Origin of the sequence: Tessaracoccus sp. OH4464_COT-324 (assembly GCF_003932855.1) — a bacterium.
Classification (GTDB): domain Bacteria; phylum Actinomycetota; class Actinomycetes; order Propionibacteriales; family Propionibacteriaceae; genus Arachnia.
The window spans coordinates 1-40,510 of the sequence record NZ_RQYZ01000019.1 but is presented as its reverse complement, the minus strand read 5'-3'; the positions used below and the strand labels follow the sequence as shown (position 1 = coordinate 40,510).

The following is a 40,510-nucleotide window of genomic DNA, read 5'->3' as shown; positions in this document are numbered from 1 at the left end:
GTTCGCGATCACCTTCGCCGGACGGTTCGAGAGAACCACTCACTGATGAAAACCGCCGGACCCCACACACCGAATTTCGGACAGACCCCGCGACCCTGGCGGTGGTTATGCCCAGCACCGTGTACTCCTCGACGGTCTTGAAGTGGCCACCTGGAGTTGCTCCATGAACCAGATCTTGAGCATTACTGATCAGATCTGGCGCGGCTGTCACTGCTGGAGATCGAGTTTTTGAGGTTCGAGAGTCGCATCGACGCGGTGACTTTGGTCGGAAAAGAGTCGAGACACTGCTGGTTCGCTTCCCGTACCGTCGGTTGGTGGCACTGAACGAGGAGGCCGGTGAGCTCCGGGCGTCGCTGGGTTGGGAACGCATCGATCATTGGGGATGAGTTTGGCAGCCAGCTCAGGGGGTTCTTCCTCGCCCCGGGAAGAGCCGTCGCAGGGTAGACGAGATCGGACACATACCTGCTGATCAGCGGCGGAAGAGCGTCAGGTCGATCCCTCGACCGTCGCACGGGTTAGGGTACTGCCCGGGCCTTGTCAGGTGTCGGGCGTGGGCGGTGAGTCCTGGTGAATCACAACTTGCGCCGAACATGAAGGATAGTGGTTATTTCCTGGTGCGACTTGTCACTGCCGTCTCGCCTTGACAAGGGGTGATGTAGCGCACGCGGACGGGGAGTTCTCACTGTTATGTCCAGATCCGCAGCCGGCGAGCGCGATGGAGATGTTCGCCGGTCTGCGTGATTCACGCAGTGGAAACTTCATGGCCTGACGGCGTTTCGGGCAATGCGGAAGCCCAGGTCGTCGAACGAGGCGGTCGGGCTGGTCTTGCGTCGCACGCCGGCGCGGCAGCTCCACTCGGGATCGCTCCAACCGCCCCCTCGAATGATGCGGTACGAGCCGTAGACGGCCGGGTCGTAGAGATCCCAACACCATTCCCATACCCCGCCGAGCATGTCGAATAGCCCCCACGGGTTCGGCGCCTTCATCCGTACCGGGTGGATCGCGCCACCAGAGTTGCCTTCATACCAGGCGATGTCGTCTAGTTGCCCGTAGCGCGCACCTGAGGTTCCCGCCTTGCACGCAACTTGCCACTCAGCGTCAGTGGGTAGCCGGTAGCCATCCGCGCTCTGGTCCCACGTCACCAGCCAGTCGTCTGGCTCCGGCTGGTTGTGTGGTCGCCACTGCGCGGCGGCCGGCACCTCCTGCTGCGAGACCGCGTAGACGGGTTTCAGACCGTCCTTCGCCGACAGGGCGTTGCAGAACAGGATCGCCTCGCGCCAACTCAGGTCAGTCTTCGGCAGGTCGGCGATGGTCGGGTCAGCAGCCGTACCCTTTACCTCGTCCCACAACGCAGTGGTCACGACGGTAGTCGCCAACTCGAACGGTGCGACCTGAACCACCCAAGAGCGGCCCGTTCGTCGGTCCACCAACCGCTCCGCGACAGCGCCCATCGGGGGCACGGTGACCATCGGCACGCTCATGATGACCATTCTCGGACACGCTTTGAAGCCACTTTGCAGCACCCTGGGCTTTGTTCCGGTGATTTGTGGAGTGTCAGGGCTGACTGAGGCCCCCAGCATGTCCGGAGGCTTGATTTATAGGTTTCAGCCGGTTGGCTGGAGTTGATGGCAATGCAAGCGTTCGACTTGGAATTGGCCAGGTCGTCGAGGGCCTCGTGGGGTCGGAGCCGGTTGTAGAAATCGACCCAACGCAGATCTTCTTTCCTTCCCCCACCGGAATCACGGGTGGCCCACCCAGGTCTGGCTCTCCTTCAAGGCCTACACAACGGCCCTGCCACTAAGCCTGACGCGGGACACCCGTACTCACAACCACGCCCCCCGCGTCCGCCGCGCAGCCCGGCGGCCGGACCTCGGCGGTCCACGAGCGCTGGCGCGCGCTGGTAGGCTGCATCTTGCTGTCTTGTTGTCTTTTTCTGAGCGGTGACCCTGTTGCGAAAGTTCCTCAAGTCTCCCGTGGCCTGGATTCTCCTCGTCCTGCTATCGATGATGCTCATCTGGCAGTCCATCAGTTCGCTCACCGGATACCAGAAGGTGACCACCAGCGAACTGCTGGAGGTGATCAGGGGGGAACAGAAGCTCAAGGAAGTGCTGCTCATCGACGGAGAGCAGCTCATCCAGGTGACCGACGAGGAAGGCAAACGAATCGAGGCCACCTGGGTCAGCGAGTCCCAGGTCGACGAGGTGCTCAAGGCGCTGGATGCCCGCAAAGCTGCGCACACCGTCGAGAAATGGGACGGGCGCAACCCGCAGCCCGGATTCCTGCAGGTCTTCTTCTACACGGGGCTGCCTTTCCTGCTGCTGATCTTTGCCTTCTTCTTCCTGTTCCGCATGATGAGCCAAGGCGGCTCCAGTGGGCCGCTGTCGTTCGGGAAATCGCGGGCGAAGGTGGCCAGCAAGGACACCCCGCAAACCACCTTCGCCGACGTGGCGGGCGCCGACGAGGCCGTCGAGGAGCTCGTGGAAATCAAGGAGTTCCTGGAGAAACCACAGCGGTTCACCGAGCTCGGCGCCAAAATCCCGAAGGGCGTCTTGCTCTACGGCCCGCCCGGCACGGGCAAGACGCTGCTGGCGCGCGCAGTGGCGGGCGAGGCAGGCGTGCCGTTCTTCTCCATCTCGGGCTCCGACTTCGTGGAGATGTTCGTCGGCGTCGGCGCCTCCAGGGTCCGTGACCTGTTCTCGCAGGCCAAAGACAATGCGCCCGCCATCATCTTCATTGACGAGATCGACGCGGTCGGCCGCCATCGCGGCACCGGCATGGGTGGCAGCCACGACGAGCGTGAACAGACCCTGAACCAGCTGCTCGTGGAGATGGACGGCTTCGACGGTCGCAGCGGCGTGATCCTGATCGCCGCCACCAACCGACCCGACGTGCTGGACCCCGCGCTGCTTCGCCCGGGCCGCTTCGACCGGCAGATCAACGTCGAAGCCCCCGACGCGCTCGGCCGCGAGGCCATCTTGAAGGTGCACGCGAAGGGTAAGCCGCTCGCATCGTCGGTGGACCTCGCTTCCCTCGCCAGGCGTACCCCGGGCTTTTCGGGCGCCGACCTCGCCAACGTCCTCAACGAGGGCGCGCTGCTCGCCGCCCGCATGGGCAAGGAGATGATCGGTCAGGAGGAGCTGGACGAGGCCATCGACCGAGTGATCGCGGGTCCCCAGAAGCGCACCCGCCTGATGAGTGAGCGCGAGCGGCTGATCACGGCCTACCACGAGGGCGGGCACGCGCTGGTCGCGGCCGCCATGCCCGGCAACGATCCGGTGCAGAAGGTCACCATCTTGCCGCGCGGCCGTGCGCTGGGCTACACGATGGTGCTGCCCGACCAGGACAAGTACTCGCAGACGCGCGGCGAACTGCTCGACCAGATGGCCTACATGATGGGCGGGCGCGCGGCCGAGGAACTCGTCTTCCATGACCCCACGACCGGCGCCAGCAATGACATCGAGAAGGCCACCAAGGTGGCGCGCGCGATGGTCACACAGTACGGCATGAGCGAGCGTGTCGGCGCGGTGAAGATCGGCTCGGGCGGTTCCGAACCATTCGTCGGAATGCGCGGGGTTGACGGCTCCCGGGAACACTCCGACCAGCTGGCGGCCGTCGTCGACGACGAGGTGGCCAAGCTGATCCACGCGGCCCACCAGGAGGCGTTCGACGTGCTGGAAGAGAACCGCGACGTGCTGGACGCGCTGGTCGTCGCCCTGTTGGACAAGGAGACGCTCGGTAAGGAGGAGGTGGCGCGTATCTTTGAGCCGCTGCGCCGTCGACCCCAGCGTCCCGCCTGGACCGGCTCCGAGCTGCGCGTGCCCTCAACAATCCCGCCGGTGGGCGTTGCGGCCGCGGTCGAGCAGGCAGCCCCCGAGCAGCTGCCCGGCTGGGCCCCGCCCGAACCCGACGACAGGACGTGAGCATGGACCACGCGCGGATCGAGGCCGCGGTTCGGGAGATTCTGCTGGCGGTGGGTGAGGACCCGGACCGCGACGGCCTGCGCGCCACCCCGGGGCGCGTCGCGCGTTCCTACGCCGAACTGTTCTCGGGGCTGAACGCCGACCCGGCGGACGTGCTCGGCACCACGTTCGACGTGGCGCACGACGAGCTGGTGCTCGTCAAAGACATCGAGGTGGCCAGCTGCTGCGAGCACCACCTGCTGCCGTTCCATGGCGTGGCGCACGTCGGCTACATTCCCGCGAAGGGCGGGCGCGTCGCCGGGCTGAGCAAGCTTGCGCGGCTGGTGGACATCTTCGCGCGCCGACCACAGGTGCAGGAGCGGCTGGTGTCGCAGATTGCCGATGCCATCGTCGAGCACCTAGACGCCAGGGGGGTGATCGTCGTGATCGAGGCCGAGCACATGTGCATGACGTTCCGCGGGGTGCGCAAACCCGGCGCGAAGACAGTGACCAGCGCGGTGCGAGGCGTGCTGCGCGACCCTGCGACGCGCGCCGAGGCCATGAGCCTGATCCTCGGGAGGTGACGTGACACTCGTGATGGGGGTGGTCAACGTCACCCCGGATTCCTTCTCCGACGGCGGGCTCTGGTTGGAGTGTGACGCCGCGGTAACGCACGCGCTGGAGCTTGTCGCCCAGGGCGCGCGCATCGTCGATGTGGGCGGTGAGTCCACCCGACCGGGGGCGCAGCGGGTGAGCGCGGCGGAGGAGATCGGCCGGGTGGTGCCGGTCATCGCCCGGCTGCGCGACCAGGTGACGCTGTCGGTGGACACGATGCGTGCCCAGACCGCAGTGGCGGCGTGCGCGGCGGGCGCGACGCTCGTAAACGACGTGTCGGGCGGGATGGCTGATCCGGCGATGTTCGAGACAGTCGCCGAGCTGGGTACCGACTACGTGCTACAGCACTGGCGTGGGCCGTCGGCGGTGATGGACGAGATGGCGAACTACGACGATGTCGCGGCCGAGGTGCTGGGCGAGACCCTGGCGCGCCGCGACGCGGCCGTAGCCGCCGGGATCGCGCCAGAGCGGATCATCCTCGATCCAGGCCTGGGTTTCGCCAAGTCGCCCGAGCACAACTGGGCGCTGTTGGCCGACCTGCCGCGCTGGCAGGCCACCGGGCACCGGGTGCTGATCGGGGCATCGCGCAAGCGCTTCCTCGCCCCGGCGCGCGATCGTGACGCCGCGACGGCGGCGGTCACAGCGTGGTGTGCGGCACACGGCGTCTGGGCGGTACGCACTCACGAGGTTTCCGCGCAGCTGGATGCGGCTTTCGTCGGTGGAGAATTGGCCAGACACCTCTCGACCGCTGGACGGCTCGGGTAGAATCAGGGGCACACACCACCCGGAAGGCAGGAGCCATCGACACCATCACCATCACCGGATTGCGCGCCCGAGGTTTCCACGGCGTATTCGACGAGGAAAGAAAAACGGGCCAAGAGTTCGTGGTGGACGTTGAACTGTCGGTGCCCGTGCTTTCGGCCACTGACGAGTTGGCAGACACCGTCAACTACGCTGAGGTCGCGGATTTGGTGATACGGAATGTCCAGTCCGGTCCGTATCAGCTGATCGAGACGCTTGCCGGCGTGATAGCGGATGAGATTCTGCTTACTCAGCCGCTGGCTGCGGCCGTCCGAGTGCGTGTGCACAAACCGGAGGCGCCGATAGCGCACCCATTCGCCGATGTGGCGGTTTCGATCACTAGGAGTAGATAGATGTCCAATGGTCCGTTCGATCTCGATGTCGATACCCTCGGCAACCTACGCCCCATTTCGAAGGTGGTGTTGAGTCTCGGGTCAAATCTGGGCGATTCGGCGCAGATCCTGCAAGAAGCCGTCGATTTGCTGGCGGACACGCCAGATTTGATGCTGATCGAGGTCTCGCCGGTGTACGAGAGCGAGCCGTGGGGCGAGGTGCCGGATCAGCCGAACTTCCTGAACCTGGTGGTGTTGGCCGAGACCACGCTTGAGCCGATGACGATCCTGGATCGCGCCCAGGCCATCGAGAACAGTTTCGGGCGGGAGCGCAGCATCGCCGGCGGTCCGCGCACGCTGGATATCGATGTGATCATGGTGGGCAAGCGCGCCTCGGAGGAAGATATCGTGCTGCCACACCCACGGGCGCACGAGCGGGCCTTCGTCCTGGTGCCGTGGCTTGATGTCGACCCCGACGGCGAACTGGAAGGACACGGGCCGATCGCCGACCTGCTCGACGAGGTGGGCACTGCGGGAATCTGGCGCCGCGAGGACATCCGGATCAGCGCAGCGACCGGCTTTTGAACAAACTCACCCTGACCACGCCCACCCAGAGCGTGGTCGCCGTGCTGGCGGGCGCGGCGATCATGTTCGGGGCGTTGGAGGTCTACGACTCGTTGGCGCAGTTTCCGCCTGCCGTGCCTTGGACGCTGCCCGCGATGCTGGGCCTGCTCGGCCTGAGCGGGCTGATCTATGGCCTGCGGATCCCGAAGCGTCTGGAGGAGCACAAGCTGAGTTCGCAGGAGGCGTTCGTGGCGCTGGTTGCGGGCAAAGCGATGGTGATCACGGGCGCGGTGCTCGCTGGGTGCTACGCGGTGTATGTGATGCGCTATTCCGGGGGATGGGCTGCTCAGACCCCGTTTGCGCGGATCGTCTCGGGCAGCGTCACGCTGCTGACGGCGCTCCTGGTGGCGGGTGCCGGTTCGCTGATCGAACACAATCTGGTGATCAAGGATCCGCCCGACGCAGAAACAGGACACGGCGAGGGAGCAGCGACGTAATTTGGCGAAGTCCGCTTATACTACCGGCATGACTGGTCGGCATGAAGCTCCACAGAAAAACGAGCGTAGGGCAGCTCTGCTGATCCTTGGGATCGGCTCCGCTGCGGCGTTGTCGTCCACCTTGGGTTCCCTTTGGGTGGTCCGGGCGGGGGTTGGCGTCGCGGTCATTATGGCGATTCTGGTGGTCTGGGTCGTCTTCCGAGAGATTGACGAGTTGCGCAAGCAGCACGCCGAAGAACTCCGCAATGAGGTCCAGCTGCGCATACAGGCGATCGACAAGCACCACGCCGAGTCGGTGGCGCTGATCGAGCGGTTCAATGCGCGCGCAGAGGGGCTGAACAACATCATCCAGAAGCTTCGCTCGCAGCTGGCTGCGGCCAAGGCCGAACTCAGCTCCATGCGCGGCAATGCCGCGTGGTTGCGGGCTGAGGTGGCCGAGCGCCAGGCACGGGTGGCTGAGTTGGAGACCCGGGTTGCCGAATTGGAACGCAAAGAACTCGACGCGGCCGAGCGGCTGGTAGATCCGCAGGTCGAGGACATCTGGAGTGCCGACGAGCACCCCACCGTCATCGATCTCAGTAGGTTGCAGATCAAGGAAGTACTGGAGGAGCAGGACCGGCTTGAGGATCAGGCCCGGAGCGCCTGACGCCGGAAATCGCTGAAGCCTTGCGGGGCGGGTGGTTGTCGCCCGCCCCGCAAAGCTTTTGGTGGGGTTACTTGTCGCTGTCGCCGACGCTGTAGCCGATCGTCGCTACCGCGTCAGCGACCGCGTTCTCCGAGACGCCCTCAAGTGCGTGGCCGAGTGCGGCTAGGTTGGCGAACGACGGGGTGCGCAGAGCCAGCCGCCATGGCGTCGAGCCGCCGCGCGACACCAGCCATGCCCCGGCGCGCCCCCAAGGCGCATCGAGTTCGCTCCAATGTTCGCCCTCGGGCACCTTAAGCCGGCGCGCCAGTTTGGCCTGTAGCTGGCCGGGCAGGTCGGGCAGGGCACGCAGTATGGTGTCGATCATGTCCGACGATGTGCGCAGCTCGTCAATCAGCACGCCAAGGCGGGCGGCGCCGTCCCCCGCGGTGCGCAGCGGGGCAGGCGTGTATACGTCGGGGTAGGCGAGGTAGCCGGGGCGCAGGTCGAGGTCCAGCCCGGCCGCTCGCGCCACCGGCCCGCTGAGGCCGTAGGCCAGGCAGTCCGCTCCGGTGAGCACCGCCAGCCCGGAGAAGCGCTGGGTGCCCTCCAGCAGCGCCGACAACTCGTCGGCGAGGCGGCGGACGTCGTCGGTGGGGAAGGACCAGTCGGGCGGGATATCCGCTGCCAGTCCGCCGACACGGTTGAGCATCACGTGAATCCGGTTACCCGACCAGGCCAGCAGAAGATCGCGGATCCGGTCGACGAGAACCCAAAGGTTCTCGCTCAGCTCTAGGGGTTTCAGCACGCTCAGGAAATGGATGTGGCTGTGTATCCGACTAATTTCTGCAAGAAGTGTGCGAATCCATGTCACTCTTTGCCCTGAAGTGAACCCCATAGCTGCTTCAATTGTCAGAACAACGCTGAGCTCTCCGGTGAAAGGGGAGAGCCAGTCATGCCGGTCCGCCAGCAGTGCTGCGGCTCGGTAGTCACGCACTTCAAAGAGTTTTTCCGCGCCGCGGTGGCAGTAGCCGGGTTGGAAATCGACATCGTGCCAGCGGCCATTTTGGCTCCTGACGGTACCGGTGACGAGGCCAGCCTGGCTTGGATGGCGAGGGCCGATAGTGATGTGGTGGTGCCCTTCGGGGGCCAGCGCACCTATCGCAAATCTGATCATCTGCTACCTCGGTTCGAGAATCGCTCTTTCGCGTGTATGTTAATAGCAAAACCTGAAGTTCCGTCCATGAAAGGCAGTCCATGGCACGCAAAGTTGAAGTAACGATGATCGACGATATCGACGGCACGTCTCCGGCGAGTACCGTCGAATTCGCCTATGAGGGCGCCAGCTACGAGATCGACCTGAGCGAGCAGAACAAGGCGAAGCTGGCTGAGGCCCTTGCTCCGTTCGTCGCCGTGGCGCGCAAGACGCAGACCGCGCGACGCCGCGTCAAGAAGGTACAGAACGTGGGCCAGGTAGATCCGGCCCTCGTCCGGCAGTGGGCACCCTCTGCCGGCTTCCAGGTCTCCCCGCGGGGCCGCGTCCCCCGGGAAGTGATTGACGCCTACCTCGCCGCGCACTGACCCGCTCCTCCCGACGTTCGCAGGCAGAGAATCTGTTCTCTGCCTGCGAGCGGGTAGGCTGTAGCTCAGCACATAGGGAGGAACGGATGTTCGAACGCTTTACTGATCGCGCACGCCGAGTGATCGTGCTCGCGCAGGACGAAGCAAAACTGCTCAATCACAGCTACATCGGCACCGAGCATATTCTGCTGGGGTTGATCCATGAAGGCGAGGGAGTGGCAGCGAAGGCGCTGGAGTCTCTCGGGATTTCCTTGGAGCTGGTGCGCGAACAGGTAGAGGACATTATCGGCACCGGTCAGCAGCCCCCGACGGGTCACGTTCCTTTCACCCCCCGTGCGAAGAAGGTGCTGGAGCTGTCGCTGCGCGAAGCCCTGCAAATGAATCACAACTACATTGGCACCGAGCACATGCTGCTTGGCCTCATCCGGGAGGGTGAGGGCGTGGCCGCGTCAGTGTTGATCAAACTCGGGGCGGATCTGAGCCGGGTGCGCAATACCGTTCTGCAGCTGTTGAGCGGTTACCAGGGACGCGAGGCATCGATGGCGGGAGCCCCGGAAGCGGGCCCCGAAAAGTCGAGTTCTCAGGTGCTGGACCAATTCGGTAGAAACCTCACCCAGGCCGCACGAGAGAACCAACTGGATCCGGTGATCGGTCGGATCAAGGAAATCGAGCGGGTCATCACGGTGCTGAGCCGCCGTCGAAAGAACAATCCTGTTCTTATTGGCGAGCCGGGTGTCGGCAAAACAGCGGTCGTTGAGGGATTGAGCCAAGCGATTGTGCGCGGAGACGTTCCGGAGAATCTGCGCGACAAGCAGATCTACACGCTCGATCTGGGTGCGCTGGTGGCGGGTTCGCGCTACCGGGGTGACTTCGAGGAACGCCTGAAAAAGGTGCTCAAGGAGATCAAGACCCGCGGTGACATCGTGTTGTTCATCGACGAGATCCACACGCTCGTCGGCGCCGGCGCGGCGGAGGGCGCGATCGACGCGGCCTCGATCCTCAAGCCCATGCTCGCCCGCGGTGAACTCCAGACGATCGGGGCAACCACTCTCGACGAGTACCGCAAGCACATCGAGAAGGACGCGGCCCTCGAACGCCGCTTCCAGCCCATCCAGGTGGCGGAGCCTTCCGTCGAGCTGACGGTGGACATCCTCAAGGGGCTGCGGGACCGCTACGAGGCGCACCACCGGATCACCATCACCGACGAGGCGCTCGCCGCGGCGGCGAAGCTCGCAGACCGCTACATCCAGGACCGCTTCCTGCCGGACAAGGCGATCGACCTGATCGACGAGGCGGGTGCCCGGCTGCGCATCCAGCGGATGACCGCGCCGCCTGACCTCCGGGAGTTCGACGAGGCTATTGCGCAGAACAAGCTGGAGAAGGACGCTGCCATCGACGCCCAGGACTTCGAGCGCGCCGCCAGATTGCGCGACGAGGAGCAGCGGCTGCGCGCCCAGCGGGCTGAGAAGGAAGAAGCCTGGAAGCAGGGCGACTCGGACGTGCCCGCTGTCGTCGGCGAGGAGGAGATCGCGATCGTCCTGTCGAACGCCACCGGCATCCAGGTCGCGAAGCTCACGGAGCAAGAGTCCAAGCGTCTGCTGCGCATGGAGCAGGAGATCGGCAAGCGTTACATTGGCCAAGACGACGCCGTCAAGGCGCTGTGCCGCTCTATCCGGCGCACCCGCGCTGGTCTCAAGGACCCGAAGCGCCCGTCTGGTTCGTTCATTTTCGCCGGTCCCTCCGGCGTGGGCAAGACGGAGCTCACGAAAGCTCTCACGGAGTTCCTGTTCGGCGACGAGGACGCGCTCATCACGCTCGACATGAGCGAGTACTCGGAGAAGCACACCGCGTCGCGCATGTTCGGTTCCCCGCCCGGTTATGTCGGCTACGAGGAGGGTGGCCAGCTGACCGAGAAGGTGCGGCGCAAGCCTTTCTCCGTCGTGCTGTTCGACGAGATCGAGAAGGCTCACCCCGACATCTTCAACTCGCTGCTGCAGATCCTCGACGAGGGCCGGCTGACCGACGCGCAGGGCCGCGTGGTGGACTTCAAAAACACCGTGATCGTCATGACCACCAACCTCGGCTCCCGCGACATCTCGCGCGGCGCCACCCTCGGCTTCAGCCGCGTTGGCGACGAGCAATCCAGCTATGAGGTGATGAAGGGCAAGGTTTCAGAGGAACTCAAGCAGCACTTCCGGCCCGAGTTCCTGAACCGCGTGGACGAGATCGTGGTGTTCCACCAGCTCACGCAGGCGGACATCGAGCGCATCGTTGACCTGATGGTGGCGCAGATCGCGAGCCGCATGGCCGAGAAGAACATGGGCATCGAGCTCACTCAGGCCGCCAAGGAACTGATCGCGAAGCGCGGTTTCGACCCCGTGCTGGGCGCACGCCCGCTGCGTCGCGCTATTCAGCGCGACATTGAGGACGCGCTGGCGGAGCAGATCCTCTTCGGCGAGCTGGTGGGCGGCGAGAAGGTGATCGTCGATGTGGCCCCCGAAGGCGCCGAGCTGCCGTTCACGTTCACGGGGGTGGCTCGTGAGGAGCAGCCCGAGCCGCAGCCCGTTCAGGAGGACTGAGCCGGACCTGCTTCGAAGGCCACGCACCCCGGGGTGATCCGCCCCGATGGCACCTTCGAAACAGACCCTGATTGACGAGGAGGCAGCCCCGCAGAATCTGCGGGGCTGCCTCCCTGTTGCCTCGGGGGGCGTAGGCAGCAACACTCCCCGGGCGATTCTCGGCTATGAGCCGAGGCTCGGTGGGCTCAGGCTGGGGTGATCGCGCCTGAGGTGAGGCGCACCCGCACGGTCTCGCCCGCGACGTGGGCGGGCGCTGCGACGGTGGCGAGTTGCCCGTCGGGAAGTGCGACGGTGACCACGAAGTGGTCCACGTTCATCGACTGCCGCAGCACGGGAAGGGGAACGCCTCCCGGGTCCAGATCCAGCGACCTGGGGCCGAGGCCCAGCAATTCGTCCGCGGCCAGTTCGCCCGGCCAGCCGAGCGCGCCGGCGGTAGCGGCGTCGGTCAGTGTGCGGAAGCCCAGGAAGGCAGCCACCTCGCGGCTTGCGGGGCGGTTCCAGATCTCGTCGGGGGCTGCGAGCTGCAAGATCTTCCCGGCGCTCATCACTGCCACGCGGTCGGCAACGGTGAACGCCTCCTCCTGGTCATGGGTGACATAGACGGCGGTGGTATGGGTTTCCGTCAGGATCCGGCGCAACTCCTCGCTCAGCCGGCGGCGCAGCGCCGTGTCCAGTGCGGACAGCGGCTCATCGAGCAGGATCATGCGCGGTCTGGGCGCCAACGCGCGCGCCAGGGCGACGCGCTGCGCCTGGCCCCCCGACAACTCGGTGGGCCTGCGCGGGCCGTAGCCGGCCAGCCCCACCAGCTCCAGCAGCTCCTCGGCCCGCTGGCGCCTGGCGGGACGGGGCAGTCCGCTCAGCCCGTAGGCCACGTTCTTGGCGACGGTCATCGTCGGGAACAGCTGGCCATCTTGGAACACCAGCCCGAACTGGCGGCGGTGCACCTTGACGTGGCTCACGTCATCGCCATCCCACAGCACCCGCCCAGCAGCCAGGGGCTCCAGGCCGATGATCGCGCGCAGCAGGGACGACTTCCCGCACCCCGAGGGGCCGAGCAGGGCCAGCACTTGGCCGGGAGCGACGTCGAACGAGACCCCGTCAACGGCGATGCTGCCCGAGTAGGCCACGGACACGTTGGCCACGCCCAAACCACTCACCATGAATCCACCTCTCTGGGCCGGGCTCGCTCAGCGGCCACCATGATCGTCGCGGTCAGCACGGCCAGCAGCACCGAGGCAGCCAGGGCCGAAACGTAGTTGTCCCCTGTGGGTCGGGAGAAGTAGCGGAAGATGAGCACCGGCAGGGTGGGTTGGTCGGGTCGGGCCAAGAAACTCGTCGCGCCGAACTCGCCCAGGCTGGTGGCGAGCGCGAAGCCGAGCGCCAGCCCCAGGCCGCGGCCTAGGGCCGGTAGCTCGATGGTGAATAGGGCGCGCAGCGGCGACGCGCCCAGCACCTGGGCGGCTGCGATCTGCGTGGGCGAGATGGCTCGCAGTGTCGGCAGCAGTGTGCGCACCACCAGCGGCAGCGCCACCACAGCCTGCGCGATCGGCACCAGCAGCAGGGAGGAACGCAGATCCAGCGGGGGTCGGTTCAGCGTGATCAGGTAGCCGAAACCGACGGTGACCGCCGACACCCCCAGCGGCAGCATGAAAGCGCTCTCGACGCCGCTCAGCCAGGCGCGGCCTGCGCGCGAGCGAGGGCGGCGCGACACCACGAGCGCAACCGCCACCCCCAACGTGACGGCCAGCAGAGCGGCCACGCTGGCGGTGAACAGGGAGGTCCCGACCGCGTCGGCCAGGGGGCCGTCAAGCAGGCTTCGGTAGCCGGCCAAGCTCCAGCGCCCCTTCGAGCTGAGGGAACGCACCAGCAGACCCGCCATCGGCACCAGGAACAGCCCGACGAGCACCAGCCCGGTCGTGCTGAGCGCCGGCCAGTCGCGGCGCCAGTCGATGAGGGAGGCGCTCGAAGACTCCGGGGCGAGCCTGAGCGCGGCTTGGGAGCGCCGCTGCCAGAAGGCGGTGAGGCCCAGGCACAGCGAGACGACCACCACCTGGGTGATGGACAGCGCGGCCGCCGCGGGCAGGTCGAGCACCTGGGTGGTCTGGAACCAGATCTCGGTCTCGATGGTCTGGTACTTGCCCCGGCCGAGGGCCATGACGATGCCGAAACCGGAGGCGCAAAACAAGAAGACCAGCGCGGTCGCCGACACGATCGCCGGCATCAGGGCGGGCAGTGTCACGGTCAGTGCGGCGCGCAGCGGCGACGCGCCCAGTGCTTGCGCGGCGGCCGCCTGCCGCGGATCCAGCCGTGCCCAGAGCGCGCCGACGGTACGCACCACCACCGAGTAGTTGAAGAACACCATCGCCGCGACGATTGCGAGCACTGGGTGGGGCCCGGCGAACGCGATGCCCACCACCACCGTCGGCAGCACGAACGGCACGGTGACCAACCCGCGCAGCAGTGCCTGACCACGGAATCGCAGCCGGTACAGGCAGTAGGCGCCCACCAGTCCCAGAAGCAGACAGATCAAGGTGGCGGCGGATGCGGCGGTGAGTGTGAAGCCCAGCGCCCGCCAGGTGCGCTCCGAGCGCCAGACGCGGGCGAGTTCGCCCAGAGTCCAGCCCGCCTCATCGCGGAAGCCGCGCGCCACCAGGGCCGCCGCGGGCCACAGGAAAAAGACGGTTAGAAACGCGGCCGGAATGGCAGCGACGGCTGCCCAGCCGAGCAGCCCGGGCAGCCGTCGCGGAAAACTCATCAGCCGATGGCTTCGGTCCACTGTTGGATCCAGCTCTCCCGGTTGGCGTCGATGTCGGCCGACGGCACCTCGAACGGCTTCTCGGCCAAGGGAGCGAACTTCACCCACTCCTCCGGCAGCGGCACGTCCTTCTTTATCGGGTACATGTACATCTTCTCAGGGATACTGGCCTGCACCTCGTCGCTGAGCAGGAAATCAACGAAGGCCTTGGCGCCCTCTGGGTTGGCCGCGCCCTGGATGACGCCCGCGTACTCCACCTGACGGAAGCAGGTGTCGGGCAGCGCCACGGTGGTGGGCTTGCCATCCTCGCCCACGGTCCAGGCTGGCGATGTGGCGTAGCTGAGCACGATCGGCCGGCTGCCCTTGCCCTCGCCCGCGGTGAACTCGTTCTGGTAGGCCTCGGTCCAGCCGGACACGGTGAGCACATCGTTGTCCTTCAGCGCCTTCCAGTAGTCGAGCCAGCCGTCGCCCTTCGCGCCCACGGTGGCGAAGAGGAAGGCGAGCCCGGGGGAGGACGACGCCGGGCTGGGTGTCACGAACAGGCCGCGGTATTCGGGCTTGGCGAGGTCGTCGAGGGTTTTCGGCAGCTCCTTGCCGTTGTCCGCGAACCATTGCAGGTCGGCGTTGACACACACGTCGCCGAAGTCGATGGCGCTCAGCTGTTCTGTCGACATGCTCTTGCCCTGCTCGTCGAGCTTACTGGAGACGTAAGGGTCGATGATGCCCTTGCTTTCGGCGCGAGAGGCGAAGGTGTTGTCGATGCCGAAGACCACGTCGCCCAACGGGGAGTCCTTGGCCAGGATCAGCTTGTTGACCATCGATCCGGTGTCTTCCAGCGGCGTGTAGACCACCTCGTAGCCCGTCTCCTTGGCGAACTTTTCCTTCAACTCGTGGGGCAGGTTGAAGGAGTCGTGCGAGACGACAGTCAGCTTCTTCGGCGCCTCGGGTGCGGAGCTGGCCTCGGCGTTTGCCGTGCTCGGGGCAGGGCTGGGGGTTCCGGCGGCGGAGCAGGCGGCCAGCGCGAGTACCGCGAGGCCGGCGAGCAGCGGGCGAATCGTCATTGTTCCTCCTAGTCATTGGGCATGGCCGTGGCCAAGGAGAACACTCACTCCCTACGCCGGTGCGAACCGGATCAGGTTTGAGGGTCTGCTGCAAAGCACTCTCAGCGCCCGGGCGGCGCTCCCCTGTGAACTCGGGCCAGCCTAGCAGCTTTACTCGTTTCGGGCGTAGGCCGACTCTCCGACGCGCAGCAGGGCGTTGCGGATCAGCCGCGCCCGCCGCTCACCGATGCCGTCCAGCTCCATCAGCTCGCTGTGGCTGATGGTGAACAGCTCCTGCAGCGAGTGCTGCGGCAGCAGCAGGTCGACGATGTGTCCGGGCAGCCCGCCCACCGTCGTGAGCACCCGGCGGCCCAGGCTGGAGATCGGCGCGTCCAGGTAAGCACCCACCCCGAAGCCCAACCGTTCGGCCACCAGTTGCCCGCCAAGCAGCTCCTCGGGTGTGAAGTTCTGCAGGTTGTCGAGCCGGAGAGCGGCGGGGTCCGGGAGATTGTGGCCGTAGTCGCTCTCCAGCAGCTCAGCGAGTCCCTGGAGTGGGGCGGCCAACTCCGCGTGCTGCATCTGCAGCAGCCGACCCTCGATGCCGAGGATCTCGATGAGGAAGTCCAGCTCCGCAGACAGTCTCCTTGCCAACTCGTAGCGGTGCGCCACCCCGGCCAGGTCGCGCAGCGTGACCTGGTCGGCCACCTCCAACGCGGTGAACCGCTCCAGCGTCTCCTCCAACCGGGTGACGAGGCTGGCGAGCGCAGCGAGCGTCTGATCGCCTCGACTCAGCACGTCAGAGGCCTGCTCGACGACGTGGCGCCGCCCGCCGATGAACAGGGAGACAGTGCCCATGGAGGCCGATACGGAAATCACCGGGACCCCGGCGGCCTGGGCGGTGCGGTCTGCGGAGCGGTGCCGGGTTCCGGTCTCCGCCGTCGGGATGTCGCCGGCGGGCACCAGGTGCACCCCGGCAGCGAGGATGCGGGTGAGGTCGTTGGACAAGACGATCGCGCCGTCGAGCTTTGCCAACTCTCGCAGCGCCTGCTCAGAGAAATCCACGTCGATGCGGAACCCCCCCGAGGAGATCTGCTGCACCGACCGGTTGCTGCCGAGCACGATGAGCGCTCCGGTGCGGCCGTGCAGGATCCGGTCTATCCCGGCCCGGAGCGGGGTGCCGGGGGCAAGGAGCTTCAGGTAGCGCTGCAGCATGGTTCGGGGCACGTTCCCTCCTCGACGTCTAGGGCCTGTTTCAAAGTGCCGCTGCAGCCGAGGACACTCCGGGCGGGTGCTCCGGCGCGTCGCGGCTCAGCATGGCTTTCGCAACAGGTTCTAGGATATGGGCCGAACGAAAGGAAGCCCACATGCCCGACCTCTTCACTGCGCTGCGTACCGGTGCGACGATCACCGCCCGCCGCCACGCCGCGCTGGCGCTGGGTAGTACCCGGGAGCCGGGTGCGGCGGCGGTCCTCGTCGAGCGGCTGCGCGCGGAGCGGGCGGGACAAGTGCGCGAGGACATCACTTGGGCGCTCGTCCAGCACGCGGAGGAAGCCGAGCCCCTCCTGCTCGCGCTCTTGGACAGCCCGAGCGCGCACGACAGGTTCTCGGGAGCCCACGTGCTGAGCAAGGTGGCGAAACCGGCGCACTTCGACCGGCTCGCCCCCCTGGTGGCCGACCAGCACCCCGACGTCGCGCTGAAGGCCTATCGGGCGGTGGCGAACACCGGGGGAGCCAAGGCGGCGCCGGTGCTGGCGGCGCAACTGGGGGTGGGGGACAGGTGGCAGCGCGACGCGCTGATCGACGCGCTCAGCCGCGTCGGCGAGCCGGCGGTCGGGGTGCTCGCGGGTCGGCTCACCGACGATGACGCGGCCGTGCGCCGCCACGCGCTCGAAGCGCTCGCGCAGCTCGGGGAGCGGGCGGCGGCAGCCGTGCCCCGGGTAGCCCGCCTGGTGGCCGACCCGGACGAGGAGGCGCGGTTGCTGGCGGTAAGCGCTCTGGGCGCGCTGGGCGAAACCGCCCGCCCCGAGCTGGAGCGCGTGGCGGCGGGTGAGGGGAGGCTGGCCCGAGTGGCCCGCCATTTCCTGGCCCAGACACATCCTTAAAGGAAAGGCGCGGTTGGGGGCGCTCCGGGCTCGATGAGCCGGGCCCTCGCCAGCCGCCACCCGTGGCCGGGCGCGCGGATTGGGCTGCCGAGGATGCTTCTCGCCCGATCCGGTGCGCGGCAGCCCGGCATGACTTTTCGGACCCCTAACCGCGCGACGCCCGGCGCAGGTCGAGCACGCCCAGCGCGTCGGTCAGCGTCGGCACCTCGACGACCCGCAACCCAGCCAGCCGGGGCACTTTCTGGGTGATGTCGCGCGACCCCGTCGGCACCACCGCCAGCTCGAACCCCAGCCGCGCGGCCTCCGCGAGCCTCCGCTCGACGCCCGGCACCCGACGCAGATCGCCGGCCAGCCCGACCTCCCCCAGCGCGATCACCCGGCGCGGGTGGTGCCGCTCCAGCGCGGCCGAGGCCACCGCGACCGCCACCGCCAGATCGACGGAGGGGTCCGTGACGCGCGCGCCGCCCACCGTCGAGACGTACACGTCGTTGGCGGTGAGCGGCAGTCTGGCCTTCCGCTCCAGCACGGCCAGCACCATCGCCATGCGAGACCCGTCCAGCCCGTGCGTTGCCCGGCGTGGCGACTTCTCGGTGGCGGAGGGTGCGACGAGGGCCTGCACCTCCGCCAGCAGCGGCCGTCGCCCCTCCAGGGTGACGGTGACGCACGTCCCCGGGGTGGGCTCCTCATGCCGGGTAGTGAACAGCCCCGACGGGTCGGGCACCTCTGTGATGCCGGACTCGCTCATCTCGAAACAGCCCACCTCGTCGGCGGGCCCGAAACGGTTCTTGGTGGCGCGCACCATGCGGAAACCGGAGTGGCGGTCACCCTCGAAGGTGAGTACCACGTCGACGAGGTGTTCCATCGTGCGCGGCCCCGCTATCGAGCCGTCCTTGGTGACGTGGCCCACGATCACCACTGCGATGTTGTCGCGTTTGGCCACCCGCGCCAGTGCCCCCGTCACCTCCCGCACCTGCCCGGGTCCGCCCGGCACACCTTCGGCCTCGGCGGTGCCGATGGTCTGCACCGAGTCGACCACCACCAGGGAGGGCCCCACCTCGGCGATGTGGCCGAGCACCGTCGCGAGATCGGACTCCGAAGCCAGATAGAGACTATCGACGACGGTGCCGGTGCGCTCGGCACGCATCTTTACCTGCGATGCCGACTCCTCCCCAGAGATGTAGAGCGTGGTGCGCCCGGCCGACGCCCACTTCGCGGCCACGTCGAGCAGCAGGGTGGATTTGCCGACGCCCGGCTCGCCGGCCAACAGGATGACCGCCCCCGGCACCAACCCGTCGCCCAACACTCGGTCCAGCTCGCCGATCATCGTGGGGAACCGTCGGGCCGCGTCCATTGGAACCTCGGAGATCGGCAGGGCGCGCGCCGCAGGCGTGGCCGCCTCGACGGTCGCCAGCCGGGGGGCCCCGCGCTGCACGACCGAACCCCACGCCTGGCATTCGCCGCAGCGCCCGACCCAGCGGACCGACGTCCAGCCGCATTCCGTGCAGTGATAGTTGTCCTGTTTCGCCACGACCCAAAGCTAGCGCCCGCGCCGGACAGTTTCCGGGATCAGCCGACGATGAAGTCGGCCACCAGGTCGGGCCGCTCGGCGGCGAAGTAGGCGGCCTCGCTCGGCCACCAGTCACGCTCCCAGCGTGCCAGGCGGCCGTCGCGGGCCGCGATGCGGGCGCGGCGCGTGCCCTCGTCGGCGGCCACCCACAGGGATAGATCCCACCAGCGGCCCAAGCGTGCCGTGACTGCGCGAGTGAGCGCTGAAACCCCCTCGACGATCACGCACCCGCCGGGGGTCACCTCCGCCCACCCGACGGGGTGTCCGGCCCCGGCCGGCCAGCGGCGGTAGCGTGCCGTGCGGCCCGCCGCGAGCGGGGCGAGCACCTCGTCGATGAAGCGCTCATGCTCCCAGGTAGGGGTGCCGGGGCGGGCGAAGTCGTCGAGGGCGACGACGGTGCCGCCGAAGCGGGACGCCAGCCGCGCTGCCAGCGTGCTCTTACCGCTACCGCCGAAGCCGTCAATCGCCAGCAGCCAGCTCAGAGGATGACCTCTCCCTTCGAGGGCGATTCGAACACCACGCGATTGATACCCGGCGTCCCATTCGGGGCGACAAGCCGAAGCTCGATGCCGTCCAACTCGCTGGCGATCGGCAGATCCAGCCACTGGCTCAGCCGCTCTGCCGAGCCGGAGATGTCGAGCGCCTTGATCCGCACTTCACCGGTCAGGGCGCTGGGGCGGACGTCGGCCGATGACAGCCAGTGGACGAAATATGGCAGCTGGGGGTCGGCGATCAGCCCGCGGATGCCGATCTGCTGCCATTCCAGCCGGCGACCATCCGGGAAGTTACGGGCCCCCTGCACAGCCTGCCGCTCCAGGCGCTCCTCGATCGGGGCGATGTCGTCGACGCTGACCACCCAAGCCATCCAGCCACCACCCATGTTCGAGCGAGCACGAACCGCCTGGCCGAAAGGAGCCTTCTCTGCCGCGGGGTGGTCGAGTACCTCAACCACCTCAATGTAGCGGGAATCGGCCAGCGGGATGATGTGGTTGCGGGTGCCGAACCGGGGGTGGAAGCCGCCGTCTTTGAAGTCGGCCCCCAGCGCCTCGGCCAGTCGGGCGGCATCGGCTTTGAGACCGTCCGGACCAGCAGCAAAAATCAGATGATCAATGTGCATCATGGACATATTCTCTCCAACCCGCTTCGTGGCGACCAACCGGGGTATCGGTAGTCGCCTTGTACTCTTGTGCTGTGTCCAAGCCCTCAGTCGTCCTCTCCACCACCTCGGTCTACCCGGAAAGCTCCGCCAGCGCCTTCGAAATCGCGGCCGAACTGGGCTATGACGGGATCGAAGTGATGGTGGGCGTCGATTCGGTCAGCACCGATGTCGACGCGCTGGAGAAGCTGAGCCGGTACCACTCGGTGCCGGTGAAATCCGTGCACGCCCCGGTGCTGCTCATCACCCCCAACGTGTGGGGCAGCGACCCGTGGGAGAAACTGGAGCGCTCCGCGGAGGCCGCAGTTCGGCTAGGGGCGGACACCGTCGTCGTCCATCCGCCGTTTCGCTGGCAGGGCGAATACGGGGAGGGCTTCGAGGAGGGCATCCGCCGCCTGAACGAGACCTCGGGCGTGATCTTCGCGGTCGAGAACATGTTTCCGTGGCGTTCGGTGGCGGGCAAGCTGCCCATGTACCTGCCCGACTGGGATCCCACCGAGCGCGACTACGAGCACCTCACCCTGGACCTGTCGCACGCGGCGACGGCGCAGCAGTCGTCGCGCGACCTGCTGCGGGCTTGGGGCGGTCGGCTCCGGCACATCCACCTCACCGACGGCAAGGGATCGTTCAAGGACGAGCACCTCCTACCCGGCGAGGGCAACCAGGGCGCGTGGGAGATCGTGCGCGAACTCGGCCGGCGCGGATTCTCGGGCCACATCGTGGTGGAGGTATCGACCCGGCGCGCGAAATCCCGTCACGAGCGCGCCGAACTGCTCGCCGACGTGCTGGACGATACGCGCAGGCACTACGAGGAGGGCAGGCGAGCCAATGCCCAATAACCTGATCAGCCGGGTGATCCACTCCCGCCGGGTGCAGAAGGCGGCGTTGGACTCAGGCGCCCTGGAGGAACTGGCGCGGCCCTACGTCGCGGGCATCTTTGCCTCGACGGCCCTGGAACGGGCCGAGCTGATGCGCTCGCGTGGCCTGGAGGTGTCCTTCGCCTACCTGCCGCAGCGCGGCAGCGAGCTGGAATCCCCTGCGGCCTACCGGGAACTGCTCGAAAACCTGGCCGACAAGGGGATACCGGCCGAGCTGTCGATCAAGCCGTCGCAGCTGGGGCTCAGGGAATCGGAGCGGCTGGCTCACGCTACGCTGCGGGAGCTCGCCGGAGAGGCCGAGCAGGCAGGCTCACACATCACGCTCGAAATGCAGGGTTTCAAGCAATACTACGAGACGCTGGAACTGTGGCGCCGGGTGCGCGACGACCACCCCAGCCTTGGCGTGACGCTCCCCGTCGACCTGCGCAGGGTGGAAAGCGACCTGCGGCAGCTTTCCGACCGGCCCCGCGTCCGGCTGTGCATCGGCAGCTATCCGCTGCCGCGCGGACTCGGCATCACGCGCGAGCATGACAAGTCGCGTGCGCTCGTGCGCTGCCTGCGGTTTGCCGTCGAATCGGAGGCCACCGCCCTGCTCGCCAGCCACGACCCGCGCATCATCGCGATCATGCAGGAGCTGGGCCGACGGAATCCGCTGAGCGACTTCGAGTTTCAGATGTTCCTCGGGGTTCGGCCCCTCGAACAGCGGCGGCTAGCCGACGTGGGCTACCGGTCCCGCGTGCTGCTGCCCTACGGCCCGGGCTGGTACGAATACCTGCTCACCCGGGTCGCCTCCCGACCACAGACCGCCTACGGCTACCTCAGGGCGGTGTTCGACAAGCGATGAACCACCGGAAACAGCTGGGCATCGAACTGATCGTTGTGCTGGCCATCTCGTTTGGCCAGTCCGCCGTCTACTCACTGCTGGCGATCTGGGACAAGCTCACCCGCGAGGTGGCGCTCAACAAGCAAGTCACCCAGATCAACGTGTCCCGCACCCCCGACCGGCCCTGGCTGGACCTCGCCTACCAGGTGGCGGGAACGCTGTTCCCTCTGATGCCTGCGGCGCTGGCCCTCTTCTTGCTATGGGTACACGTCCGTCCAGAGCGGGGCCCGTTCCAGGCGATGGGCTTCGACCTGCGTAAGCCCTGGCGCGACCTGGCCTATGGCTTCGGCATCTTCGCGGTGATCGGCACCGCCGGGCTCGCGTTCTACCTGGCCGCGGTGCAGTTCGGGATCAACACCAGCGTCTCCCCGGCCAACCTGGCGGCCGCATGGTGGACCGTTCCGATTCTCGTGGCCCGCGCCTTCATGAACGGCATCGTCGAGGAGGTGGTGATGATCGGCTACCTGTTCACCCGCTGGCGGCAGCGCGGCGGCAGCATGTGGGCCATCGTGGTCATCTCGGCCCTCATCCGAGGCGGCTACCATCTGTACCAGGGCTTCGGCGGCTTCGTCGGCAACCTCGTGATGGGACTCATCTTCGGCTGGCTCTACCTGCGCGGCAACCGCACCATGCCGCTCGTCATCACGCACGTGCTGCTCGACCTGGTGGCCTTCCTCGGGGTCGGGCTGCTCGCCTACTTGCCGTTCGCCTGACCCGTCACGTCGTCGGCGAAGGCACACACCGCGTCGACCAGCTGACGCACCCCCGGGTCCGCCATCGGCAGATGTTCGCAGCCCACCAACGCCACGACGGAGTGCGGGCGCGGCAGCTGGTTGAACGTGTCCAAGCTGAGGGCCAGTGGCGTCCACCGATCCCGCGCGGGATGGGCCAGCAGCACCGGTGGCGCACCGTCGAGCCGCGGACGATGTCCCAAGAAACTGGTGAAGAACCCCAGCGGCACGCGCGCCCCGCCGCCCAGGGGGTCGCCGGCACACAGCCGATTCAGCTCGGCCGAGGCGCTCATCCTGCTCAAGGGGGCCACCCACTTGACCGGCACTCGCACGTCGGCGATGGGGCCCAGCGGCAACCCGGCGGCCGCGCCGCCGAGGAGCCCAGGCAGGCCGAAACGGGCCATTGCCCACCGCGCCCGCCACCGGCCCGGTTGGAGCAGGCAGGTGGCCGCGACCCCCGCCACCCGGCCAGCGCGCGCCGCGGCCTCCACCGCCAGCAGCCCGCCGATGCTTGCGCCTAGGACGATGGCCGGCCTTCCGTCGTCCTCCCGCACGATGAGTTCGCTCAACAACTCCACCCAGTCGGGGTAGCGCATCCGCCCGGCCGAGGAACGACCGTAGAGCGGCAGGTCGGGGGCGGCCACGTCGAAGTCGCGCCCGACGAACTGCCCGGCCAGCGGCCAGAGTGTGCCCGAATGCCCTCCCGCGCCGTGCACGACGATCAGCCGCCGCGGGGCTGCGTCGCCCGCGCGGGCGACATGGATTCGCGCGCGACCCCAGCGCCACCACGAGCTGCGTGGCGGCGGGGGAGTGGGGCAGTCGCTGGGCAGGAAGCGGGCGTAGTTGGCCATGCGCCGAGGGTAGCCCGCTTGCCGAGCAGCGGGCGGATGGCGGTGGCTGCGCCGCTAGACTGTGGCCCATGCGTGTTGGAGTATTTGGAGCCACCGGCCAGGTGGGCCGGGAGATGCTCAACGTCTTGGCCGAGCGGAACTACCCGGTGAGCGAGCTGCGCGCCTTCGCGTCGCATCGTTCGGCCGGAAAGACGGTGCAGTTCGCTGGCCGGGACGTCGTCGTGGAGGACTTGGCCGCGGCCGACCTGTCCGGCCTCGACGTGGCCTTGTTCTCCGCAGGCGGTGCCACGTCGAAGCAGTGGGCCCCGAAGGTAGCCGCGCACGGTGCCACCGTGATCGACAACTCCTCCGCCTGGCGCCTCGACGACCGGGTGCCGCTCATCGTCAGTGAGGTGAACCCGCTCGACGTGGAGCGTGCACAGATCGGCATCATTGCTAATCCCAACTGCACGACGATGGCCGCCATGCCGGTGCTGAAACCGCTGAGCGACGCCGCCGGGCTCCTGGCGCTGCAGATCACCACCTTCCAAGCCGTTTCGGGCTCGGGGCTGGCGGGCGTCGAGACGCTGGCCAGCCAGGTGCGGCAGGTAGCGGACCCCGGGGCGCTCGCCCACGACGGCTCGGTCCTCCGGCCCGCAGACCTCGGCCCCTACGTCGCGCCCATCGCGTACAACGCGGTCCCCATCGCGGGCAGCATCGTCGACGATGGCACGGGTGAGACCGACGAGGAACAGAAGCTGCGCAACGAGTCGCGCAAGATCCTGCACCTGCCCTCGCTGCTGGTGGCGGGCACCTGCGTGCGCATTCCCGTTGTCACTGGGCACTCCCTGGTGGTGCACGCGCGCTTCGGCCGCCCGATCACCCCCGACGAGGCCCGCGCCGTGCTGGCCGACGCGCCGGGCGTGCGGCTGGTTGATGTGCCCACGCCGCTGGCTGCGGCGGGCGGCGACGACTCGCTGGTGGGCCGAATCCGCGTCGACCAGTCCGTACCGGACGGCCACGGCCTCGTGCTGTTCCTGAGCAGCGACAACCTGCGCAAGGGCGCCGCGCTGAACGCGGTGCAGGTGGCGGAACTGCTGGTCCGATGATCGGGCTGGTGGGGGCGGGCGCCATGGGAGGCGCGCTGCTGTCCGGCTGGCTGGCTGCTGGCTGGCCGGTCGGCGATTTCATCGTCGCGGAAACTAACGCGGCGCGCCGCGCTGAGCTTAGCGAGCGCGGCATCCGTTGCGGCACGCCCGACGAGGCCGCTGCCGCCGACACGCTGGTGCTCGCCGTAAAACCGCAGCAGATGTCGGCGCTTCTCGAAGAGCTGCGCCCGGAACCGGAGACGCTCGTGGTGTCGGTGGCGGCCGGCGTGCCGCTGGAGCGGTTGGAACGGGCCTGGCCTGACTCGCCCGTGGTGCGGGTGATGCCCAACACTGGTGCACTGGTCGGGGAGGCAATGAGCGGGCTGATCCTGGGAGCGCGCGCCACCGACGGGCACCTGGCCCGGGCGCGCCGCCTATTCGACGCGGTGGGCAGGACCGTCGTCACCGACGAGGCCCACCTCGACGCGCTCACCGCGCTGTCCGGGTCCGGGCCGGCCTACCTGTTCTACGTCGCCGACGCGCTCATCGAGGCGGGCGTGCACCAGGGGCTCACCCGGGAACAGTCGCGGGAACTGGTGGCGCAGACCTTCGTCGGTGCCGCCAAACTGCTCGCCGACTCGCCAGCCACCGCCGTCGAGTTGCGTGAGCAGGTGACCTCCCCCAAGGGGACGACGGCCGCAGCGCTGCGCAAACTCGACGACCACGGTGTGCGGGCCGCGTTCCTCGCCGCCGTCGAAGCCTGTGCACACCGCTCCGCCGAAATGGGCCGCAGCCAATCCTAGAGTCTGTCGCGAAAGCGCTACGTGAGAGTTCGCCAGTCTTGGCGAGCTGGCCTGTTGGCGGCCTTTCCTGTGCTGAACATGTTGGACAGGGTGGTGGTTCGGGTGCTTTTCAGCCGACCCCGAGTATCGCAGCCCGGCATGATCATTCAGATCGACCCTAGAGCAGACTGGTGAGTCGCTCGTCGGCAAGCGCAGCCACGGCCGAGCGTGCGTCGAGTGCGTTCCGGGCGCCTGCCGCCGCTTGCGCCATCTCCTGGCAGCAGGCCAGCGTGTGCAGGCTGAGCGCGTGACGCACCAGCGGCACCCGCGACGCCGGCATCGAAAGCGATGTTGCGCCCAACCCGGCCAGGACTAGGGCCATCAGCGGGTCGGCGGCTGACTCGCCGCAGATGCCGACGGGTTTTCCGGTGGAATGGCCTGCGGCACAGGCAAGGCCCACTAGTCGCAATATCGCGGGTTGGAAGGGGTCGAGTAGCTCAGATAGCTGCCCTAGCATCCGGTCGGCCGCCATCGTATACTGCGCCAGATCGTTCGTGCCCACGCTCGCGAAATCGCTCACCTGCAGCAGATGCTCGGCACTCAGCGCTGCGGCCGGCACCTCGATCATGATTCCTGCAGTTTCCAGCCCGACGGCGTGTGCGGCCGCCGTGAACCATTCGGCCTCGGCGAGAGTGGCCACCATCGGAGCCATCACCTTCACCTGCGCCTCGCAGGAGCGTTGCGCGGCGGCCAGCGCCGCCAGCTGCACCTCAAGAAGTTCGGTGCGTTCCTTCATCAGGCGCAGGCCGCGCCGGCCCAGCGCCGGGTTGGGTTCCTCGCCGAGGTTGGCGAAGGGCAGCGGTTTGTCGGCACCCGCGTCCAATGCACGCACTGTTACCGGGCGCTGGCCGAACGGCTCCAAGACTTCCCGATACAGTCGGGTCTGCTGCTCCAGTGTGGGTGCGCTCGTCGCCGTCAGGAACACGAACTCCGTGCGGAACAGCCCCACGCCCTCCACATCGAGCCGTGCGGCGGCGCGGGCCTCCTCGGGCCCGCCAATGTTGGCCAGCAGCGCCACCGGGTAGCCGTCCGCAGTATGTCCCGGACCGGACGCGTCGATGCGCTCTCGGGCGCGGCGGCGGCGCTCCAGCCCGGCGATCACCGCCTCGTCCGGTTCAGCCACTACTCGGCCGGTGTCGCCGTCGAGCGCGACGATGGTGCCGCTTGACAACTCCAACACGCCCGCAGCCTGCACCACGGCCGGGATGCCGCGCTGGGCTGCGAGGATCGCGGTGTGGCTGGTGATGCCGCCGCCGCTCGTGACTAGGCCGACAACGAGGCTGGGGTCCAGCGTTGCCGTGTCCGCGGGGGCCAGATCCTCAGCAACGACGATGCAAGGCTGGTTCAGTTTCGGCAGCCCCGGGGCGGGACGGCCCAGCACGCGCGCTATCGCCCGTTGGCCAACGTCGTTCAGGTCCGAGACGCGCTCGGCGAAATAACCTCCCAACTCCTTCAACTCCGCGGAGTAGCTCGCCACCGCGGCCTGGATGGCGTGCGCGGGGCCCAGCCCGGCGCGCAACTGTTCGTGAGCGGCATCGAGGAGACCCTCGTCTCGGGCCATGAGCGCCGCCGCGGTCAGCATCTGCCGCGCATCCTCGCCGAGCGTCGCCGCGCGGGCCTCCAACTCGTCGCCAACCTCCGCCAGCGCCTGCGCTACCCGCGCGGCCGCCTCGTGGTGATCCAGCGAACAGGTCTCGTCAGGCAGGGGCTCGGGCGGCAACACCACCACGACGGGTGCGCTGACCCCGCCTGGGCTGACGCCGATGCCGGTGAAGGTACGCACCTTAAGCCTCGCTGTCATGATCGATTTCGAGGAAGGCCGCCAGCCGGTCAAGCGCTGCTCCCGCAGCGGGATCCTCGGCGGCCAGCACAACGGTCTCGCCATGCTTCGCACCCAGCGAGAGCACCCCCAGCACGGAACTGGCCTTCACGGTCTTGCCTCCCGGCTTCCCGATGGTGATGGCGTGGCCGGTGGCCTTGACCTGCTCGACGAACAGGGCGGCAGGTCGGGCGTGCAGGCCGACTGCGGATGCGATGGTTACTTGGCGGGTGATCATGATGTCTCCTTGATGAGTCAGTCGGTGAGCAGGATGCTGGGGTCGGGGTTTGTGGTCAGGCGCACCGCCACGCGGGCGATGTCATGGGGGCCGGGTACTGCGCTGCCCGGCAGTTGCACGGCTGCGCTGCCCCAGGCGACGCCGCAGGCCAACGCCTGGGGGGCCGGCTGGCCCGCAGCGAGGGCGGCTAGCACGCCGGCTAGAAGGCAGTCGCCCACTCCGACGGTGGAGCGCGGCTGCGTGACGTGCGCGCTCGCGTGCGCCACATCGTCGCCGTGCACAAGGAGAGCGCCATCGGCGCCCAGGCTGACCACGACGTACTCGATGGAGCGGGCGAGATCGCGGGCCGCATCCAATACGTCGCCCAGAGTGCGCGCGGGTGCGCCCACCAAATCGGCCAGTTCCTCCCGGTTTGGTTTGATGAGGCTTGGCCGGGCCGCCACAGCAGCCCGTAAAGCTGCGCCAGAGGCGTCGACGGCGACCCGGCCGGGAGCAGCGGCCACGAGCTGGGCGTAGTAGGTATCGGGGGCTCCGGCTGGCAGGCTGCCGCACAGAACGATCCAGTCGGCATCATCCGGGAGCGCCGCAGCCAGGGTAACCAACTCATCAGGGCTCATCTCTGGGCCGGTTTCGTTGATCTTGGTGGTCTGGCCTTGGGCAATGAGGGCGATGTTGGTTCGGGTGTTCCCTGCGATCGGCAGTACTCGATGCGGTACCCGGGCCCCGGTCAGGAGTTCGTCGAGCAGCCGGCCTGTGGGGCCGCCGAGCGGCAGCACGGCGAGCGTGTCGTAGCCATTTCTGAGCAGTACTCGTGAGACGTTCACACCCTTGCCGCCGGGATCGATCCGGGAATCAGTGGCGCGGTGTACCTCGCCTGGGCGAAGCTCCGCAATCGAGCTGGTGTGGTCGATGCTGGGGTTGGGTGTCAGAGTCACGATCATGAGCGCAATACCTCCAAACCTGTTTGTTCGAGTTCCTCCGCAGTCTCGGCATCGAGGGCGGTATCGGTGATGAGCAGGTCGACGTCGTCGATTGTGGCGAAGCGATGGAAATGGGTGCGGCCAGCCTTCGACGAGTCGGCAAGTACCACGACCCGTTTGGCGGCCCGCACCATAGCCTGCTTCGTGTCGGCCTCGGCCTGGTCAGGGGTGCTGAATCCCCAGCCGACGGTGAAGCCGTTGGCTCCCATGAAGGCCACGTCAACGCGCACATCAGCGAGTGCCTGCTGCGCCCACACCCCGACGGCGGCCCCAGTTCGGCCTCGCAGCTGGCCGCCGAGCAGATACACCGTCGCGGTTTTGTCTTGAAGGGCCGAGGCGATGGCCGGGGAGTTGGTGACGACGACCAACTCCTGATCCGCCGGTAGCGCGGCCGCCAGGGCCAGAGTGCTGGTGCCTGCGTCGAGCAGGATGGTGCCCTCGACTGGGACCTCGGCTAGTGCGGCGTGCGCGATGCGCTGTTTCTCGTCGCGCTGCCGCCCCAACCTTTCGAGTGTCGAGGGCTCGCGGGCGTCGTCAGAGATGGGCAGCGCTCCGCCGTGCACCCGCCGGAGCCGCCCGCGCGATTCGAGGGTGCGCAGGTCGCGGCGGATCGTCTCCGGCGTCACCCCTAGCCTGTCCGCAAGTGCGGATACCTCGACCCGACCCTGGGCGTCGGCGATGTCCAGGATGAGGTTGTAGCGTTCGACCGCATACAGGTTCTTGGGGGTGTCGGTGCTCATTTCGCTGCTCCTGCTCAGGGTTCCACTGTTACCTTGATCGCCTCGCCGCTCGCCACGATGTCGAAGACATCCAGCACCTGAGACAAGGGTATCCGCTTTGTGATCAGGTCTTTTACGGGCACCTTGCCGCTGGCGATGTGAGCGAGCGCCTGCCGGTTGTGCTCGGGAGCAGAACCGTTTGCGCCATGGATATGTAGCTGACGGTAGTGCACCAGGTTGGCATCACACGTTATGGTCGGGTCGGTTTTCGGCAGTCCGCCGAAGAAGCTGATCCGTCCGTTGCGGGCAGCCATCGCGATCGCCTGCTCCTGGTTGACGTTCGCGGGGGTTGCGGTGATCACCACGTCGGCTCCCCGGCCGTTAGTCAGCTCGAACACCCGCGCCACCGGGTCGGTTTGGGAGGCGTTGATGATGATGTCGGGAGCCACTGCCTCAGCCGACATTTTCAAGCGGGCCTCGTTGATGTCGATCATGATGATTCGTCCCGCCTGGTGGATGCCTCGGGCGATGCGCACGTGCATGCAGCCGATGGGGCCCGCGCCGAAGATGACCACGTCGTCTCCGGGCTGGATGCCGAGCTGCTCTTGGGCGTTGATGGCACACGCGAATGGCTCGGCTGCGGAGGCCTCGTCGAAGCCCACCCCGTCGGGGATCCGGTTCATACCGTCCACGGCGAGCACTTGGCGCGGCACAATCATGTACTCAGCGAAGCCGCCGTCGTACTGATAGCCCATTGAGGTCTGATTCTGGCACACAGCCATCCAGCCCTTGCGGCACTCGTGGCAGTCCCCGCAGGGAACTGCGGCGATGATCTGTACGCGCTCGCCCACTCGCCAGTCACCCGGAACTTCCGCGCCGATCTCGACGATGCGTCCCGCCACCTCATGGCCGATGGTTCTGGGGGGCGTCAGGTTGGGGTGTCCGGCCCGTCTGATCTTCACGTCGGTGCCGCAGGTGGAGCAGTTGACCACCTTGATTTTTACCTCGTCGGGGCCACACACGGGCTCGGGGATGTCCTCCAAGCGCAGGTCGCCGGGTGCGTAGAAGCGTAGGGCTAGCATGTCAGGCTTCCTGTCCGGTCAGGAGCGTGAGGACGCGCTCGACGCTGTTGGTGCTGGCCAGCTCGGCGACGGCGTCGGAATCCATCAGCACCTCGGCCAGGTTGCCCAGGATCTCGGCGTGTTCGTCGGAGTTGCTGGCGATGGCGATCGCGAGGTGAACGGTGTTGCCGTCCCAGTCCACGCCTGCGGGAAACTGCAGCACGGCCAGGCAGGTGCGCCGGATGTACTGGCGGGACTCGTTGGTGCCGTGCGGGATGGCGACGCCTTCGCCCAGGTAGGTGGATACTTGGCGCTCGCGATCGAACAGCGCGTCCGCGTACTCCTGGGTGGCGGCATCTAGCTCGACGAGGAGCTGGCCGCATTGGGCGAGAGCGTCGGCCTTGTTGACGGCGGTGGCGCCGAGGCGCACGTTGTTGCGGCTCAGTATTTGGTCACTCAATGGTCTTTCCTTCCTTGATGGCTTCCTCCACTCTGGCGAAGGCGGGGTCGCCGACGAATTGTTCAAAGGGGACGATGACCGCTGCGGGGGCTTGACCACGCACACGCTCGGCCAGCCCGGACTGGCACATGATGAGTTGGGCGTCGGACGGCACCTCGTTCACGGGGGAATGCCGCACGTCCACGCCGTGTGGGGCGAGCCGCTTGCGCATCGCGCTGGCTACCATCACGCTGGAGCCCATACCCGCGTCGCAGGCGATGTAGAGCAGATTGACATCGGCACCGCTGATTCCGCGGGTAGCAGCGTCCGTCGTGTTGAGGCCGTCCGCCTCCTCGTCGGGGACAGGATCGGATTGCCTGCGGAAACCCAACAGCGCTGCGGCGACGAGGAAGCTGACAGCGGTGGCGGTCAGCACGGCGGCAAGCATCGGAATGTAGCCACCGCGGGGGGTGACCGCGAAGTAAGCGAAGATGCTGCCGGGAGACGCGGGACCGACCAGACCTGCATTCAGCAGGGTGCCGACGAGCAGGCCGGATGCACCTCCGGAGATGGCAGCCAGGATGAGGCGGGGCATCGCCAGGATGTAGGGAAAGTAGATCTCGTGGATACCGCCGAAGAAGTGGATGATGATCGCGCCCGGCGCTGTTGCTCGTACCGTGTGTGTGCCGAAGAAGGTCAGCGCGAGCAGGATGCCTAGGCCCGGGCCGGGGTTGGACTCCACCATGAACAGGATCGATCTTCCGAGTTCCTGCGATTCCGCGGCGCCGAGAGGGCTGAGGACGCCATGATTGATGGCGTTGTTCAGGAAAAGAACCTTGGCGGGCTCGACGACGATGGACGCGATGGGTAGTAGGTGTGCCTCGACGAGCCAGCCCACGCCCGAGCCGAGGCCCTTGACCGCCACGTCGACGAGAGGGCCGATGCCGAGCCGTCCGAGGATCGCCATCAGCATGCCCAGGATACCGAGCGAGAAGTTGTCGACGAGCATCTCGAATCCGCTTCGGACCCTGCCTGCCACCGCACGGTCGAACAGTTTGAGGACGAATGCGGCGAGTGGGCCCATCATCATCGCGCCGAGGAACATCGGGACGTCGGAGCCAACGACCACGCCCATCGTCGCTATGGCGCCGGCTACCGCGCCGCGGGTCTCGTGCACCATCTTGCCACCGGTGTAGCCGATCAAAATGGGCAGGAGGTATGTGATGACGGGGCCGACCATCGTGGCGAGGGCTTCGTTGGGTAGCCAGCCATCGGGGATGAAGATAGCGGTCAGCAGGCCCCAGGCGATGAAGGCACCGATGTTGGGCATGATCATGCCGGCCAAGTGACCGCCGAAGCGTTGGATCCGAGCGCGGGCGCCTTTGCCGGTGAGGTTCTTGTGCACGGAGGCGTCGGGTAGCGACATCTGGATCCTCCTTTCCGAACTGCGGTGTTCTGTCTGTTTGCGTCTGATTTGTGATCAAATCGGAGCGATGCGATCAGCATAGCGCGAAAAACAAGCAGAAGCAAGCCTAAACATGACAAAATACGGAAGCAAGCGGACCTAAGTTGGGTTTGGTTTGTTCTGGTTGTGAGCTTTGGGTTCAGGGGGCGGAGAGAGGGGCGCAGCAGGGCCCGACTGGGTGTGGCGCGTGTCGTGCCGGGAATTGGGTCGGAGCGCAGTTGCGCGTTAGCATAGGGCGTCCGCCGTGACTCGCACGGCCGACGCAGACTGTCTAAGAAAGGCGAAACGTGGGCTCTGTCATCAAGAAGCGCCGCAAGCGCATGGCCAAGAAGAAGCACCGCAAGCTCCTGAAGCGCACCCGCATTCAGCGTCGTCGCGCGGGCAAGTGACCCCCTGCTCCGCTGCGCGGGTCCGGCTGCTCACCCGTTCCGGCTGTCACCTCTGTTCAGACGCCGAGCGGATCGTCGAGCGCAGCTGCGCGTTGAGGGGAGTTGGATACGAGCTGGTTGACGTGGACTCGGACTCGGCGCTGGCCGAGTACTCGGACCACGTGCCGGTCTTGATCGTGGACGGGAAGGTGCGCAGCTTCTGGTTTGTTGATGAAGCTGCACTTTCCGCCTTGTTGTGAGGAGAACCCTTGGCTGAAGTAGGACTCGGGAGCGTCACGTTCGTCGGCTCCGGCCCTGGAGAGTTCGGGCTGCTGACCCTGCTGGGCGCGAGATCGCTGCGTTTCGCGGATCTCGTGGTGATCGACCAGCGGGTGGACATTGACGAGGTGCGCAAGCTGACCGCGGGACACACCCGGATCGAGCTGGTGGCCGAGGACGAGGTGGCACAGCTGGTCGAAGCGGCCCGCGAAGGGCTGAAAACCGTCCGACTGAGCCAAGATGACCATTTCTGCGAGGCCTTCACTACCGACGTCGTGCCCCGCGTGCGCGCCGCCGGGGTGCGGATCAACGTCATCCCGGGCCTGAACCGCTGGAGCACCCTCTTCACCTACGGTGCGATTGCCACCGGCCGCACCACCGCGTACATGCATGCTTGCGACCATGCTCCCGAGATCGAGCAGTGGCCGACGGCGGGTACCGTCGCGTTGCACACCTCGGGCAGCCTCCTCGGCGAGATCGGCCGCGTCGCCCAGGAGAGATACGCTCCGAACGACAAGGTCCTGCTGCTGAGCGGGGTTGGTTCCACCGCGCAGACCAGCCGCATGCTCACCTGGGCCGATCTAGCGCCCATCGACGAGGGCGAATGCTACATCGTCTACGGCGACGCCATCGCCGACTCCGACCGGGCCCGCGTCGGCTGGTATGAGTCCAAACCGCTGTTCGACTGGCGCGTGCTCAGTCCCCGCACAAAGGACGACCTCGGCAGACTGGCCGAGGAGTTGGCCCAGTACGGCGCCACCACCGAAACCATCCCAACAATGAGCATCGAGCCGCCCCGCACCGAGCAAGGCATGGAGCGTGCGGTGCGTGGCCTCGTCGACGGCCGTTATCTGTGGTGCGTCTTCACGTCCCCGCACGCCGTCGCCGCCGTCGCGGAGCGGCTGGCGGAGTACGGGCTGGACTCGCGCGCACTGTCCGGCATCAGCATCGCCGCCGTCGGCCGCGGTACCGCCGGCGAACTGCGCAAGCTGGGCATCGTCGCAGACCTGGAGCCCAGCGGTCCCAACACCGTGGGCGCGCTGGCCACCGAGTTCCCGGCCTTCGACAACATGATGGACCCGATGAATCGGGTGCTGGTGCCTAGCGCGGACGTGTCGATCGAGCCCCTCATGGAGGGGCTGGGCCACCTCGGCTGGGAAGTCGAAGGGGTCACCGCTTACCGCACGGTACGGGCCGCTCCGCCGCCCGCCGAGACCCGCGAGGCAATCAAGGGCGGTATGTTCGACGCCGTCGTATTCACGTCGGCCACCGCCGTGCGTAACATGATCGGTATCGCAGGTAAGCCGCACGCGGTCTCGATCATCGCGGCGATCGGTGAAGCGACGGCGGCCGCCTGCGAGCAGCACGGCCTCCGCGTGGACGTGATCGCCAAGTCGCCCACGTTCGCGTCGCTGGCCGAGGGCCTCGCCCAGTTCGCCGACGAACGGCGGGCCGCGGCGCTCGCCAAGGGCGAGCCGCTGAAGAAACCCTCTGAGCGAAAGCGACGTCGCAGACGGAAGACGGTTGCCGAGGCCACCTAGGGCCCTCCCCGGAGACCCGCCGGGCTGCGGCGCTCCGGTTCGGGTGAGGGGTGTCCCCAGCGGCTTGACCTGTACGTCCAGTACAGGTGGCAGCCGTTGGGAACCCAACTCATCCCGCCCGCAGCGTCCTCGCTCCACCAGCACTTTCGAAACAGGCCCTAAGCTGTCCTCATGATTTCGACAGTGCACGTTCTGCGTCACGGCCAGGTCCACAACCCGGATGGCCTGCTCTACGGCAGGCTGCCAGGCTTTGGGCTCAGCGAGCTTGGTCACCGGATGGCGCAGCGCATGGCCGAGGTGTTCGCCGACGATGCACTCACCCACCTGCGCTGCTCGCCGCTGCAACGCGCCCAGGAGACGATGGCCCCTATCGCAGCGCGGCATCCCGGGCTGCCGGTCGTCACTGACGAGCGGCTGATCGAGGCGGCGAACGCTTTCGAGGGAAAACGCTTCGGGCGGAACAATGCGGCACTGTTCGACCCACGAATGTTCTGGCACATGCGCAACCCGCTCCGGCCATCGTGGGGCGAATCCTACGCTAGCATCGCGGAGCGGATGCTGGCCGCGCTTGCCGCGGCCGCCGAGGCGGCGGGGGAGGGCGGCACTGCGCTGCTGGTGTCACACCAGCTGCCCATCTACATCGCGCGGCGCGCGGTGGAAGGCCGACCATTCGTGCACGACCCGCGCCGTCGTCGGACCACGCTGTGTTCGGTAACTACCTTCCGCTACCTCGACGGGAAACCGGTGGGCGTCGACTATGCCGAACACATCAACGACCTGCTGCCGCCCAGCAGCAGCGCGCGCAAGTTCCGGGTGGGCACATGAGAAGGATCGTCGCCTGGCTGAGCGCCTGCCTGCTGGCCGGCTGTTCGTCGTTGACCGGCGGCGGAGAGTCGACCGACACCTACGGCTTCACCGCCGGCGACGGCGCGGTTACCATCGTCGCGGAGGCGGAGCGCAGCCCCGCCCCGGCGCTGTCCGGCCCCACACTCTCCGGGGGACATGTGTCGTCGGGCGACTTCGCGGGCAGGATCGTCGTCATCAACGTCTGGGGCTCATGGTGCGCGCCCTGCAGGCACGAAGCCCCCGAGCTGGTGGCGGCCGACGAGCGGCTGGGCGATGACGTGCAGTTCCTCGGGCTCAACACCCGCGACCTGTCCGAAGCGCCGGCCCAGGCCTTTGTGCGCTCCTTCAGCATCGGCTACCCCAACATTTTCGACCCCGACGGCAAACTGCTGCTCGGCTTCGACGCGCTGCCGCCCAAGGCGATCCCCTCTACGCTGGTGATCGACCGGGAGGGGCGGGTCGCAGCGCGGGTGCTGGGCGAGATTGACGCCAACACCCTCGTGAGCCTCGTGGAGGACCTCCGATGATCCCGTTGGACAGCTGGGTGGCAAGTGCCCTCACCGATTCGATGCTCGTAGCGATCCCCGTGGCGGTGCTTGCGGGGCTGGTCAGCTTCGCGTCGCCGTGCGTGCTGCCTCTGCTACCCGGCTATCTTTCCTACGCTTCCGGGGTGGGGGCCAGCCAGCTGGTGGCGGGCCGGGGGCGGCGCGGACCACTCGTGCTGGGCACGATCGGCTTCGTGCTGGGTTTCTCCCTCGTGTTCGTGGCGACGGGGGCGGTGGCCGGCGGGGTGGGCGCGCTGCTCGTCCAGCAGCAGCGGACCATCACCATCGTCGCCGGCATACTCATCATCGTGCTGGGCGTCGCATTCAGCGGACTGCTGCCGCTGCCCAGCCTGTGGCAGCCGTCGTACACCCCCAGGGCGGGCGTGCTGGCCTCACCGCTGCTCGGCATCGTCTTCGGCCTCGGGTTCACGCCCTGCATCGGCCCGGCGCTGTCGGTGGTGCTGTCGCTCGCGTTCAGCGAGGGCTCAGCAGGCCGGGGCGCGCTGCTGGCCTTCTGCTACGCGCTGGGGTTGGGGATGCCGTTTGTCGTGTTTGCCTTCGCCTTCAGCGCGCTGGCCCCGAAACTAACCTGGCTGCGCACCCATCAGGCCGGCCTGCAGCGCGCGGGCGGCGCACTGATGGTGCTGGTGGGCCTGCTGATGCTCACCGGGGGCTGGGACTGGCTGATGGGCGCGCTCAGGCAGTGGGCCTCGTCGTTCGGGGCAGTGCTGTGAGGTGGGCCTGGACGCAGCTGACCAGCATGCGAAACGCGCTCGTGCTGCTGGTGCTGCTGGCGCTGGCCGCAATCCCCGGCTCACTCATCCCGCAGTCCAGGATCTCGGTGGCCGACGTCGCCGCCTACAAGCGCGATCACCCCACGCTGGACAAGCTCTGGCAGCCCCTCGGGATGTACGACGTGTACGCGTCACCCTGGTTCTCCGCCATCTACCTGCTGCTGTTCATCTCCCTGATCGGCTGCATCCTGCCCAGGATCAAGAAGTACGCCGTTGATGTCGTGGCGCCGCCCGCGAAGCTGCCCAGCCACCCGGAGAAGCTGCCGGTGGCGCGACGAATGGCGGCCACGCCGGAGACGCTGGCGCGAGCCGAGCGCTGGCTGAAGCGCAAGGGATTCCGCACCCTCGCGAGCGATCGAGGGATCAGCGCGGAGCGCGGCTACGCGCGCGAGGCCGGCAACCTGATCTTTCACCTCTCGCTGGTGGCCGTGCTGGTTGGGCTCGCCTGGTCGAACTTCCTGGGCTTCAGCGGAACGGCAGTGGTGGTGGAGGGCCGCGGCTTCGCCAACAGCATCACGCAGTACGACGACTTCTCCGCCGGTGCTTGGCGGGACACCGACCGGCTGGAGCCGTTCAGCCTGGAGGTGCACCGCTTCTTCGCCGCCTTCGAGACGGGGCAGGTGCAGCGCGGCGCGGCGCGGCTGTTCGAGGCGGAGATGAGTGTCACGGAGGCGGGCGAGACGCACAACGCGCGGCTCACGGTCAACGGCCCGTACATCACCGCCGGCGGCACCCAGATCAACCTGCTCGGCCACGGCTACGCCCCGCACTTCACGGTGCGCGACGGTGAAGGCGCGGTTGCCTTCGAAGGGCCGGTGGTGTTCCTCCCGGTGGACGGCAACTTCACCTCGCAGGGGGTGGTCAAGGTGCCCGACGCGCGCCCGGAACGGCTGGCCTTCGAGGGCACCTTCCTGCCGACGGCGGTGCTCGACGGCGAGACCGCGCGCTCTGTGTTCCCCGATGCGATCGAGCCGGAGGTGTGGCTGAACGCCTGGCGAGGCAAGCCCGGGGCGGAGACTGGCGTCCCGGAGAACGTCTACACACTCAACCCGCGGGGCCTGGAGCCCGTGCTGGGCGACAACGACGAACGACTGCGGGCGCGCATGAAGCCCGGATCTGGGTTCACGCTGCCCGAAGGGCTGGGCAGCGTGCAGTTCGACGGCTACTCTCGCTGGGTGAAGCTGCAGTTCAGCGAAACGCCCGGCAACCAGCTCACCCTGTGGGCGATCATGGTGGGCATTCTCGGCCTGACAGTCAGCCTGTTCGTGAAGCCCCGGCGGATCTTCGTGGTGCGCGCGGGCGACGGCGTCGTCGTCGGGGGCTTGGATCGGAGCCCGACTGGGCTGCGGGTGGAAGACGAGGTTCGCTCGCTCGTCGAGGAACTGGAGGAGGAAGCATGACGCAATTCTCTGACACCGTGCTGGTGATCGCGATGGTGTGTTACATCATCGCGTTTGCGCTGCATTCCGCCGAGTGGGGGTTTGCCCGCGGGTTGGCGGCCGAGAGGGCAAGCGACGGCTCGGAGGACGCCAAGCGGATCAACGTCGACCTCTACGGGCGCCTGGGGGTGGCCGCGACGGTGGTGGCCGTTGCGGCGAACATCGTCGGCGTCGTGGCGCGCGGCATAGCGGCCGGTCGGGCGCCGTGGGGAAACATGTATGAGTTCGTGACGGCGGCGATGGCCTTCCTGAGCGTGCTGTACCTGCTGTGCGTGTGGCTGTGGCGCGGGCGTTGGCTGGGACTGGGCGTGACGGGCCTGTGCGCGCTGATGATGGGGCTGGCCATCACCTCGTTCTACGTGGAAGTGGCGCCGCTGATGCCCGCGCTGCATTCGGTGTGGTTCATCATCCACATCGTCGCTGCCGTGCTGGCCGCCGCCGCGTTCAACGTCGCCGGGGTGGCGAGCGTGCTCTACCTGGTGCGGTCACGGGCGGAACGCAAGGGGGAGATCACCGGATACCTGGCGAAGGTTCCGACCTCCCGCAGACTCGACTTGTTCGCGCACCGTGTCACGGCGTTCGCCTTCCCGATCTGGACCTTCACCATCGTCGCGGGCGCGATCTGGGCGCAGTACGCGTGGGGCCGGTTCTGGAACTGGGATCCGAAGGAAACTTGGAGTTTTATCACGTGGGTGTTCTACGCGGGCTATCTGCACGCGGCGTTGACGGCGGGCTGGCGCGGTACCCGAGCGGCGGTGCTGGCGCTGATTGGCCTGGCGACGTTCTGGTTCAACTTCGTGGGGGTGAACCTGCTGTTCAGCGGGCTGCACTCCTACTCGGGAATCTAGCGGGCGACGATGGCCAAGCAGGAGAGCATCGACTGGCTGCTGGAGATCTACGAGGAGCAGCACGCGCACCTGTTTCGCCTGGCGACGCTGCTGGGCGCCGGCCCGAAGGCCGGGGAGATCGTCCGCGACGCCATGCTCGCGCTGCTGCGGCGCCGCAACCGGGTGGTCGACCCGGTGGAGCGGGTCGAGCTGTTGCGCGAGCAGGTGATCCACCTAACCCACCCGGTCGGTTTCCGCGCCAACCTGCCCGTGCCCGAGGATGGGCGCTACTTGGCGCTGATGCGCACGGTCTACGATCTGCCGCAGCAGCTGGGGGAGATCGTGGTGGTGGCGCACTACCTGAACGTTTTCGGCCCGGAGCTGAGCCACGTGATGCGCACGACGCTGCGCGGCGCGAACCGGCGCCTTGAAGTGGCGCTCAACATGCTGCGCCACCGGCTGGGCGGCAGCGGCGACCTGGAGGCGCTGTCGCAGGAGCTCACGGCGGCGTTGAAGAGCCTCGGCAAGCAGATCAAGGCGATCCCGGACGAGGGGATCGAGGAGGAGCTGCGGAAACGTCGTCGGCTCACGGTGGGAAAGGTGCGCGCGCAGCTGGTCTTTGTGGCCTGCCTGGTGGCGATGTCGCTGGGGGCGATCGGAGCGGCGGCGACGCGCGACACCACCGACGCTATTACCACCTCCGAAGCGCCGGATACGCGCCCGCTGCCGTCGGGAGGTGCGCAGGCCGCAGTGCGCGCCGTGGTGCGTGGGATGCCGATCTACTACGTGGGTCGCACGAACAACCTGCTGTACCGGGAGCAGAGAAACCTGCCCTCGACGGCGAGCCTGCCGCGGGCAGCGGTGGAGGCGCTGTTCACACTCGTGCCCAACGACCCCGACTACACGTCGCTGTGGGAGGGGACGGTGAACGATGTTCGTTTCCTGGACGCCACCGCTACGGTGGACCTGAGCGCGGAGACCTACGCGAACCTCATCAAGTCTTCGGAACATTCGGAGGCGGCGATCAACCAGCTGGTGGCTACGCTGGCGGAGACGATGAAGGAGCCCCAGATGCGGGTGCGCTTCCTGGCCGACGGCCAACCTGCTCCCGGCGTTTTCGGAGCCGACGAGGGGTTCCGCGTCCCGGGCATGGCCCAGCGGCCGGGGCTTTGGATCACGAACCCCAGAAACGGCGACACGGTCGGCACCGACGTGTTGCGCATCACCGGCACTACCAAGCCGGCCTACGGGGCGCCCGTGATCACGATCACGAACCTGGAAACCAAGCAGAAGATCGTGAACGTCGTGGCGCAAACGGCGCTCAGCGCGAATCCGGAGGGTTGGCTGGAATGGTCGGTGTCGGTCAACCTTTGGGAACCGGGGTCTTACGAGGTCACCGCTGTAGGCACCCCGGAGAAACCCGGATCCGACAACGCGCAGGTTAGTGAGAACAAGGTGATCCGGGTCTCCTGAGCAGCTGGTGCGGTATCTAGTTGCTGGGCGTCTGCGGTTCCGCTCAGGCTTCGCAGCCCTAGCGGGGCGCGCTGAGCCGCTGGGGGCAGGGGATGGAAATAGTGTCTCGGTTGGCTTCCGGTTGACCCTGTGCTGTGGGAGAATGCGGTTATGGGACACAAGTATTTTGACGATGAGTGGGATCCTACGGCTCCGGTGTTTTATTCGGATGGGGCCGATGGGGATGATGGTGTGGTTGGTGTGCCGGCGGCGCCTGTGTGGTCGGATGGGGATCAGCGGGCGGAGGCTGCTTTACGAGCTGAGTTGGCGGCCGCG

General features: G+C 67.3%; 41 protein-coding genes and 1 riboswitch. Of the genes, 24 read left to right on the top strand and 17 right to left on the bottom strand.

The features are described from left to right. Positions 1-758 precede the first annotated feature (758 nt). Complete coding sequence (locus EII42_RS09930) at positions 759-1,481, bottom strand: formylglycine-generating enzyme family protein (RefSeq protein WP_233558354.1); 723 nt, start codon at positions 1,479-1,481, stop codon at positions 759-761. 459 nt (positions 1,482-1,940) lie between these two features. Here EII42_RS09930 and ftsH point away from each other — a divergent pair, with 459 nt between their 5' ends. Genes ftsH through EII42_RS09895 form a run of 7 tightly spaced genes read left to right on the top strand, consistent with a single transcriptional unit; the run spans position 1,941 to position 7,354 of the window. Further along, complete coding sequence (ftsH, locus tag EII42_RS09925; RefSeq protein WP_370318118.1) at positions 1,941-3,920, top strand: ATP-dependent zinc metalloprotease FtsH; 1,980 nt, start codon at positions 1,941-1,943, stop codon at positions 3,918-3,920. Between the two features lie 2 nt (positions 3,921-3,922). After that, positions 3,923-4,483 (top strand): GTP cyclohydrolase I FolE, encoded by a 561-nt coding sequence (gene folE, locus EII42_RS09920; RefSeq protein ID WP_233558353.1) that lies wholly within the window; start codon positions 3,923-3,925, stop codon positions 4,481-4,483. A gap of 1 nt (position 4,484) precedes the next feature. After that, positions 4,485-5,279: a dihydropteroate synthase gene (folP, locus tag EII42_RS09915; protein WP_233558352.1), complete on the top strand. Its 795-nt coding sequence runs from the start codon at positions 4,485-4,487 to the stop codon at positions 5,277-5,279. 35 nt (positions 5,280-5,314) lie between these two features. Continuing rightward, on the top strand, positions 5,315-5,668 hold the full coding sequence (folB, locus tag EII42_RS09910) for a dihydroneopterin aldolase (protein WP_199729852.1): 354 nt from the start codon (positions 5,315-5,317) through the stop codon (positions 5,666-5,668). Further along, on the top strand, positions 5,669-6,232 hold the full coding sequence (folK, locus tag EII42_RS09905; RefSeq protein ID WP_125171961.1) for a 2-amino-4-hydroxy-6-hydroxymethyldihydropteridine diphosphokinase: 564 nt from the start codon (positions 5,669-5,671) through the stop codon (positions 6,230-6,232). Next, positions 6,229-6,708 (top strand): DUF3180 family protein, encoded by a 480-nt coding sequence (locus tag EII42_RS09900; RefSeq protein WP_125171960.1) that lies wholly within the window; start codon positions 6,229-6,231, stop codon positions 6,706-6,708. Before folK ends, EII42_RS09900 begins: the two co-directional genes overlap by 4 nt. A 28-nt stretch (positions 6,709-6,736) precedes the next feature. Then, positions 6,737-7,354, top strand: coding sequence for a hypothetical protein (locus EII42_RS09895; protein ID WP_125171959.1), 618 nt, complete (start codon positions 6,737-6,739; stop codon positions 7,352-7,354). A 67-nt stretch (positions 7,355-7,421) separates the two neighbouring features. On the opposite strand, the gene EII42_RS09890 is transcribed toward EII42_RS09895, so the two are convergent. Then, on the bottom strand, positions 7,422-8,138 hold the full coding sequence (locus tag EII42_RS09890) for a hypothetical protein (RefSeq protein WP_158676478.1): 717 nt from the start codon (positions 8,136-8,138) through the stop codon (positions 7,422-7,424). A gap of 449 nt (positions 8,139-8,587) precedes the next feature. On the opposite strand from EII42_RS09890, the gene EII42_RS09885 reads away from it, so the two are divergent. Together EII42_RS09885 and EII42_RS09880 are read left to right on the top strand one after the other, a co-directional pair. Then, a complete protein-coding gene (locus EII42_RS09885; protein ID WP_125171957.1) occupies positions 8,588-8,911 on the top strand; it encodes an Lsr2 family protein in 324 nt (107 codons plus the stop codon). Positions 8,912-8,997: 86 nt separating this feature from the next. After that, complete coding sequence (locus tag EII42_RS09880) at positions 8,998-11,490, top strand: ATP-dependent Clp protease ATP-binding subunit (protein ID WP_125171956.1); 2,493 nt, start codon at positions 8,998-9,000, stop codon at positions 11,488-11,490. 185 nt (positions 11,491-11,675) lie between these two features. Here the strand turns inward: EII42_RS09880 and EII42_RS09875 are convergent, their stop codons facing one another. The 4 genes from EII42_RS09875 to disA form a co-directional block, all read right to left on the bottom strand. After that, entirely contained in the window at positions 11,676-12,650 is a 975-nt protein-coding gene (locus EII42_RS09875; protein WP_125171955.1) for an ABC transporter ATP-binding protein, read from the bottom strand. Next, complete coding sequence (locus tag EII42_RS09870; protein ID WP_125171954.1) at positions 12,644-14,245, bottom strand: iron ABC transporter permease; 1,602 nt, start codon at positions 14,243-14,245, stop codon at positions 12,644-12,646. The genes EII42_RS09875 and EII42_RS09870 overlap by 7 nt, the downstream gene beginning before the upstream one ends. After that, positions 14,245-15,306 carry a thiamine ABC transporter substrate binding subunit gene (locus EII42_RS09865; RefSeq protein WP_125171953.1) on the bottom strand — a complete coding sequence of 354 codons (1,062 nt, stop codon included), beginning with the start codon at positions 15,304-15,306 and terminating at the stop codon, positions 14,245-14,247. The genes EII42_RS09870 and EII42_RS09865 overlap by 1 nt, the downstream gene beginning before the upstream one ends. 31 nt (positions 15,307-15,337) lie before the next feature. Further along, a riboswitch (TPP riboswitch) is annotated at positions 15,338-15,441 on the bottom strand. 15 nt (positions 15,442-15,456) lie between these two features. Then, positions 15,457-16,509, bottom strand: coding sequence for a DNA integrity scanning diadenylate cyclase DisA (disA, locus tag EII42_RS09860; protein ID WP_233558350.1), 1,053 nt, complete (start codon positions 16,507-16,509; stop codon positions 15,457-15,459). A 140-nt stretch (positions 16,510-16,649) separates the two neighbouring features. Here disA and EII42_RS09855 point away from each other — a divergent pair, with 140 nt between their 5' ends. Beyond that, on the top strand, positions 16,650-17,387 hold the full coding sequence (locus EII42_RS09855) for a HEAT repeat domain-containing protein (RefSeq protein WP_158676477.1): 738 nt from the start codon (positions 16,650-16,652) through the stop codon (positions 17,385-17,387). Between the two features lie 145 nt (positions 17,388-17,532). On the opposite strand, the gene radA is transcribed toward EII42_RS09855, so the two are convergent. From radA to EII42_RS09840, 3 genes are all read right to left on the bottom strand, one after another. Then, entirely contained in the window at positions 17,533-18,915 is a 1,383-nt protein-coding gene (gene radA, locus EII42_RS09850; protein WP_125171951.1) for a DNA repair protein RadA, read from the bottom strand. 38 nt (positions 18,916-18,953) lie between these two features. Beyond that, positions 18,954-19,280 (bottom strand): hypothetical protein, encoded by a 327-nt coding sequence (locus EII42_RS09845; RefSeq protein WP_125171950.1) that lies wholly within the window; start codon positions 19,278-19,280, stop codon positions 18,954-18,956. A 152-nt stretch (positions 19,281-19,432) separates the two neighbouring features. Then, positions 19,433-20,071: a VOC family protein gene (locus tag EII42_RS09840; RefSeq protein WP_125171967.1), complete on the bottom strand. Its 639-nt coding sequence runs from the start codon at positions 20,069-20,071 to the stop codon at positions 19,433-19,435. A gap of 74 nt (positions 20,072-20,145) precedes the next feature. Between EII42_RS09840 and EII42_RS09835 the strand changes: the two genes are divergently transcribed. The 3 genes from EII42_RS09835 to EII42_RS09825 are packed head-to-tail and all read left to right on the top strand — an operon-like array spanning position 20,146 to position 22,584. Further along, positions 20,146-20,949 carry a sugar phosphate isomerase/epimerase gene (locus tag EII42_RS09835; protein WP_125171949.1) on the top strand — a complete coding sequence of 268 codons (804 nt, stop codon included), beginning with the start codon at positions 20,146-20,148 and terminating at the stop codon, positions 20,947-20,949. Further along, the gene (locus EII42_RS09830) at positions 20,939-21,832 is read left to right on the top strand and encodes a hypothetical protein (RefSeq protein WP_125171948.1); all 894 of its coding nucleotides are present in this window, start codon (positions 20,939-20,941) and stop codon (positions 21,830-21,832) included. The genes EII42_RS09835 and EII42_RS09830 overlap by 11 nt, the downstream gene beginning before the upstream one ends. Beyond that, positions 21,829-22,584, top strand: coding sequence for a CPBP family intramembrane glutamic endopeptidase (locus tag EII42_RS09825; protein ID WP_125171947.1), 756 nt, complete (start codon positions 21,829-21,831; stop codon positions 22,582-22,584). The genes EII42_RS09830 and EII42_RS09825 overlap by 4 nt, the downstream gene beginning before the upstream one ends. Here the strand turns inward: EII42_RS09825 and EII42_RS09820 are convergent. Further along, positions 22,566-23,453: an alpha/beta hydrolase gene (locus EII42_RS09820; protein WP_125171946.1), complete on the bottom strand. Its 888-nt coding sequence runs from the start codon at positions 23,451-23,453 to the stop codon at positions 22,566-22,568. The two genes, EII42_RS09825 and EII42_RS09820, sit on opposite strands and share 19 nt — an antisense overlap. Positions 23,454-23,521: 68 nt before the next feature. Between EII42_RS09820 and EII42_RS09815 the strand changes: the two genes are divergently transcribed. Continuing rightward, positions 23,522-24,541, top strand: coding sequence for an aspartate-semialdehyde dehydrogenase (locus tag EII42_RS09815; RefSeq protein ID WP_370318117.1), 1,020 nt, complete (start codon positions 23,522-23,524; stop codon positions 24,539-24,541). Beyond that, the gene (gene proC, locus EII42_RS09810; RefSeq protein ID WP_125171945.1) at positions 24,538-25,323 is read left to right on the top strand and encodes a pyrroline-5-carboxylate reductase; all 786 of its coding nucleotides are present in this window, start codon (positions 24,538-24,540) and stop codon (positions 25,321-25,323) included. The genes EII42_RS09815 and proC overlap by 4 nt, the downstream gene beginning before the upstream one ends. Positions 25,324-25,480: 157 nt before the next feature. Here the strand turns inward: proC and ptsP are convergent, their stop codons facing one another. The 7 genes from ptsP to EII42_RS09780 are packed head-to-tail and all read right to left on the bottom strand — an operon-like array spanning position 25,481 to position 32,044. Continuing rightward, positions 25,481-27,145, bottom strand: a complete 1,665-nt coding sequence (ptsP, locus tag EII42_RS09805) for a phosphoenolpyruvate--protein phosphotransferase (protein WP_199729851.1) — start codon at positions 27,143-27,145, stop codon at positions 25,481-25,483. Between the two features lies 1 nt (position 27,146). Further along, entirely contained in the window at positions 27,147-27,419 is a 273-nt protein-coding gene (locus tag EII42_RS09800) for an HPr family phosphocarrier protein (protein WP_125171943.1), read from the bottom strand. 17 nt (positions 27,420-27,436) lie between these two features. Then, positions 27,437-28,360 carry a 1-phosphofructokinase family hexose kinase gene (locus EII42_RS09795; RefSeq protein ID WP_125171942.1) on the bottom strand — a complete coding sequence of 308 codons (924 nt, stop codon included), beginning with the start codon at positions 28,358-28,360 and terminating at the stop codon, positions 27,437-27,439. Beyond that, complete coding sequence (locus tag EII42_RS09790) at positions 28,357-29,139, bottom strand: DeoR/GlpR family DNA-binding transcription regulator (RefSeq protein ID WP_233558349.1); 783 nt, start codon at positions 29,137-29,139, stop codon at positions 28,357-28,359. Before EII42_RS09790 ends, EII42_RS09795 begins: the two co-directional genes overlap by 4 nt. 14 nt (positions 29,140-29,153) lie before the next feature. Continuing rightward, the gene (locus EII42_RS09785) at positions 29,154-30,200 is read right to left on the bottom strand and encodes a zinc-dependent dehydrogenase (RefSeq protein ID WP_125171941.1); all 1,047 of its coding nucleotides are present in this window, start codon (positions 30,198-30,200) and stop codon (positions 29,154-29,156) included. 1 nt (position 30,201) lies between these two features. Beyond that, positions 30,202-30,639 (bottom strand): PTS sugar transporter subunit IIA, encoded by a 438-nt coding sequence (locus EII42_RS12970; RefSeq protein WP_158676476.1) that lies wholly within the window; start codon positions 30,637-30,639, stop codon positions 30,202-30,204. Next, on the bottom strand, positions 30,632-32,044 hold the full coding sequence (locus EII42_RS09780) for a PTS mannitol transporter subunit IICB (protein WP_158676475.1): 1,413 nt from the start codon (positions 32,042-32,044) through the stop codon (positions 30,632-30,634). The genes EII42_RS12970 and EII42_RS09780 overlap by 8 nt, the downstream gene beginning before the upstream one ends. A 326-nt stretch (positions 32,045-32,370) precedes the next feature. On the opposite strand from EII42_RS09780, the gene EII42_RS09775 reads away from it, so the two are divergent. The 9 genes from EII42_RS09775 (at position 32,371) to EII42_RS09735 (ending at position 40,195) form a co-directional block, all read left to right on the top strand. Continuing rightward, positions 32,371-32,472 carry a 30S ribosomal protein bS22 gene (locus EII42_RS09775; protein ID WP_042842924.1) on the top strand — a complete coding sequence of 34 codons (102 nt, stop codon included), beginning with the start codon at positions 32,371-32,373 and terminating at the stop codon, positions 32,470-32,472. Further along, positions 32,469-32,711 (top strand): glutaredoxin family protein, encoded by a 243-nt coding sequence (locus tag EII42_RS09770; RefSeq protein WP_125171940.1) that lies wholly within the window; start codon positions 32,469-32,471, stop codon positions 32,709-32,711. Before EII42_RS09775 ends, EII42_RS09770 begins: the two co-directional genes overlap by 4 nt. Before the next feature lie 9 nt (positions 32,712-32,720). Beyond that, on the top strand, positions 32,721-34,271 hold the full coding sequence (locus tag EII42_RS09765) for a uroporphyrinogen-III synthase (RefSeq protein WP_125171939.1): 1,551 nt from the start codon (positions 32,721-32,723) through the stop codon (positions 34,269-34,271). A 171-nt stretch (positions 34,272-34,442) separates the two neighbouring features. Continuing rightward, on the top strand, positions 34,443-35,096 hold the full coding sequence (locus tag EII42_RS09760; protein ID WP_125171938.1) for a histidine phosphatase family protein: 654 nt from the start codon (positions 34,443-34,445) through the stop codon (positions 35,094-35,096). Beyond that, complete coding sequence (locus EII42_RS09755; RefSeq protein ID WP_125171937.1) at positions 35,093-35,644, top strand: TlpA disulfide reductase family protein; 552 nt, start codon at positions 35,093-35,095, stop codon at positions 35,642-35,644. Before EII42_RS09760 ends, EII42_RS09755 begins: the two co-directional genes overlap by 4 nt. Before the next feature lie 41 nt (positions 35,645-35,685). Then, complete coding sequence (locus EII42_RS09750; RefSeq protein ID WP_125171964.1) at positions 35,686-36,396, top strand: cytochrome c biogenesis CcdA family protein; 711 nt, start codon at positions 35,686-35,688, stop codon at positions 36,394-36,396. A gap of 26 nt (positions 36,397-36,422) precedes the next feature. Next, positions 36,423-37,856: a cytochrome c biogenesis protein ResB gene (locus EII42_RS09745; RefSeq protein WP_233558348.1), complete on the top strand. Its 1,434-nt coding sequence runs from the start codon at positions 36,423-36,425 to the stop codon at positions 37,854-37,856. Further along, positions 37,853-38,743, top strand: a complete 891-nt coding sequence (gene ccsB, locus EII42_RS09740; RefSeq protein ID WP_233558347.1) for a c-type cytochrome biogenesis protein CcsB — start codon at positions 37,853-37,855, stop codon at positions 38,741-38,743. The genes EII42_RS09745 and ccsB overlap by 4 nt, the downstream gene beginning before the upstream one ends. A 9-nt stretch (positions 38,744-38,752) precedes the next feature. Continuing rightward, positions 38,753-40,195 (top strand): GerMN domain-containing protein, encoded by a 1,443-nt coding sequence (locus EII42_RS09735; RefSeq protein ID WP_125171935.1) that lies wholly within the window; start codon positions 38,753-38,755, stop codon positions 40,193-40,195. The last annotated feature ends 315 nt before the right edge of the window (positions 40,196-40,510 follow it).

Coding starts and splice junctions, on each gene's coding strand:
- EII42_RS09930 (WP_233558354.1), bottom strand. CDS start 1,481: ATGAGCGTGCCGATGGTCACCGTGCCCCCGATGGGCGCTGTCGCGGAG.
- folE (WP_233558353.1), top strand. CDS start 3,923: ATGGACCACGCGCGGATCGAGGCCGCGGTTCGGGAGATTCTGCTGGCG.
- folK (WP_125171961.1), top strand. CDS start 5,669: ATGTCCAATGGTCCGTTCGATCTCGATGTCGATACCCTCGGCAACCTA.
- EII42_RS09895 (WP_125171959.1), top strand. CDS start 6,737: ATGACTGGTCGGCATGAAGCTCCACAGAAAAACGAGCGTAGGGCAGCT.
- EII42_RS09885 (WP_125171957.1), top strand. CDS start 8,588: ATGGCACGCAAAGTTGAAGTAACGATGATCGACGATATCGACGGCACG.
- EII42_RS09880 (WP_125171956.1), top strand. CDS start 8,998: ATGTTCGAACGCTTTACTGATCGCGCACGCCGAGTGATCGTGCTCGCG.
- EII42_RS09875 (WP_125171955.1), bottom strand. CDS start 12,650: ATGGTGAGTGGTTTGGGCGTGGCCAACGTGTCCGTGGCCTACTCGGGC.
- EII42_RS09870 (WP_125171954.1), bottom strand. CDS start 14,245: ATGAGTTTTCCGCGACGGCTGCCCGGGCTGCTCGGCTGGGCAGCCGTC.
- EII42_RS09865 (WP_125171953.1), bottom strand. CDS start 15,306: ATGACGATTCGCCCGCTGCTCGCCGGCCTCGCGGTACTCGCGCTGGCC.
- EII42_RS09855 (WP_158676477.1), top strand. CDS start 16,650: ATGCCCGACCTCTTCACTGCGCTGCGTACCGGTGCGACGATCACCGCC.
- EII42_RS09840 (WP_125171967.1), bottom strand. CDS start 20,071: ATGCACATTGATCATCTGATTTTTGCTGCTGGTCCGGACGGTCTCAAA.
- EII42_RS09830 (WP_125171948.1), top strand. CDS start 20,939: ATGCCCAATAACCTGATCAGCCGGGTGATCCACTCCCGCCGGGTGCAG.
- EII42_RS09825 (WP_125171947.1), top strand. CDS start 21,829: ATGAACCACCGGAAACAGCTGGGCATCGAACTGATCGTTGTGCTGGCC.
- EII42_RS09820 (WP_125171946.1), bottom strand. CDS start 23,453: ATGGCCAACTACGCCCGCTTCCTGCCCAGCGACTGCCCCACTCCCCCG.
- EII42_RS09815 (WP_370318117.1), top strand. CDS start 23,522: ATGCGTGTTGGAGTATTTGGAGCCACCGGCCAGGTGGGCCGGGAGATG.
- proC (WP_125171945.1), top strand. CDS start 24,538: ATGATCGGGCTGGTGGGGGCGGGCGCCATGGGAGGCGCGCTGCTGTCC.
- EII42_RS09800 (WP_125171943.1), bottom strand. CDS start 27,419: ATGATCACCCGCCAAGTAACCATCGCATCCGCAGTCGGCCTGCACGCC.
- EII42_RS09795 (WP_125171942.1), bottom strand. CDS start 28,360: ATGATCGTGACTCTGACACCCAACCCCAGCATCGACCACACCAGCTCG.
- EII42_RS09790 (WP_233558349.1), bottom strand. CDS start 29,139: ATGAGCACCGACACCCCCAAGAACCTGTATGCGGTCGAACGCTACAAC.
- EII42_RS09785 (WP_125171941.1), bottom strand. CDS start 30,200: ATGCTAGCCCTACGCTTCTACGCACCCGGCGACCTGCGCTTGGAGGAC.
- EII42_RS09780 (WP_158676475.1), bottom strand. CDS start 32,044: ATGTCGCTACCCGACGCCTCCGTGCACAAGAACCTCACCGGCAAAGGC.
- EII42_RS09760 (WP_125171938.1), top strand. CDS start 34,443: ATGATTTCGACAGTGCACGTTCTGCGTCACGGCCAGGTCCACAACCCG.
- EII42_RS09755 (WP_125171937.1), top strand. CDS start 35,093: ATGAGAAGGATCGTCGCCTGGCTGAGCGCCTGCCTGCTGGCCGGCTGT.
- EII42_RS09750 (WP_125171964.1), top strand. CDS start 35,686: ATGCTCGTAGCGATCCCCGTGGCGGTGCTTGCGGGGCTGGTCAGCTTC.
- EII42_RS09745 (WP_233558348.1), top strand. CDS start 36,423: ATGCGAAACGCGCTCGTGCTGCTGGTGCTGCTGGCGCTGGCCGCAATC.
- ccsB (WP_233558347.1), top strand. CDS start 37,853: ATGACGCAATTCTCTGACACCGTGCTGGTGATCGCGATGGTGTGTTAC.
- EII42_RS09735 (WP_125171935.1), top strand. CDS start 38,753: ATGGCCAAGCAGGAGAGCATCGACTGGCTGCTGGAGATCTACGAGGAG.